The sequence below is a fragment of the Streptomyces sp. NPDC048171 genome, assembly GCF_043202655.1.
GTDB lineage: Bacteria > Actinomycetota > Actinomycetes > Streptomycetales > Streptomycetaceae > Streptomyces.
The window spans coordinates 537,576-593,401 of record NZ_JBIDAU010000004.1; the positions used below are offsets into that span (position 1 = coordinate 537,576).

At 71.9% G+C, this 55,826-nt stretch carries 53 protein-coding genes and 1 tRNA gene (1 of these 54 only partly in view); 31 read left to right on the top strand and 23 right to left on the bottom strand.

What is annotated here, in order from left to right:
* Positions 1-233, bottom strand: the 5' portion of a protein-coding gene (locus ACGF3J_RS14065) for an ABC transporter permease (RefSeq protein WP_161326241.1). 2,299 nt of this gene lie to the left of the window's left edge; the window shows 233 of its 2,532 coding nt (coding positions 1-233); its start codon is at positions 231-233; its stop codon lies off the left edge, out of view.
* Positions 234-304: 71 nt separating this feature from the next.
* Positions 305-1,075 (bottom strand): ABC transporter ATP-binding protein, encoded by a 771-nt coding sequence (locus ACGF3J_RS14070; protein WP_064728278.1) that lies wholly within the window; start codon positions 1,073-1,075, stop codon positions 305-307.
* A 382-nt stretch (positions 1,076-1,457) separates the two neighbouring features.
* Between ACGF3J_RS14070 and ACGF3J_RS14075 the strand changes: the two genes are divergently transcribed.
* From ACGF3J_RS14075 to ACGF3J_RS14085, 3 genes are all read left to right on the top strand, one after another.
* A tRNA-Leu gene (locus ACGF3J_RS14075) sits at positions 1,458-1,541 on the top strand.
* 143 nt (positions 1,542-1,684) lie between these two features.
* A complete protein-coding gene (locus ACGF3J_RS14080; protein WP_161326240.1) occupies positions 1,685-2,872 on the top strand; it encodes a 4-hydroxybenzoate 3-monooxygenase in 1,188 nt (395 codons plus the stop codon).
* 168 nt (positions 2,873-3,040) lie between these two features.
* Complete coding sequence (locus ACGF3J_RS14085; protein ID WP_161326239.1) at positions 3,041-3,961, top strand: Bax inhibitor-1/YccA family protein; 921 nt, start codon at positions 3,041-3,043, stop codon at positions 3,959-3,961.
* An 84-nt stretch (positions 3,962-4,045) separates the two neighbouring features.
* Here the strand turns inward: ACGF3J_RS14085 and ACGF3J_RS14090 are convergent, their stop codons facing one another.
* The gene (locus ACGF3J_RS14090) at positions 4,046-4,276 is read right to left on the bottom strand and encodes a DUF4287 domain-containing protein (protein WP_064728274.1); all 231 of its coding nucleotides are present in this window, start codon (positions 4,274-4,276) and stop codon (positions 4,046-4,048) included.
* A gap of 103 nt (positions 4,277-4,379) precedes the next feature.
* Here ACGF3J_RS14090 and ACGF3J_RS14095 point away from each other — a divergent pair, with 103 nt between their 5' ends.
* Positions 4,380-4,691, top strand: coding sequence for a hypothetical protein (locus ACGF3J_RS14095; RefSeq protein WP_234961090.1), 312 nt, complete (start codon positions 4,380-4,382; stop codon positions 4,689-4,691).
* A 20-nt stretch (positions 4,692-4,711) separates the two neighbouring features.
* On the opposite strand, the gene ACGF3J_RS14100 is transcribed toward ACGF3J_RS14095, so the two are convergent.
* The 3 genes from ACGF3J_RS14100 to ACGF3J_RS14110 form a co-directional block, all read right to left on the bottom strand.
* On the bottom strand, positions 4,712-5,515 hold the full coding sequence (locus tag ACGF3J_RS14100; protein ID WP_161326238.1) for a hypothetical protein: 804 nt from the start codon (positions 5,513-5,515) through the stop codon (positions 4,712-4,714).
* A gap of 296 nt (positions 5,516-5,811) precedes the next feature.
* Complete coding sequence (locus ACGF3J_RS14105; protein WP_161326237.1) at positions 5,812-7,032, bottom strand: acetyl-CoA C-acetyltransferase; 1,221 nt, start codon at positions 7,030-7,032, stop codon at positions 5,812-5,814.
* 259 nt (positions 7,033-7,291) lie between these two features.
* Complete coding sequence (locus tag ACGF3J_RS14110; RefSeq protein WP_161326236.1) at positions 7,292-8,317, bottom strand: SGNH/GDSL hydrolase family protein; 1,026 nt, start codon at positions 8,315-8,317, stop codon at positions 7,292-7,294.
* Positions 8,318-8,494: 177 nt separating this feature from the next.
* On the opposite strand from ACGF3J_RS14110, the gene ACGF3J_RS14115 reads away from it, so the two are divergent.
* On the top strand, positions 8,495-9,880 hold the full coding sequence (locus ACGF3J_RS14115) for a cystathionine beta-synthase (RefSeq protein WP_161326235.1): 1,386 nt from the start codon (positions 8,495-8,497) through the stop codon (positions 9,878-9,880).
* Positions 9,881-10,238: 358 nt separating this feature from the next.
* Here the strand turns inward: ACGF3J_RS14115 and ACGF3J_RS14120 are convergent, their stop codons facing one another.
* Both ACGF3J_RS14120 and ACGF3J_RS14125 read right to left on the bottom strand, forming a co-directional pair.
* Positions 10,239-10,661: a hypothetical protein gene (locus tag ACGF3J_RS14120; protein ID WP_161326257.1), complete on the bottom strand. Its 423-nt coding sequence runs from the start codon at positions 10,659-10,661 to the stop codon at positions 10,239-10,241.
* A gap of 116 nt (positions 10,662-10,777) precedes the next feature.
* Positions 10,778-11,227 (bottom strand): protein-tyrosine phosphatase family protein, encoded by a 450-nt coding sequence (locus ACGF3J_RS14125; protein WP_161326234.1) that lies wholly within the window; start codon positions 11,225-11,227, stop codon positions 10,778-10,780.
* Between the two features lie 114 nt (positions 11,228-11,341).
* On the opposite strand from ACGF3J_RS14125, the gene ACGF3J_RS14130 reads away from it, so the two are divergent.
* Positions 11,342-12,220, top strand: a complete 879-nt coding sequence (locus ACGF3J_RS14130) for a MurR/RpiR family transcriptional regulator (protein ID WP_161326233.1) — start codon at positions 11,342-11,344, stop codon at positions 12,218-12,220.
* A gap of 112 nt (positions 12,221-12,332) precedes the next feature.
* A complete protein-coding gene (locus ACGF3J_RS14135) occupies positions 12,333-12,920 on the top strand; it encodes a hypothetical protein (protein WP_161326232.1) in 588 nt (195 codons plus the stop codon).
* 78 nt (positions 12,921-12,998) lie between these two features.
* On the opposite strand, the gene ACGF3J_RS14140 is transcribed toward ACGF3J_RS14135, so the two are convergent.
* Positions 12,999-14,399 carry a diaminopimelate decarboxylase gene (locus ACGF3J_RS14140; protein ID WP_161326256.1) on the bottom strand — a complete coding sequence of 467 codons (1,401 nt, stop codon included), beginning with the start codon at positions 14,397-14,399 and terminating at the stop codon, positions 12,999-13,001.
* A gap of 177 nt (positions 14,400-14,576) precedes the next feature.
* On the opposite strand from ACGF3J_RS14140, the gene hutU reads away from it, so the two are divergent.
* From hutU to hutI, 4 genes are read left to right on the top strand one after another with little or no spacing between them, the layout of a single operon-like run.
* The gene (gene hutU, locus ACGF3J_RS14145; protein ID WP_161326231.1) at positions 14,577-16,250 is read left to right on the top strand and encodes a urocanate hydratase; all 1,674 of its coding nucleotides are present in this window, start codon (positions 14,577-14,579) and stop codon (positions 16,248-16,250) included.
* A complete protein-coding gene (locus ACGF3J_RS14150) occupies positions 16,247-17,464 on the top strand; it encodes an allantoate amidohydrolase (RefSeq protein ID WP_161326230.1) in 1,218 nt (405 codons plus the stop codon). Before hutU ends, ACGF3J_RS14150 begins: the two co-directional genes overlap by 4 nt.
* The gene (locus ACGF3J_RS14155; protein ID WP_161326229.1) at positions 17,461-18,810 is read left to right on the top strand and encodes a formimidoylglutamate deiminase; all 1,350 of its coding nucleotides are present in this window, start codon (positions 17,461-17,463) and stop codon (positions 18,808-18,810) included. The genes ACGF3J_RS14150 and ACGF3J_RS14155 overlap by 4 nt, the downstream gene beginning before the upstream one ends.
* Before the next feature lie 41 nt (positions 18,811-18,851).
* Positions 18,852-20,027: an imidazolonepropionase gene (gene hutI, locus ACGF3J_RS14160; RefSeq protein WP_161326228.1), complete on the top strand. Its 1,176-nt coding sequence runs from the start codon at positions 18,852-18,854 to the stop codon at positions 20,025-20,027.
* 67 nt (positions 20,028-20,094) lie between these two features.
* Here the strand turns inward: hutI and ACGF3J_RS14165 are convergent, their stop codons facing one another.
* Positions 20,095-21,021 carry an RNA polymerase sigma factor SigF gene (locus tag ACGF3J_RS14165; RefSeq protein WP_161326227.1) on the bottom strand — a complete coding sequence of 309 codons (927 nt, stop codon included), beginning with the start codon at positions 21,019-21,021 and terminating at the stop codon, positions 20,095-20,097.
* Between the two features lie 240 nt (positions 21,022-21,261).
* Between ACGF3J_RS14165 and ACGF3J_RS14170 the strand changes: the two genes are divergently transcribed.
* Entirely contained in the window at positions 21,262-21,639 is a 378-nt protein-coding gene (locus ACGF3J_RS14170) for an STAS domain-containing protein (RefSeq protein WP_161326226.1), read from the top strand.
* 194 nt (positions 21,640-21,833) lie between these two features.
* The gene (locus ACGF3J_RS14175; RefSeq protein ID WP_161326225.1) at positions 21,834-22,460 is read left to right on the top strand and encodes an ATP-binding protein; all 627 of its coding nucleotides are present in this window, start codon (positions 21,834-21,836) and stop codon (positions 22,458-22,460) included.
* Here the strand turns inward: ACGF3J_RS14175 and ACGF3J_RS14180 are convergent.
* From ACGF3J_RS14180 to ACGF3J_RS14210, 7 genes are all read right to left on the bottom strand, one after another.
* A complete protein-coding gene (locus ACGF3J_RS14180; protein WP_346345937.1) occupies positions 22,457-23,959 on the bottom strand; it encodes an APC family permease in 1,503 nt (500 codons plus the stop codon). The two genes, ACGF3J_RS14175 and ACGF3J_RS14180, sit on opposite strands and share 4 nt — an antisense overlap.
* Entirely contained in the window at positions 23,956-25,524 is a 1,569-nt protein-coding gene (locus tag ACGF3J_RS14185) for a GMC family oxidoreductase (RefSeq protein WP_161326224.1), read from the bottom strand. The genes ACGF3J_RS14180 and ACGF3J_RS14185 overlap by 4 nt, the downstream gene beginning before the upstream one ends.
* Before the next feature lie 44 nt (positions 25,525-25,568).
* The gene (locus tag ACGF3J_RS14190; protein ID WP_161326223.1) at positions 25,569-27,035 is read right to left on the bottom strand and encodes an aldehyde dehydrogenase family protein; all 1,467 of its coding nucleotides are present in this window, start codon (positions 27,033-27,035) and stop codon (positions 25,569-25,571) included.
* 316 nt (positions 27,036-27,351) lie between these two features.
* Positions 27,352-27,762, bottom strand: coding sequence for a cobalamin B12-binding domain-containing protein (locus ACGF3J_RS14195; RefSeq protein WP_161326222.1), 411 nt, complete (start codon positions 27,760-27,762; stop codon positions 27,352-27,354).
* A gap of 37 nt (positions 27,763-27,799) precedes the next feature.
* The gene (locus ACGF3J_RS14200) at positions 27,800-29,377 is read right to left on the bottom strand and encodes a methylmalonyl-CoA mutase (protein ID WP_393854164.1); all 1,578 of its coding nucleotides are present in this window, start codon (positions 29,375-29,377) and stop codon (positions 27,800-27,802) included.
* A gap of 46 nt (positions 29,378-29,423) precedes the next feature.
* Positions 29,424-30,446 (bottom strand): zinc-binding dehydrogenase, encoded by a 1,023-nt coding sequence (locus tag ACGF3J_RS14205; protein ID WP_202558226.1) that lies wholly within the window; start codon positions 30,444-30,446, stop codon positions 29,424-29,426.
* Positions 30,443-31,084 (bottom strand): MBL fold metallo-hydrolase, encoded by a 642-nt coding sequence (locus tag ACGF3J_RS14210; RefSeq protein ID WP_161329233.1) that lies wholly within the window; start codon positions 31,082-31,084, stop codon positions 30,443-30,445. The genes ACGF3J_RS14205 and ACGF3J_RS14210 overlap by 4 nt, the downstream gene beginning before the upstream one ends.
* Before the next feature lie 161 nt (positions 31,085-31,245).
* Between ACGF3J_RS14210 and ACGF3J_RS14215 the strand changes: the two genes are divergently transcribed.
* From ACGF3J_RS14215 to ACGF3J_RS14260, 10 genes are all read left to right on the top strand, one after another.
* The gene (locus ACGF3J_RS14215) at positions 31,246-32,175 is read left to right on the top strand and encodes an NADP-dependent oxidoreductase (RefSeq protein ID WP_161329234.1); all 930 of its coding nucleotides are present in this window, start codon (positions 31,246-31,248) and stop codon (positions 32,173-32,175) included.
* 261 nt (positions 32,176-32,436) lie between these two features.
* A complete protein-coding gene (locus ACGF3J_RS14220; protein ID WP_393854165.1) occupies positions 32,437-33,441 on the top strand; it encodes a ScbA/BarX family gamma-butyrolactone biosynthesis protein in 1,005 nt (334 codons plus the stop codon).
* Between the two features lie 6 nt (positions 33,442-33,447).
* On the top strand, positions 33,448-34,503 hold the full coding sequence (locus tag ACGF3J_RS14225) for a ketoacyl-ACP synthase III family protein (protein ID WP_202558086.1): 1,056 nt from the start codon (positions 33,448-33,450) through the stop codon (positions 34,501-34,503).
* A 59-nt stretch (positions 34,504-34,562) separates the two neighbouring features.
* A complete protein-coding gene (locus ACGF3J_RS14230) occupies positions 34,563-34,802 on the top strand; it encodes an acyl carrier protein (protein WP_161328770.1) in 240 nt (79 codons plus the stop codon).
* Entirely contained in the window at positions 34,802-36,061 is a 1,260-nt protein-coding gene (locus tag ACGF3J_RS14235; protein WP_161328771.1) for a beta-ketoacyl synthase, read from the top strand. The genes ACGF3J_RS14230 and ACGF3J_RS14235 overlap by 1 nt, the downstream gene beginning before the upstream one ends.
* Entirely contained in the window at positions 36,058-36,783 is a 726-nt protein-coding gene (gene fabG, locus ACGF3J_RS14240; RefSeq protein ID WP_161328772.1) for a 3-oxoacyl-ACP reductase FabG, read from the top strand. Before ACGF3J_RS14235 ends, fabG begins: the two co-directional genes overlap by 4 nt.
* A 54-nt stretch (positions 36,784-36,837) precedes the next feature.
* Positions 36,838-37,824: a 3-oxoacyl-ACP synthase III family protein gene (locus ACGF3J_RS14245; protein ID WP_161328773.1), complete on the top strand. Its 987-nt coding sequence runs from the start codon at positions 36,838-36,840 to the stop codon at positions 37,822-37,824.
* A gap of 48 nt (positions 37,825-37,872) precedes the next feature.
* A complete protein-coding gene (locus ACGF3J_RS14250) occupies positions 37,873-38,631 on the top strand; it encodes an SDR family NAD(P)-dependent oxidoreductase (RefSeq protein WP_161328774.1) in 759 nt (252 codons plus the stop codon).
* Positions 38,619-40,178 (top strand): FAD-dependent monooxygenase, encoded by a 1,560-nt coding sequence (locus tag ACGF3J_RS14255; protein ID WP_161328775.1) that lies wholly within the window; start codon positions 38,619-38,621, stop codon positions 40,176-40,178. The genes ACGF3J_RS14250 and ACGF3J_RS14255 overlap by 13 nt, the downstream gene beginning before the upstream one ends.
* Positions 40,175-40,912, top strand: a complete 738-nt coding sequence (locus ACGF3J_RS14260; RefSeq protein ID WP_161328776.1) for an HAD family phosphatase — start codon at positions 40,175-40,177, stop codon at positions 40,910-40,912. Before ACGF3J_RS14255 ends, ACGF3J_RS14260 begins: the two co-directional genes overlap by 4 nt.
* Before the next feature lie 67 nt (positions 40,913-40,979).
* Here ACGF3J_RS14260 and ACGF3J_RS14265 read toward each other — a convergent pair whose 3' ends face one another.
* Positions 40,980-41,936: an aldo/keto reductase gene (locus ACGF3J_RS14265; RefSeq protein WP_161328777.1), complete on the bottom strand. Its 957-nt coding sequence runs from the start codon at positions 41,934-41,936 to the stop codon at positions 40,980-40,982.
* A gap of 184 nt (positions 41,937-42,120) precedes the next feature.
* On the opposite strand from ACGF3J_RS14265, the gene ACGF3J_RS14270 reads away from it, so the two are divergent.
* The 4 genes from ACGF3J_RS14270 (at position 42,121) to ACGF3J_RS14285 (ending at position 45,708) form a co-directional block, all read left to right on the top strand.
* Positions 42,121-43,689 carry an MFS transporter gene (locus ACGF3J_RS14270; protein WP_393854166.1) on the top strand — a complete coding sequence of 523 codons (1,569 nt, stop codon included), beginning with the start codon at positions 42,121-42,123 and terminating at the stop codon, positions 43,687-43,689.
* An 11-nt stretch (positions 43,690-43,700) separates the two neighbouring features.
* Positions 43,701-44,132 carry a hotdog fold thioesterase gene (locus tag ACGF3J_RS14275; protein WP_161329880.1) on the top strand — a complete coding sequence of 144 codons (432 nt, stop codon included), beginning with the start codon at positions 43,701-43,703 and terminating at the stop codon, positions 44,130-44,132.
* 92 nt (positions 44,133-44,224) lie between these two features.
* A complete protein-coding gene (locus ACGF3J_RS14280) occupies positions 44,225-44,674 on the top strand; it encodes a MarR family winged helix-turn-helix transcriptional regulator (protein ID WP_161329879.1) in 450 nt (149 codons plus the stop codon).
* Between the two features lie 176 nt (positions 44,675-44,850).
* Positions 44,851-45,708: an AfsR/SARP family transcriptional regulator gene (locus ACGF3J_RS14285; RefSeq protein WP_161329878.1), complete on the top strand. Its 858-nt coding sequence runs from the start codon at positions 44,851-44,853 to the stop codon at positions 45,706-45,708.
* Between the two features lie 93 nt (positions 45,709-45,801).
* Here ACGF3J_RS14285 and ACGF3J_RS14290 read toward each other — a convergent pair whose 3' ends face one another.
* The 3 genes from ACGF3J_RS14290 to ACGF3J_RS14300 form a co-directional block, all read right to left on the bottom strand.
* A complete protein-coding gene (locus ACGF3J_RS14290; protein ID WP_161329116.1) occupies positions 45,802-46,845 on the bottom strand; it encodes a 3-oxoacyl-ACP synthase in 1,044 nt (347 codons plus the stop codon).
* Positions 46,845-47,381, bottom strand: coding sequence for a cupin domain-containing protein (locus tag ACGF3J_RS14295; RefSeq protein WP_161329115.1), 537 nt, complete (start codon positions 47,379-47,381; stop codon positions 46,845-46,847). Before ACGF3J_RS14295 ends, ACGF3J_RS14290 begins: the two co-directional genes overlap by 1 nt.
* 134 nt (positions 47,382-47,515) lie before the next feature.
* Positions 47,516-48,394 (bottom strand): helix-turn-helix transcriptional regulator, encoded by an 879-nt coding sequence (locus ACGF3J_RS14300; RefSeq protein ID WP_161329114.1) that lies wholly within the window; start codon positions 48,392-48,394, stop codon positions 47,516-47,518.
* Between the two features lie 57 nt (positions 48,395-48,451).
* On the opposite strand from ACGF3J_RS14300, the gene ACGF3J_RS14305 reads away from it, so the two are divergent.
* A complete protein-coding gene (locus ACGF3J_RS14305) occupies positions 48,452-49,936 on the top strand; it encodes an MFS transporter (protein ID WP_161329113.1) in 1,485 nt (494 codons plus the stop codon).
* A gap of 42 nt (positions 49,937-49,978) precedes the next feature.
* A complete protein-coding gene (locus tag ACGF3J_RS14310) occupies positions 49,979-51,013 on the top strand; it encodes an aldo/keto reductase (protein ID WP_161329112.1) in 1,035 nt (344 codons plus the stop codon).
* Between the two features lie 81 nt (positions 51,014-51,094).
* Here the strand turns inward: ACGF3J_RS14310 and ACGF3J_RS14315 are convergent, their stop codons facing one another.
* The gene (locus ACGF3J_RS14315; RefSeq protein ID WP_161329111.1) at positions 51,095-52,591 is read right to left on the bottom strand and encodes an MFS transporter; all 1,497 of its coding nucleotides are present in this window, start codon (positions 52,589-52,591) and stop codon (positions 51,095-51,097) included.
* Between the two features lie 530 nt (positions 52,592-53,121).
* Between ACGF3J_RS14315 and ACGF3J_RS14320 the strand changes: the two genes are divergently transcribed.
* The gene (locus ACGF3J_RS14320) at positions 53,122-53,799 is read left to right on the top strand and encodes a response regulator transcription factor (protein ID WP_125491337.1); all 678 of its coding nucleotides are present in this window, start codon (positions 53,122-53,124) and stop codon (positions 53,797-53,799) included.
* A gap of 32 nt (positions 53,800-53,831) precedes the next feature.
* On the top strand, positions 53,832-55,106 hold the full coding sequence (gene draK / locus ACGF3J_RS14325) for a two-component system sensor histidine kinase DraK (RefSeq protein WP_122617049.1): 1,275 nt from the start codon (positions 53,832-53,834) through the stop codon (positions 55,104-55,106).
* A 7-nt stretch (positions 55,107-55,113) separates the two neighbouring features.
* On the opposite strand, the gene ACGF3J_RS14330 is transcribed toward draK, so the two are convergent.
* Positions 55,114-55,686, bottom strand: a complete 573-nt coding sequence (locus ACGF3J_RS14330; protein ID WP_161329110.1) for a GtrA family protein — start codon at positions 55,684-55,686, stop codon at positions 55,114-55,116.
* Positions 55,687-55,826 lie beyond the last annotated feature (140 nt).

Sequence of the window (55,826 nt, forward strand, 5' to 3'; positions counted from 1 at the left end):
ACCTCGCCGGAGAGGCCGGGCTCCTCCTTGGGGTTGTCCGGGTCGGCGTGCGAGCTGACGGCGACGGCGACGTCGTCGTAGCTCTTCGCCGACTGGTTGCGGAAGGCGTTGGAGAGGGTGTCGGCGAAGACCAGGGTGCCCGACACGAACGCCACGCCGAGCATCACGGCGAGCACGGTCATCAACAACCTGGCCTTGTGCGCGAATACGTTGCGCAAGGCGGTACGGAACATGGGGTCTTCTCTGTCCAGACGTACGGGCGTACGGGGTACGGGGTGGGGCGGGCGGTGAGCGGACGGGAACGTCAGCTGGTGCGGCCCTTGGCGTCGAACCGCTTCATACGGTCCAGCACCGCGTCGGCCGTCGGCCCGTACAGCTCGTCGACGATGCGCCCGTCGGCGAGGAAGACCACCCGGTCCGCGTAGGCCGCGGCCACCGGGTCGTGGGTCACCATCACGACGGTCTGGCCCAGCTCCCGCACCGAGTTGCGCAGGAAGCCCAGCACCTCGGCGCCGGAACGGGAGTCGAGGTTTCCGGTCGGCTCGTCACCGAAGATGATCTCCGGCCGGGAGGCCAGCGCCCGGGCCACGGCGACCCGCTGCTGCTGGCCGCCGGAGAGCTGGGCGGGGCGGTGGCCGAGCCGGCCGGAGAGGCCGACCATCTCGATCACGGAGTCCACCCACTGCTTGTCCGGCTTGCGGCCCGCGATGTCCATCGGGAGGGTGATGTTCTCCAGCGCGGTCAGCGTCGGCAGCAGGTTGAACGCCTGGAAGATGAAGCCGATCTTGTCCCGGCGCAACTTGGTCAGCTGCTTGTCCTTCAGCGTCCCCAGCTCGGTCTCGCCGATGCGCACGGAGCCGGAGGAGAAGGTGTCGAGGCCGGCCACGCAGTGCATCAGCGTGGACTTGCCGGAGCCGGAGGGGCCCATGATGGCGGTCAGCTCGGCCTGCCGGAAGTCGATGGAGACCCGGTCCAGAGCGACCACCTGGGTCTCACCCTGGCCGTAGATCTTGGACAGCTCCGTGGCGCGTGCGGCCACGACGGTGGACCGGTCGGCGATGGGTGCGGTGGTCACGGGAAGGGCGCTCCTGTCGGTACGGCGTGTGCTCGGGGACGTCTCCCATCGTTCCGCCCGGACGGCGCCGTGTAGTCAGCCGCTGTTCCGGTTTCGGGGGGCGACTTCGGTCGGACGGGCAGCGGCGGTGTCATACCTGCGGATGACGGCCGACCCCGACGGCGGAACGGGGCGGGCGCCCTCACCGGGACGGTGAAATCCCGTCATTCCACGTGCGCCGCGGGCCACCGCCCGCGAGGCTGTTGGCGAGTGCTGATGGCCTGAACCAGGAACTGATGGACCCTCAGGCGCCAATAAAATAAGACAACATCGCACCTCCCGCCCACGGTTCGCGAGGTGTGTCCCGATAGGCTCAAGGCACTCGACGCGGAGCCCATGGCCTGCCCGGATGGTGGAATGCAGACACGGCGAGCTTAAACCTCGCTGCCCCTTCGAGGGCGTGCCGGTTCAAGTCCGGCTCCGGGCACTTCCGACGCTTTCCCTCAGTTCCGCAGGCTCTCGATCCCCCGGACCGTTGACAGCGGCGTGCGTGTGGTCGGAAACTCCTCTCGGCGATCTGTGAAGGAAATTTCACCACGCGAACAAGTGAACGCGACGAAGGGACGACCGATGCGCACCACCGTCGGCATCATCGGGGCCGGCCCCGCCGGACTCCTGCTGGCCCGGCTGCTCCACAACGCCGGGATCGACTCGGTCGTCCTGGAGAGCCGCGACCGCGCCTACGTGGAGCGCAGGCAGCGCGCCGGGATCCTGGAGCAGGGCACGGTGGACGTGCTGCGCGCGGCCGGGGCGGGGGAGCGGATGGACCGCGAGGGGCTGCGCCACGACGGCATCGAGCTGCGTTTCGACCGGCGGCGCCACCGCGTGGACTTCCCCGCGCTCACCGGCGGCAGGTCCGTCATGGTCTACGCCCAGACCGAGGTCTGCAAGGACCTCATCGCCCTCCAGCTGGAGGACGGCGGGCCGCTGCTCTTCGAGGCCGAGGCGCTGGCCGTGGAGAGCGCCGAGACCGACCGCCCGCGCATCCGCTTCCGGCGCGGTGGCGCCGACGGCGCCGGGGGTACGGAGGACGTCCTGGAGTGCGACTACGTCGTCGGCTGCGACGGTTTCTGGGGCATCGCCCGGACGACGGTCCCGGACGGACGCACCTTCGAACGGACGTACCCCTTCGGCTGGCTCGGCATCCTCGCCGACGTCGCCCCCTCCCACGACGAGCTGGTCTACGCCCGCCACGACCGCGGCTTCGCCCTGCTGTCCATGCGCTCCCCGTCCGTCTCCCGCCTCTACCTGCAGGTCCCCGCGGACACGGACGCCGACAGCTGGAGCGACGACGAGATCTGGGCCGAGCTGGAGCGCCGCTTCGAGACCGACGACGACTGGACGCTGCGCCGCGGCCCCATCACCCAGAAGTCCGTCACCCCCATGCGCTCCTACGTCCACGAGCCCATGCGGCACGGCCGCCTCTTCCTGGCCGGCGACGCCGCGCACATCGTGCCGCCCACCGGCGCCAAGGGCCTCAACCTCGCCGTCGGTGACGTCGTCACCCTCGCGCGGGCGCTGGCCCACCGCGCCGCGACCGGCTCCGACGCGCTGCTCGACGCCTACTCCGCCACCTGTCTGCGCCGCGTATGGCAGGCCGAGCGGTTCTCGTACGACATGACGACCCTGCTGCACCGCGACCCGGCCGCCACGCCCTTCGAGGACCGCCTCCAGGTGGCCCGTCTGGACCGGATCGCCTCCTCCCGCGCCGCCGAGAGCGACCTCGCCGAGGCATACACCGGGTTCCCGATCGGGTGAGCGGTCCCGGACGTCCCGTGGGGCCCCGGCCGTGAGGGGAATCACTGATCGGCGTAGCGTGTTGTGAGCCAGAGCGAGGGAAAGATCCTCCCCAAGCAGTAGGGTCATTCCTTTGCCGTTCTATTACTCTTGAGCCAAGGCTGCGCCGTGTGGCCATGGAGGAGTGAAATGAGGAGCAGAAACCCGGTCTTCTCGCGACGGGGGTTCAGCCGCGACAACGGCTACGCGGGCTTCAACGCCGCGCCGCAGGCCGGGGGACCCGCCGTCGCCACGCAGGGCAACCCGTACGCGCAGGGCACGCAGGGCAACCCGTACGCCCAGCCGGCCGACAATCCGTACGCGCAGAACCCGTACGCCCAGCAGGACCTTCAGTACGGCACGCCGCCGCAGGCGCCGGCCACCACCGGCCGGATGACGATGGACGACGTCGTCATCCGCACCGGCAGCACGCTCGGCGTGCTCGTGGTGACCGCCGCGCTCGCGTGGGCGCTGCTGCCCGTGGACGACGCCAACATCGGCCGCTCGTACGGCATCGGTATCGGTGCCGCCCTGATCGGCATGGTCCTGGCGCTCGTCCAGTCCTTCAAGCGCAAGGCCTCGCCCGCGCTGATCCTGTCGTACGCGGCGTTCGAGGGTGTCTTCCTCGGCGTCGTCTCCAGCGTCGTCGACAACCGCATCGCGGACGGCGCGGCCATGCAGGCCGTGATCGGCACGATGGCGGTCTTCGCCGGTGTGCTGATCGCCTACAAGGCCGGCTGGATCCGCGTCAACCGCCGCTTCTACGGCTTCGTGATGGCGGCGGCGCTCGGATTCGTCTTCCTGATGGCGGTGAACCTGCTGTTCGCCGTCTTCGGCGGCGGCGACGGCCTCGGCTTCCGCAGCGGTGCGCTCGGTGTCGTCTTCGGCATCATCGGCATCATCCTCGGCGCCTGCTTCCTCGCCCTGGACTTCAAGCAGGTCGAGGACGGGCTCGCCTACGGTGCGCCGCGCGAGGAGGCCTGGCTCGCGGCCTTCGGCCTCACGCTGACGCTGGTCTGGATCTACCTCGAGTTCCTGCGACTCATCGCGATCTTGAACAGCAACGACTAGCGGACACCGCGGTCCGTGTGACAAGTGAAGGGCCCCGGGCTTCAAGCCCGGGGCCCTTCGTCGTCGTGGTGCCGGCGCACCCGCTCAGAGCAGGTTGCGCGCGGCCCTTCTCAGGTCGTACTCGTGCACGATGGCCTTCGCGTGGCCGTACGCGAGGTTGTGTTCGTGGCGGAGCCAGCTGACCTTCTCCTCGAAGCGGAAGAGGGAGGGGCCGTCCTCGACGGCACGCAGCCAGTCGGAGATCTCACGACCGGTGCACTGGGGAATGCGGGCGAGCAGATTGCGATGGGTCTCCTCGGAGAAGACTTGGGACATCGGCGCCTCCGGGCGAAAGGGGTTGTAAGCCGGTCCTTCAGGTCACCGTGCCTGAGTGTTCGCCCGTTGGCAACAGTCCCGGACGGCCGCGTACGCTCGCGCCGTGGTTGATACGACGCCTTTGACCCGTGCCGTGGACGACTTCGCCGACCGGTTGCGGGCCGCCCCGCAGAGCAGACTCCAACGCGGCGCCGCCGCCGAGGCGCTGGAGCTGGCCAGGGAGCTGGCCCGGCGCGCCCAGCTGATCGAGGAACCGGGGGCCGAGCCCCGTCTGATGCCCGACGCGGGCATGTTCGCGGCCGCCGACCAGATCGCCGTCGCCGCACACGACTTGGCCCTCGTACTCACGGACGAGGGCCAGGTGGAGGAAGCGGCGGGGCTGGTGGAGGAGGCCCGCAAGCGGGCCGGGGTCTAGGGTCCCGGGGAAGGCAGGGGCTACAGGGACGCGATGACCCGGTCCGCCAGGATGTACACGTTCTCCTCGCCGCACGCGAAGGTCAGCGTGTAGGCGCCGGAGATCCCCGAGCCGCCGAGGAGGTACGGCGTCTGGCCGGCGCCCAGCGCGTCCGCCAGGCGCTCCGCGGTCTCGCGGTGGCCCGGGGTCATGCACAGGGTCGTGCCGTCGGAGAAGACGTACACGTCGAGGGTGCCCAGCGGCCCGGGGCGGACGTCCGCGAGGGTGACGCCCGACTCGGCCAGCCCCTCCAGGGTGGCGACGGTCCGCTCGTGGTCGTTCACGGCGGGCGCCGGGTTCGGTACGAAGTCCGGGTGCGAGGGGTGCCGGCGGCGCGCGGCGGCCAGCTCGGCGGAGTCCCTCGGGCCGCCGAGGTCCTGCGCGGACGGCTCGTCGCTCTCCGCGACCGGCTCGATCACGGGCTCCAGGCCCACGAGGTCGGCCTGGCGGGGCAGGAACAGCTCACTGTCGGTCAGCCCGAGCAGCAGCGGTGCGTCGGACGCGTCCCGCGACTCCTGGGCGGCCCAGAAGGCCCTCGCCTCGGCGAGTTCCCGCTCGCGCTCCTCGGCGAGCGCCTCCGCGACGGCGGCGCGTATCTCCTCGGCGTCGGCGGTGGTGCGGGCGGCCGGCACGCGGCCCCGCGTTGCGGTGGCCCGGCTCTCGGCCAGCTCGGCGCGCAGGGCGGTCACCTGCCGGCGCAGCACCAGAATGCTGCGCAGGACGGCGACGCCCACGGCGCCGGTGGCGGCCGTGGTGAGCAGCAGGGCGATCGGCATGGCGCTCACTGACGTACTCCCGGTTCAAAGTCGACCCCCGACTTCCTACATCAGCTTGAAGGGAGGACTAACCGTCTGTCAGTGCGTAACGTCACGAAACGGACAGGACTTTGGGCCCGGAAGGGGAGGGTGTGGTTGGTCTGACCTGCGTAAATCAAGGGGGCGGGAGAGGTAGGTCACATCCTGGGGGAGATTGGGTCACAAAACGGCCCAGAACCCTGTGGTCACAGGGTCCCGGGCCGTGGCGTCACACAGGGTCCCCCGGGCGCTACTGACAGTCTTTCAGTCACCCGCCCGGACGGCGGTCAGCTCAGGCGCTCGATGACCATCGCCATGCCCTGGCCGCCGCCGACGCACATCGTCTCCAGGCCGAACTGCTTGTCGTGCCACTGGAGGGAATTGATGAGCGTGCCGGTGATGCGGGCGCCGGTCATGCCGAAGGGGTGGCCGACGGCGATGGCGCCGCCGTTGACGTTCAGCTTCTCCAGCGGGATGCCGAGGTCGCGGTAGGAGGGGATGACCTGCGCGGCGAACGCCTCGTTGATCTCGACCAGGTCGATGTCGCCGATGCCCAGCCCGGCGCGGGACAGCGCCTGCTTGCTGGCCTCGACCGGACCCAGGCCCATGATCTCGGGGGAGAGGCCGGAGACGCCGGTGGAGACGATGCGGGCGAGCGGGGTCAGGCCCAGCTCGCGGGCCTTGGTGTCGCTCATGATCACGAGGGCGGCGGCGCCGTCGTTGAGCGGGCAGCAGTTGCCGGCGGTGACCAGCCCGTCGGGGCGGAACACCGGCTTCAGGCCCTGCACGCCCTCCAGGGTGACGCCGGCGCGGGGGCCGTCGTCCTTGGCGACGACGGTGCCGTCGGGGAGGGTCACCGGGGTGATCTCGCGCTCCCAGAAGCCGTTCTTGATGGCTTCCTCGGCGAGGTTCTGGGAGCGGACGCCGAACTCGTCCATGTCCTGACGGGTGACGCCCTTGGAGCGGGCGAGGTTCTCGGCGGTCTGGCCCATCGCGATGTACGGGTCCGGGACCAGGCCGTCCTCGCGCGGGTCGTGCCAGGTGGTGCCCTCCTGCTCGGCGACGGCGGCGGTACGGGCCTCCGCCTCGGCGAACAGCGGATTGCGCGTGTCCGGCAGGCTGTCGGAGTTGCCCTTGGCGAACCGGGAGACCATCTCGACGCCGGCCGAGATGAAGACGTCGCCCTCGCCGGCCTTGATGGCGTGCAGGGCCATGCGGGAGGTCTGCAGGGACGAGGAGCAGTACCGGGTGACGGTGCAGCCCGGCAGGTGGTCCATGCCCATCTCCACGGCGACGATCCGGCCGAGGTTGTTGCCCTGCTCGCCGCCGGGCAGGCCGCAGCCGAGCATCAGGTCGTCGATGTCGCGGGGGTCCAGTTCCGGAACCTTGGCGAGCGCGGCCTGGATGATCGTGGCGGCCAGGTCGTCGGGGCGCAGATCCTTGAGGGAGCCCTTGAAAGCGCGGCCGATGGGGGAGCGGGCGGCAGAAACGATCACGGCTTCGGGCATCACGGCTCCAGTGGAGAGGCGTTGGGCGGCTGCTGGGGAAGTTACCCGGACGTATGGCCCGGGTCACGGGTGTGGAGGTGTGACATGGACCGCAACTTTCTAAGCGCTTGCTTTTGCCTCCGGCGGTGGGGCGGGTTCTTGGTACGGGGCCTCGTGGTGGCCGTCGACCCGGGGGCTGCGCCCCCAGCCCCCCCGTCGGCCTGGACGGCCTCGTCCTCAAACGCCGGATGGGCTGAAAACCCGGTGACCGTCCTCCGCCCTACCGCGGCTGAGCCGACGGTGTCGGCTCCGTCTCCGGCACCCGGCGGCGCCGGCGGCGCTTGAGCAGTGCCCACGGCCCCCGGGGCCCCGTCGGCATCGCCGCCGCGACCTCCGTGCCGGCCTCGGACGCCGCTTCCGCCGCCGCCCGGGCCACCGGCAGGAAGCCCTCGCGGCGCAGGGCGTCGGGGTGCTCCTCCTCGGCCGGCCACAGGCCGAGCGCGGCGCACACCGACGGCAGGACGGCCATCGCGGCCGTGGCGTACCCCTCGGCGGAGGGGTGGTAGTTGTCGGGGCCGAACAGCTCCCGCGGGTTCTCCGCGAACTCCGGGCCCAGCAGATCGCCCAGCGACACCGTGCGCCCGCCCTGCTCCACGACGCCGATGGTCTGCGCCGCCGCCAGCTGCCGCGAGGTGCGTCGGGCCACCCAGCGCAGCGGCTGCCGCACCCGCTCGATCGTGCCCAGGTCCGGGCAGGTGCCGACCACCACCTCCGCGCCGGCCGTGCGCAGCCGCCGTACCGCCGCCGACAGGTGCCGGACCGACTGGGTCGCCGGCATCCGGTGGGTGACGTCATTGGCGCCGATCATGATCACGCAGATGTCGGGCACCCGGCCGTGATCCGCGAGCACCAGCGCCACCTGCCGGTCCAGGTCGTCCGAACACGCTCCGGGCGCCGCGACCGAACCCAGGTCCACCGCCCGCTCGGCCACCGCCGCCAGCCCCGAGGCCAGTAGCGCGCCCGGTGTCTGGCCGGCCCGGTGCACACCCTGCCCGGCGGCCGTGGAATCGCCCAGCATCATCAGGCGCAGCGGCGGCTCACCGGCCGTCCGCAGGCCGTCCCCGTACACCCCCTGCGCGTTCGGCACCCGGTCGGGCGTGCCGATGCCCACCCGGCGCCTGGCCAGCTGCACCTCCGCCAGCAGCAGACCGACCGCGGCCGCACCGGCCAGCCCGATGCCGCCGCCCCCGTAGGCCGCTCCCGTCGCGATCCGGCGCGCCACCCTCGCTCTGGACATGCTCGTCATACGTCGCCGCCACCTCCATCAAGCCGTACACCCACTCCTTGCCCCGTACGGACGGTCGCCCAATCTCAACGGGGAGTGAACGACCGTCACGTGGCACGGGCGGGTGCACGGGCCGGGCAGGCCATAGGCTGGCCGGACCGATAAACGACCCATCCTTTGCGGCATCCGGAGACCACGGTGCATTTCCACGACTCGATGATCAGCCTCGTCGGCAACACCCCGCTGGTGCGGCTCAACAGCGTGACCAAGGGCATCAGGGCCACCGTCCTGGCCAAGGTGGAGTACTTCAATCCGGGCGGCTCGGTGAAGGACCGCATCGCCCTGCGCATGATCGAGGCCGCCGAGAAGAGCGGAGAGCTGCAGCCCGGTGGCACGATCGTCGAGCCCACCAGCGGCAACACCGGCGTGGGCCTCGCGATCGTGGCCCAGCAGAAGGGCTACAAGTGCGTCTTCGTCTGCCCTGACAAGGTGTCCACCGACAAGATCAACGTCCTGCGCGCGTACGGCGCCGAGGTCGTCGTCTGCCCGACCGCGGTCGACCCCGAGCACCCGGACTCCTACTACAACGTCTCCGACCGGCTGGTCCGCGAGACGCCGGGCGCCTGGAAGCCGGACCAGTACTCCAACCCGCACAACCCGCTCTCCCACTACCACTCCACGGGCCCCGAGCTGTGGGAGCAGACCGCGGGGAAGCTCACCCACTTCGTGGCCGGTGTCGGCACCGGCGGGACCATCTCCGGCACCGGCCGGTACCTGAAGGAGATCAGCGACGGTGCCGTGCAGGTGATCGGCGCCGACCCCGAGGGCTCGGTCTACTCCGGGGGTTCGGGACGGCCGTACCTGGTCGAGGGCGTCGGCGAGGACTTCTGGCCGACCGCGTACGACCGGAACGTCGCCGACGAGATCGTCCCCGTCTCCGACAAGGACTCCTTCCAGATGACCCGCCGCCTCGCCAAGGAGGAGGGCCTGCTGGTGGGCGGCTCCTGCGGCATGGCGGTCGTCGCGGCGCTCGAGGTGGCGGCGCGGCTCGGCGAGGACGACGTGGTGGTCGTGCTCCTGCCGGACAGCGGGCGCGGCTACCTCAGCAAGATCTTCAACGACGAGTGGATGGCCGACTACGGCTTCCTGGAGGACGCCGGCCCCAGCGCGCGCGTCGCCGACGTCCTGAACCACAAGGAGGGCGACTCCATCCCCTCCCTCGTCCACATGCACCCGGACGAGACGGTCGGTGAGGCCATCGAGGTGCTGCGCGAGTACGGCGTCTCGCAGATGCCCATCGTCAAGCCCGGCGCCGGTCACCCGGACGTGATGGCCGCCGAGGTCGTCGGATCGGTCGTGGAACGCGAGCTGCTGGACGCCCTGTTCACCAAGCGCGCCTCGCTGGACGACCCGCTGGAGAAGCACATGTCCGCCCCGCTGCCGCAGGTCGGCTCGGGCGAGCCGGTCGAGGACCTGATGTCGGTGCTCGGCCGCGCCGACGCGGCGATCGTCCTCGTCGAGGGCAAGCCCACCGGCGTGGTGAGCCGTCAGGACCTGCTGTCCTTCCTGGCCCGGGGGAAGTAGAACCCGCGGTGTCCGCCGGGGGAACGCCCGGTGCACACCGCCGGGTTGGCCCGCTCCGCGATCTTCGTGAACTTCGCGGAAGTGGTACGCGCGCGTCACGTGCGCGCAGCAGTCGCTTAACACGCGACCGGCAGAGTATGCGGTGTCGGCGGGACAGGGAGCGGCTCCCCGGTCCGGCCGGCGCCGAACGGCGTCACGGACCTTCCGGAGCGGCTCCCGGACCTCCAAGGACGCCACGGATGCGCCGCCCCGGCCGTGAGGCCCGGCACCGCGCGTCCCCCGCGGGGACCGCCGTCGTCCCGCCCCCCAGTGATGGGGGTGCCGGCGGTCCCCGCGCAGTCTTCCGGCCGTCGCTCCGTCAGTCCTCCCAGGCGTCGTCCCGCCGTGCGCGGCGGCGTCCGAACAGGCCAGGGTTGGTACGGGCGGCCTGCACGACGTTCACGCCGACGATGCCCGCCCAGGCGACCAGCAGGCCGGGGAGATCGGCGACTCCGCCGCCGATCGCGGACAGGGGGACGGCGAGCACCAGCGAGACGATGCCGAAGCCGAAGCGCTCGCCGAAGGAGTCCGTGGATCTCGGCGTCCGGCTCTCCCGGGCCGTGGTCATCTGCTGCTCGGCGACCTGCCGGCGCACCCGGCGCTCGACCGCGCCGTCGATACGCTGGTCGACCTTCTCCAGGAACGAGTCGACCAGCGCGGACTCGTACTCCTCGCCCAGCTCCCTGCGGGTCTGCAGGGTGGCGTCGAGTTCCTTCTTGAGGTCGGCGTCCCGCGCGTCCATTCCCGTCATGCCTTTCAAAGTAGGCGGCCGGGGTGGCGGAGGCACTGGGGATAGCCCCCGTTTCCGGCGGGGGAAGACCCGTAGGGGGCCGGGAGGGGAAGGGATGAGGCCGACGGTCACGCCTGCCCCGAGGCGGCGGCGAAGACCTGGCGGACGAAACGTCGTTGCCAGGGCACCTCGACGGCACGGGGATGGTAGTTCCGCCGCACCCACTTGACCGCCTCCCGGGGGTCCATGCCCTCGAAGACGCAGATCGCGGACAGTGCCGTACCGGTCCGGCCGACACCGCCCCCGCAGCAGACCTCCACCCGTTCCTCCGGGGCGCGGTCGTGGGCGTCGCGGAGTGTGCGCATCGCCTCCATCGGCTCGGCGGGGAGCCAGAAGTCCCGCCAGGGGACCCAGACGGACTCCCACGGCGGGCCGGGCGGCTCGTGGTCCGTCAGGTGCACGGCGAACGTCGGTGTCTGCCCCGCCGGCAGGTCATACCGGAGGCCGCGCCCCCGAAGCAGCCGCCCGGAGGGCAGTCGCAGCACCCCGGGAGCATCGGCGTTCCACAAGTCGGTCATCTCGAACCCCGTTCCGATCGGTCTCGTAGCGCTCGGCATCGTGCGGCCCGGCGCCTCGCTGTATAACGGTATGCAGTGAGCGGGCGACATGAATAGACCAAGGGGGAGCACGCCATGAGCGGGACCAGCGGGACCGGTGCGGCCGGCGGCGCCAACGGGGCCGACAGCCCGGCCGCGCGGCTGCAGGCGTTGTTCGAGGGGCACCGGCTGACGCCGACCCAGCGGCGCATCGCGCACAGCATGGTGCGCCGCGCACCCGAGGTGCCCTTCCTGTCGAGCGTGGAACTGGCCGAACTGGCGGGCGTCAGCCAGCCGTCCGTGACCCGCTTCGCCGTCGCGCTCGGCTTCGACGGCTATCCGGCGCTCCGCCGCCATCTGCGCGAGGTCGCCCCGGCGGAACCGGACGCCGGCACCGCCTCCCGCAACGAGTACCAGCAGGCGGTGGCCGCCGAGATCGAGAACCTGCGGCATCTGGCGGAGGTGCTGGCCGACCCGGGGCCGGTGGGGGAGGCCGGCCGCCTGCTCGCGGGGAGCCGGCCGCTGCCGGTGCTGGGACTGCGGGCCGCTGCGGCCCAGGCGCACGGCTTCGCCTACTTCGCCGCGAAGGTCCACCCGGACGTCCGGCTGCTCAACGAGGGCGGCACGATGCTCCACGACCGCGTCGACGCCGCCGTCCGGGCCGGCGCCACCGCCCTGCTCTGCTTCGCCCTGCCCCGGCATCCGCGCGAGGTCGTCGACGCGCTCACTCACGCCAAGGAGGCCGGGCTCATGGTGGTGACGGTCGCCGACTCCGCCTTCGCGCCCGTCGCCAAGGTGTCCGACCTGCTGCTGCCCGCCGCCGTCGGCACCGGTCTCGCCTTCGACACCGCCTGCGCGCCGATGCTCCTTGGCCGGGTGCTGCTCGAGGCGATGTGCGACGACCTGCCGGACGCGCAGGCCCGGCTGGAGGAGTTCGACACCAAGGCCGCGGCGCGGGGGCTGTTCGTGGAGTGAGACGGACGGCGGACGCGTTCTCAGACTCGTCTCAGCTTGCCCCGTTACAGTGCGGCGCCTGACACGCCCTGCAGGCGTGTCGCACGGGCAGAAACGGGACGGGAGGCAGGACGTGGCGCGCGGAGGACAGGTGGGGCTGGCTCGGGTCGCCGTCGTCGTACGGGCGGGAGCCGCACCGCTGTGGTGGCCGGGCCTGCTCGCGGCGGGCGCCGGCGTGCTGGTGCCGGGGCTGACCGGTCGCCGGATCGGCGTACTGGCCGGTGCCGCGCTCTTCATCGTCTCGGCGGCCGTCGTGGCGTGGACGCGGCGCGGGCGCTACACGGCCCTGGCCGGCTCGGCCGCCCGCGCGGGCAGGCACGACGTGCTCCAGGACCGCGCGGTGACCCTGCGCAACTGGCGCCGGGGCCACCGCCGGTGGCTGCTCCTCGCCTTCCTCGCCGCCCTGGGCAGTTCCTTCGCTGTGCCCGCCGCGGGCGGACTGGTGATGGCCGGCTGCGGCGCGGGCCTGTGGCTCAAGTCCGCCTGGATCGGCCGTCTGGAACAGTCCGGCGACGCCCTGCTGTGGGTCCGCGTGGACTGGCTCGCCGACAACACCGGCCGCCCGGCGGGCAGGAAGGTCAGGACCTACCGCAGCACGGGCATCGCGGCAGGCGACGCGGCCCCGGGCGGCGCGAGGCGCAAGGCCCCGACACCGGTCTGACGGCCTCGTCGGGGGCGCGGGGCGGTGACCTCATGAGGCTCCGCCGCCCGGCGCGCCCGGCCACGACGCACACCCGCCCTACGAACGGCCGGCACCCCCGCGGCGCACGGCCACGGTCAGCGCGTCGGCGTGCTCCCCACCCGCCTCGGCCACGATCTCCTCGACGCGCTGCTCCTCCCGCACGGTGGCGAACGAGACACCCCCGCCCTCGTCGGAGACGAACCCGTACACCCCGGGCCGCGCCAGCGAGTTGTACGCGTAGTGATGCGCGAAGTAGTACGCCCCCGTGTCCAGCGCCGCGGCGTAGTCCCCCTGCGCCAGCAACGGCATCGCCCGCCCCACGGCCAAGAGGTCGCCCGCGAAGCACGCCGGCCCCGCCACGTCCTGCACCACGTCGGGCCCCTCCTTCGGCAGCCCCTTGCCGTCGTACGCGGCGATCCGCAGCGGCCACGCCCCCGGCGCGTACACCGTCCGCGTCGCGACCTGCACGCCCGCGTGCGTCACGGCGACCGGCCGCCCGCCCGCGCTCTTGGCGTACTCGACGCGCGCCACGACCGTGCCGTGCTTGGCCAGCAGGGACCGCCCGAACTCGGTGACCAGCCCGTACCGCCCGTCGAACAGCCCCGGCACCGCCTCGCGCAGTACGCGCGCGTACTCGGCGTACGTCGGCGACTCCTCGTCCGACCCGAAGTTCACCGGCAGCCCGCCGCCGATGTCCAGGGTGTCGACCTGCTGCCGCCCGGCCCGCTCGTTGATCTCCTCGGCGAGGGCGTACGACGCCGCCACGCCCTCGGCCATCAGGGTGAGCGGGATGCCCTGGGAACCGGTGTGGGTGTGCAGCCGGGTCAGCCACGGCCGGTCCAGATAGGCCCGCACCACCCACTCCCGCGCCCCCTCGTCCCGCAGCGCCACGCCGAACTTCGAGGTCGCGGTCGCCGTCGAGAGGGCCTCGATGGAACCCCCGCCGACCTGCGGATTCACCCGAATTCCGAGGGGTGAGGCGGTGTCGGGCAGGGACTTCACCAGGGCGTCGAGGCGCTCCAGCTCCTGGGGGTTGTCCGCGTTGACCGCGATCCCCAGCTCCAGCGCCTCCCGCAGCTCGGCCGGCGTCTTCGCGGGCGAGTCCAGCACCGTCCGAGCCGCCGGCACCCCCGCGGCCCGGGCCAGCGCCAGCTCGCCGGGGCTGGCCACCTCCACGCCTATGCCCTCCTCGTGCAGCAGCCGCAGCACCGGGACCAGCGGGGTCGCCTTGACCGCGAAGGCGTGCAGCACGGGCGTGCCCGGCGCCGTCACCGCGTCGAACGCCGCCCGCAGGGCCGCGGCCGACTCCCGGATCCCGGCGACGTCGAGAAGCCCGACGATCGGAACGTCCGGCCCGAGCAGCCCCTGCTCCACGGCGGCCCGCACCGCCCCGTCCCGCCGCACGGCCCGCTCCGTCCCCGTGCCGTCGAGCCCCGTGCCGTCGAGGTCACCGCTCATGCCCGTGCCGTCGCTCACGCGATCCTCCCTGCCGTCGCTTCCTGCCTGTACATCCAGCCAAACACTCGCACGCGCCCGGCGCGGGACACGAACGTATTGACTAGTTCTATTCACGAAGCGAGTATGTGAATATCCGTAGTAACAATCCGCCGGGAGCAAGCCACCAGGAGGCAGACCATGTCCGGACCCCGCCCCGTCCGAGCACCACGCGGGACCACGCCGAGTGCCCTGGGATGGCAGCAGGAGGCCGCCCTGCGGATGCTGCAGAACAACCTCGACCCCGAGGTCGCCGAGCACCCCGACAAGCTCGTCGTCTACGGCGGCACCGGCAAGGCGGCCCGGGACTGGCGCTCCTTCGACGCCATGGTCCGCACCCTGGAGACGCTCAAGCAGGACGAGACGATGCTCGTCCAGTCCGGACGCCCGGTCGGCGTCATGCAGACCCACGAGTGGGCCCCGCGCGTCCTCATCGCCAACTCCAACCTCGTCGGCGACTGGGCCAACTGGGAGGAGTTCCGCCGTCTGGAGGCCCTCGGCCTGACCATGTACGGGCAGATGACGGCCGGCTCCTGGATCTACATCGGCACCCAGGGCATCCTCCAGGGCACCTACGAGACCTTCGCCGCCGTCGCCGCGAAGAAGTTCGGCGGCACCCTCGCCGGGACCATCACCCTCACCGCCGGCCTCGGCGGCATGGGCGGCGCCCAGCCCCTGGCCGTGACGATGAACGACGGCGTCGTGATCTGCGTCGACTGCGACCCGCGCGCCATCGACCGCCGCATCGAGCACCGCTACCTCGACGTCAGGGCCGACTCCCTCGACCACGCCCTCACCCTCGCCACCGAGGCCCGGGACCGGCGCGAGCCGCTGTCCATCGGCGTCCTCGGCAACGCCGCCGAGGTCGTGCCGCAGCTGCTCGCCATGGGCGCCCCCATCGACATCGTCACCGACCAGACCTCGGCCCACGACCCGCTGGCCTACCTGCCGACGGGCATCGCCTTCGAGGACATGGCCGACGCCGCCCTCAAGGACCCGGCGGGCTTCACCACCCGCGCCCGCGAGTCCATGGCCCGGCACGTCGAGGCCATGGTCGGCTTCCAGGACGCCGGCGCCGAGGTCTTCGACTACGGCAACTCCATCCGCGGCGAGGCCCAGCTCGCCGGATACGACCGGGCCTTCGCCTTCCCCGGCTTCGTCCCCGCCTATATCCGCCCCCTCTTCTGCGAGGGCAAGGGCCCCTTCCGCTGGGCCGCCCTCTCCGGCGACCCCGCCGACATCGCCAAGACCGACAAGGCGATCCTCGACCTCTTCCCCGAGAACGAGTCGCTGGCCCGCTGGATCAAGATGGCGGGGGAGCGGGTCCACTTCCAGGGCCTGCCCGCCCGGATCTGCTGGCTCGGCTACGGCGAGCGCGACAAGGCCGGTGAGCGCTTCAACGACATGGTCGCGAGCGGTGAGCTGGCCGCGCCCATCGTCATCGGCCGCGACCACCTCGACTGCGGCTCCGTCGCCTCCCCGTACCGCGAGACCGAGTCGATGCTCGACGGCTCCGACGCCATCGCCGACTGGCCGCTGCTCAACGCCATGGTCAACGTGGCCTCCGGCGCCTCCTGGGTCTCCCTCCACCACGGCGGCGGCGTCGGCATGGGCCGCTCCATCCACGCCGGCCAGGTGACGGTCGCCGACGGCACCGCCCTCGCCGGGGAGAAGATCCGCCGCGTCCTCACCAACGACCCCGGCATGGGCGTCATCCGGCACGTCGACGCCGGGTACGACATCGCCGAGTCGGTCGCCGGGGAGCGGGGCGTGCGGGTGCCGATGCGCGAGGGCCGCGAGGGTGGCGCCGCGTGAGCTTCCACAGCATGTGGGCGGAGCTGCTGCCGATGGGCCGCAGCTCCGCCTCCGGCGGCTACCGCCGCTACGCCTGGACGGGCGCCGACGCCGACTGCCGCACCTGGTTCCAGGAGCAGGCCGAGACACGCGGGCTGGCCTACGAGACCGACCGCAACGGCAACCAGTGGGCCTGGCTCGGTGACCCGGCCGCCGGGGACGCCGTCGTCACCGGGTCCCACCTGGACTCCGTGCCCGACGGCGGCGCCTTCGACGGGCCCCTCGGTGTCGTCTCCGCCTTCGCCGCCCTGGACGAACTGCGCGGGAGGGGAGCGCGGTTCACCAGGCCGCTCGGCATCGTCAACTTCGGCGACGAGGAGGGCGCCCGCTTCGGCCTCGCCTGCGTCGGCTCCCGGCTCACCGCGGGAGCGCTCACCGTGGAGCAGGCCCACCGGCTGACCGACGGGGACGGCATCACCCTCCCGCGGGCCATGGAGGACGCCGGCTACGACCCGGACGCCCTCGGCCCGGACCCCGAGCGGCTCGCCCGCATCGGCGCCTTCGTCGAACTCCACGTCGAGCAGGGCCGCGCCCTCGACCTGTCCGGCGACCGCATCGGCATCGCCTCCGCCATCTGGCCGCACGGGCGCTGGCGGTTCGACTTCCGGGGCGAGGCCAACCACGCCGGCACCACCCGCCTCGCCGACCGCCGCGACCCGATGCTGTCCTACGCCGAGACCGTCCTCGCCGCCCGCCGCGAGGCCGAACTCGCGGGCGCCGTAGCCACCTTCGGCAAGGTCGGCGTCGAGCCCAACGGCGTCAACGCCATCCCCTCCCTGGTCCGCGGCTGGCTCGACTCCCGCGCCGCCGACCAGGAGAGCCTGGACGCCGTGGTCGCCGGAGTGGAGCGGGCGGCCCGCGAGTACGCCGCGGCCCACGGAGCCGACCTCGACGTCGTCCGCGAGTCCTTCACGCCCGTCGTCGAGTTCGACCACGCCCTGCGCGACGAACTCGCCCGCATCCTGGGCGGCGCGACGGAACTGAAGGTCCCCGTGCTCGGCACCGGCGCCGGACACGACGCCGGAATCCTCTCCGACCGCATCCCGACCGCCATGCTGTTCGTACGCAACCCCACCGGCGTCTCGCACTCCCCGGCCGAGTACGCGGCCGAGGACGACTGCGTGGCCGGGGTGAACGCACTCGCCGACGCACTGGAAGGGCTGGCCTGCACGTGACCCCCACCGAGCGGACCCGGACCTACTGGCTGGAGCACGCCTGGCTCGGCACCCACGTCGAGCCGGGCGTCGCCGTCGACGTGGCGGACGGCCGCATCACCGCCGTCCGCCAGGACACCCCCGCCCCGCCCCCCGGCGCCGAGATCCTGCGCGGACTGACGCTGCCCGGCCTGGCCAACGCCCACAGCCACGCCTTCCACCGGGCCCTGCGCGGTACCGTCCAGGTCGGCTCCGGCACCTTCTGGACCTGGCGCGAGGTGATGTACTCCGTCGCGGACCGGCTGACCCCGGACACCTACCGCGACCTGGCCCGCGCGGTGTACGCCGAGATGGCGCTGGCCGGCATCACCACCGTCGGCGAGTTCCACTACGTCCACCACGCGCCCGGCGGCACCCCCTACGCCGACCCCAACGCGATGGGCGAAGCGCTGATCGAGGCCGCCGCCGAGGCCGGCATCCGCATCACCCTCCTGGACACCTGCTATCTGTCGGCCGGCTTCGGCGAGCCCCCCAACACCCACCAGCGCCGCTTCTCCGACGGGACGGCGGACGCCTGGGCGCACCGCTCTTCACTTCTCAAGGAACGGGATCACGCACGGATCGGGGCCGCGATCCACTCCGTGCGGGCCGTGCCCGCGGACCAGCTGGAGACCGTGGCGCGCTGGGCCGCCGAGCGGCGGGCCCCGCTGCACGTGCACCTGTCCGAGCAGACCGCCGAGAACGACGCCTGCCACCGGGCCCACGGCCGCACCCCCACCCGCCTGCTGGCCGACCACGGCGTGCTGGGGGAGCGCACCACCGGCGTCCACAGCACCCACCTCACGGACGAGGACATCGCCCTGCTCGGCGGCAGCCGCACCGGCACCTGCATGTGCCCCACCACGGAGCGCGACCTCGCCGACGGCATCGGCCCCGCGGCCGCCCTCCAGCGGGCGGGCTCGCCGCTCTCCCTCGGCTCCGACAGCCACGCCGTCGTCGACCTGCTGGAAGAGGCGCGCGCCATGGAGCTGAACGAGCGCCTGCGCACCCGCACCCGCGGCCACTGGACCGCCGCCGCACTGCTGCGCGCCGCCACCGCCGACGGCCACGCCGCGCTCGGCTGGGACGACACCGGCCGGATCGAGACCGGCGCCCGCGCCGACCTCGCGACGGTCGCCCTCGACTCGGTCAGGACGGCGGGGCCGCTGCCCAGGCTCGGCGCCGAGACGGCCGTATTCGCCGCGACGGCAGCGGACGTACGGCACACGGTCGTGGGCGGACGGCACGTCGTACGCGACGGGGCGCACACCCTCGTACCCGACGTGCCGCGGTCCCTCGCACGGGCCGTGGAAGCCCTGCGCGCCTAGCCAACACCCATCCCCGCCCCCACGAGGACGCCACGGACGCCATGAGCACCAGCACCGTCATCACCAACATCGCCGCACTCGTCACCAACGACCCCTCCCTCGGCGACAACTCCCCGCTCGGACTGGTCCGGGACGCGGCCGTCGTCATCGACGGCGACCGCGTCGCGTGGACCGGTGAATCAAGCAAAGCACCCGCCACTGACAACCGGGTCGACGCCGAGGGCCGCGCGGTCCTGCCCGGCTTCGTCGACTCGCACTCGCACCTCCTCTTCGGCGGCGACCGCACCGAGGAGTTCAACGCCCGCATGTCCGGCCGCCCCTACAGCGCCGGCGGCATCCGCACCACCGTCGCCGCCACCCGCGCCGCGAGCGACGCGGAACTGGAGGCGGGCCTCACTCGCTACCTCGCGGAGGCCCTGCGCCAGGGCACGACGACCTTCGAGACCAAGTCCGGCTACGGCCTGACCACCGCCGACGAGTCCCGCGCCCTGCGCGTCGCCGCACGCCACACCGACGAGGTCACCTTCCTCGGCGCCCACATCGTCGCCCCGGAACTCGCCGACGACCCCGCCGCCTACGTCGCCCTCGTCACCGGCGAGATGCTCGACGCCTGCGCGCCGCACGCCCGCTGGATCGACGTGTTCTGCGAGAAGGGCGCCTTCGACGGCGACCAGGCCCGCGCCATCCTGACCGCCGGCCGCGCGAAGGGGCTGCACCCCCGCATCCACGCCAACCAGCTCTCCTACGGCCCCGGCGTCCAGCTGGCCGTCGAACTCGACGCCGCCAGCGCCGACCACTGCACCCACCTCACCGACGCCGACGTGGACGCCCTGGCGGCCGGGAACACGGTCGCGACGCTGCTGCCGGGCGCCGAGTTCTCCACCCGCGCCGAGTGGCCGGACGCCCGGCGCCTGCTCGACGCCGGGGCCACGGTCGCGCTGTCCACCGACTGCAACCCCGGCTCGTCCTTCACGTCCTCCGTGCCGTTCTGCGTCGCGCTCGCGGTGCGGGACATGGGGATGACGCCGGACGAGGCGGTCTGGTCGGCCACCGCGGGCGGCGCCGCCGCGCTGCGCCGGGACGACGTCGGCCGCCTCACAACGGGCGCGTACGCCGACCTGACGCTCCTCGACGCCCCGAGCCACGTGCACCTCGCCTACCGGCCGGGCGTGCCGCTGGTCAGCGGGGTCTGGCGGCGCGGCGTACGCGTGGTCTGAGCAGCCCGAAGGGGGCGGTCCGAACTCTCGGACCGCCCCCTGGAGGACAAGCGTCACCCGGCGGGGATCACTCCTCGACCGTGAGCCCCTTGCGCAGCCGTACGAGCGTGCGCGACAGCAGCCGCGACACGTGCATCTGGGAGATGCCCAGCTCCTCGCCGATCTCCGACTGGGTCATGCCCGCGACGAAGCGGAGGGAGAGGATCTTCCGGTCCCGGGCGGGCAGCTCGGCGATCAGCGGCTTCAGTGACTCGACGTACTCGATGCCCTCGAGCCCGTGGTCCTCGTAGCCGATCCGGTCGGCGAGCGCGCCCTCGGCGTCGTCCTCCTCCGGCTGGGCGTCCAGCGAGGAGGCGGTGTAGGCGTTCGACGCCGCCATGCCCTCGACGACCTCGTCCCGGGTCAGGCCGAGGTGCTCGGCCAGCTCGGTCACCGTGGGGGCGCGGTCGAGCCGCTGGGCCAGCTCGTCGCCTGCCTTCGCGAGGTCGAGCCGCAGCTCCTGGAGGCGGCGCGGGACGCGCACGGACCACGAGGTGTCGCGGAAGAAGCGCTTGATCTCGCCGATGATGGTCGGCATCGCGAACGTGGGGAACTCCACACCGCGCGACATCTCGAAACGGTCGATCGCCTTGATCAGGCCGATCGTGCCGACCTGGATGATGTCCTCCATCGGCTCGCTGCGCGAGCGGAAGCGGGAGGCGGCGAACTTGACCAGAGCCAGGTTCAGCTCGACGAGCGTGTTGCGGACGTACGCGTGCTCGTGCGTGCCTTCCTCCAGCGACTCCAGTCGCTGGAAGAGCGTCTTGGACAGGGCCCTGGCGTCCGCCGGAGCGACCTCGTCGTAGGCGGGGATGTCCGGAAGCCCGGCGAGTGCGTCGTCGTGGTCGACGACGGCGTCTGGGTGCTCGATGGGATCCAGATGTTCCGGAGGGAGTGTCGACGTCGCTTCCTGGGTACGCGATGCGTCGAGCCGGGGTGACATGGTGTCCTCCATCGTTCTCGGCATACGGCTGCCGAAGCCAAAAAGGTGCACTGCGGTGTGCGGCGCCTCCAAAGCCGGCCGTGTCGTTTTACGTGTCCACCTAGGCCTACCGGGTTTACCGAGGCGATCGCAAGTGTGTTCTGTACGGTTATGTCCGTTTGTGTGCGGTTGTTCGGGTGTCGCAGTGCGTTGGGAAGGCGTAGTGTTCGAGGTCGTCAGCAAGCAGTCATGACCTCGGGAGAGAGAAACGGCATGGACCGCGGGACGGTCGGCAGTGCCCAGTCGGGCCGGCTTCTGGTCGAGGTACGGGAAGAGGGCCCCAGCGCCGTCGTGACCCCGGCGGGTGAGTTGGATCACCACACCGCCGAGTTGTTGCGTGAGCCGCTGGAGGAGTGCCTCGCCAAGGGATTCAATCGCCTAGTCGTCGACTGCTCGCGCCTGGAGTTCTGCGACTCCACGGGACTCAACGTCCTGCTCGGCGCGCGGCTGAAGGCGGAGGCCGCAGGGGGCGGTGTGCATCTGGTGGCCATGCAGCCGGTGGTGGCCCGTGTCTTCGAGATCACGGGGGCCGAAGCGGTCTTCACCCTGCACGACACGCTTGCGGCCGCCCTGGCCCACGAGTCCGACTGAGCCGGTTCTTGTCCGGCCGTCGGCGGGTTGCGTGCGCCTCACGGGACGGGCGTTTTCGCCTCGTCCCGCGTTTCGTGCCGATTACAGGGGTGTTCGGACGGCCCGGTCGGGCAGGAGAGACCCTGAGTCGGCTGTACGACGTTCCTGTCCAAGACTTGAAATGTGAACTGGTGGATCGGTGAGGTGAAGCGCTGATGAGCACCACCCGGCCCTTCTCGCCGGGCGACCGCGGTCCGGAGTCCGGCGGCGCTGCCGGGGCCCCCGAGAGGGGCGTGCCCGGGACCGGGGAGTCCGAGGGCGGCGTGCCCGCTGGGCAGGCTGCCGTGATGGGCGCTCCCGTGCCCGCGCGCGCCGCCCCGGCGGCTTCCGGGACCGCGGCCCCTGCCCCGCCCGGCCCCGTCCCGGGGAGCGGGCGGCAGGTCCGCCTGCTGAACTTCGAGGACGCGAGCGGGGTCGTCCCGCTCGCCCGTGACTTCACCCGCGAGGCGCTGTACGCGTGGGGCTGGCTGCCCTCCGCCACCGCGGACCAGCGGGCCGCCGCCGAGGACGTACTGCTCGTGGTGTCCGAGCTGGTCACCAACGCCTGTCTGCACGCCGAGGGACCGGACGAGCTGCGGATCACCTGTGAGAAGAAGGTGATCCGGCTGGAGGTCTCCGACCGCGGTACCGGCCAGCCGGCGCCCCGCACACCGCACCGGGCCGGACGCCCCGGCGGACACGGCATGTTCATCGTGCAGCGGCTGTGCCTGGACTGGGGCGTCGTACGGACCCCGGGAGTGGCCGGCAAGCGGGTGTGGGCGGAGCTGGGCGCACCGGCCTAGTCCGGGTTCGTCCTTTCCCCGCCGGCGTTTGCCCTGTCCCAGTCCGGGATCGCGACTCCCGCCGGTGCGTCGCTGCGCCCGTAGTGGTGGGTCGTGAACATGTACAGGAGACCCACCGCCAGCACGATGCCGCCGCTGAGCAGCACGATCCAGTTGTCGTACCAGGGGACGTCCGGCGTGCGCGGCCAGGAGATGTTGATGATCGCGAAGAGGCCGTAGGCGAGCGCCCCGACGTTCACCAGCAGCCCCCAGCGGCCCAGCCGGAACTCGCCGCTCGGCCGCCAGCCCTTGAGCCGGGCCCGCAGCGCGGCGAGGACGACCATCTGGAACGCCGCGTAGATGCCCAGGATCGCGAACGAGACGATCTTGGTGAGGGCGTCCTCGGAGATCAGCGAACCCACCGCGATCAGGGCCGGGATGACGGCGGCGAGCAGCAGCGCGTACTCGGGCACCGCGCGCTTCGGCGAGAACTTCCGCAGCAGCTTGTGGCCGATGATCATCTCGTCCCGGGCGTACGAGTAGATCAACCGCCCCGCGGCAGCCTGCAGACTGATCGTGCAGGACAGGAACGAGATCAGCACCACGGCCATCACCAGCCGCGCACCGACCTCCCCGAGGGCGTCGAACAGCACCCGGACCACCGGATCGGAGTCCTCGCCCGAGATCACCGCCCGGTAGTCCACGACCGCCAGCAGCAGCGTCAGACAGGTGAACGTCGCCGCCGCCCCGCCGACGTAGATGGTGCGCCGCATCGCCTTGGGGATGACCTTGCCGGGGTGCGCCACCTCCTCGGCGACGTCCCCGCACGCCTCGAAACCGTAGTACTGGTAGAAGCCGATGATCGCCGCCCCCAGGAAGACGGGCAGGTAGGAGCCGCCTTCGGCCGCGCCGTAGTCGTCGAAGAGGACGCCGAGCCCGTGGAAGCGGTGCGTGGTGAGCAGGATGACGCCGACGGCGAGCGCGCCGATCAGCTCCGCGCTGAAGCCGATCAGCGCGGCCCACGACAGGGCCTTGGTGCCCGCGTAGTTGATGAGCACGGCGATGACGATCAGGGCGATCGTGCACAGCACCGTGGTGTGCACGGTGGCGTCGTACCCGAGCAGGATGGCGATGTAGGGCCCGGCACCGTAGGCGACCGAGGTGATCGTGACGAGCAGTGCCCAGAGGTACACCCACCCGGTCATCCACGCCCAGCGCTTGCCCCACAGCCGCCGCGCCCACGGGTAGACGCCGCCCGCGATCGGGTACTGCGCGACGACCTCGCCGAAGACCAGGGCGACGAGGAACTGACCGCAGCCCGCCATTACGAACGCCCAGATCATCGGCGGGCCGCCGTCGGCGAGTGCCGTGCCGAACAGGGTGTACGTGCTCACGACCGGGGACAGGTAGGTGAAGCCGAGGGCGAAGTTCGCCCACGGGCCCATCTCCTTGCGGAACTCCGACTCGCCCTCCTGGGGACCGGAGTCCGCGGCGCCGCCCGGCGCCGCGGACCGGGTCACCGCTCCTGTCCTTCCGTCGTCAGCGGACGTGGCGCGGGCCGGGCGGTGATGAGGTCCGCCGCGCGCTCGGCGGCCAGCAGCACCGTGACCATCGGGTTGATCGTCGGCATCGTCGGGAAGACGGACGCGTCCACGATGCGCAGCCCGTCGTGCCCGCGCAGCCTGAGCTGCGGATCGAGCACCGCGAGCGGATCGTCGTCGGCGCCCATCCGGCAGGTCCCCGCCGGGTGGTACACGGTGTGCGCGGCGCGGCGCCCGTACTCGGACAGGTCCGCGTCCGACGTCACGTCCGGGCCGGGGGCCACCTCGCGCAGCAGCCAGTCGCTGAGCGGTGCGGTGGCCGCCACCTCGCGGGCGATCCGCAGACCGTCGACGATGGTGCGCTCGTCGTGTCCGTCCGGGTCGGTGAAGTAGCGGAAGTCCAGCGCGGGTTTGACCTCCGGGTCGGCGCTGGTCAGCCACATGCGGCCGACGGAACGGGCGCGCGGCACGTTCGGGGTCATGCAGACGCCGTGCTGCGGGGCCGGGTAGCCCAGCCGTTCGGTGTTGACCGTGAACGGCACCTGGTAGAAGTGGAACATCAGGTCCGGTCGGGGGCCGCCCGCCGGGTCGCGGCGTACGAAGAGGCCGGCGTCGGAGTCCATGGCCGAGTTGGGCGGCAGCGGACCGCTGGTCTCCCACACGATCACCGACTCGGGGTGGTCCAGCAGGTTCTCGCCCACCCCGGGCAGGTCCGCGCGGACCTCGATGCCCAGGTCGCGCAGGTGGTCGGCGGGGCCGATGCCGGAGAGCATGAGCAGCCGCGGCGTGTCGATGGCCCCGGCGCACAGCAGGACCTCCGCCTCGGCCTCCAGGGTCGACAGGGAGCCGTCGGGGTTGCGGACCTGGACGCGGGTGAAGCGGCCCTCGCCGTCGGGCAGCAGCCGGTACGCCCAGGTCTCCAGACGCAGCGTCAGGTTGGGCCGGTCCAGGACGGGGTGCAGGTAGGCGACCGAGGCCGAGGAGCGGATGTTGGTCTCCGGGTCGTACGCCAGGGAGAAGAAGCCGGTGCCGTCGGTGAAGGGACGGGCGTTGAAGTCCTCCACGACCGGGACACCGAGCCGCCCGGCGGCGGCGGTGACGAAGTCCTGGGCGATCGGATTGCGGTCGGCGGCGCCGACGGGAACGATCGTGTTCTGCAGCCGCTGCCGGTACGGAAGGATCGTCTCGGGCCCCCAGCCGTCGCAGCCGCGGGCCACCCACTCGTCGAGGTCCTCGGGGAACGGCAGGAAGCTGATCAGCGTGTTGTGCGAGGAGCAGCCGCCGAGCACGCGGGCCCGGGAGTGCAGGATGTGCGAGTTGCCGCGCGGCTGTTCCACGGTGGTGTAGCCGTAGTCGAACTCGGAGCCGAGCAGGTTGATCCAGTTGCGCAGCCGCAGGATGCGCTCGTCGCCGACGTCGCTGGGACCCCCCTCCACCACGCACACCCGGCAGGCCGGGTCCTCGCTCAGTCGCGCGGCCAGCACCGAGCCCGCCGTGCCGCCGCCGATGATCACGTAGTCGTAGGTCGTCGTCTCGTCGTCCATGCGTCTGCCTCTCTCGCCCTGTCCGGCTCTCTCGCCCTGCCCGGTCAGCCCTTGAACCAGCCGGAAGGGGCCGGCCGCAGGTTCTGGTAGATGTGCTTGGCCTCCTGGTACTCGCGCAGCCCGGTGGGTCCCAGCTCCCGGCCGATACCGGAGCGGCCGAAGCCGCCCCACTCCGCCTGGGGCAGGTAGGGGTGGAAGTCGTTGATCCAGACGGTGCCGTGCCGCAGCCGTCCGGCGACCCGCTGGGCGCGGGACGCGTCGCTCGTCCAGACGCCTCCGGCCAGCCCGTACCGCGTGTCGTTGGCGAGTTCCACGGCCTCGTCCTCGGTGCGGAAGCGTTCCACCGTGACGACCGGCCCGAAGACCTCCTCCTGCACGATGCGCATGGAGCGGTCGCAGTCGGCATAGATCGTGGGCAGCAGGAAGAAGCCGCGGGAGAGTTCCGGGTCGTCCGGCCGGGTGCCGCCGCAGACCAGGCGGGCGCCCTCGTCGCGGGCGATCTCCAGGTAGCTCTCCACCTTCGCGCGGTGCTCCGCCGAGCTGAGCGGCCCGCTCTCGGTCGCCGGGTCGAGGCCGCTGCCCAGCCGGATGGTCCGCGCGCGGGCGGCCAGCCGCTCCACGAACCGGTCGTGCAGCTCGTCCTGCACGATCAGCCGCGAACCGGCCGAGCAGACCTGTCCCGAGTGCAGGAACGAGGCGTCGAGCGCGTAGTCGAGGGCGGCGTCGAAGTCGCAGTCGGCGAAGACCAGGTTGGGGTTCTTGCCGCCCAGCTCCAGCGCGAGGTTCTTCACGCCCGGCGCGCACGCCTCCATGATCCGGCGTCCGGTGGCCAGACCGCCGGTGAAGGAGACCAGGTCCACGTCCTCGTGGGCGGACATCGCCGCGCCCACGGTGGATCCGGGGCCGAGTACCAGGTTGGCGACGCCGGGCGGGGCCCCCGCCTCGGCGATCAGGCGGACCATGTGGATCGTGGACAGCGGGGTTGTCTCGCTGGGCTTGAGCACGAAGGTGTTGCCCGCGGCCAGGGCCGGGGCGACCTTCCAGGACGCCTGGAGCATCGGGTAGTTCCACGGCGCGATCAGCGCGCAGACCCCGATGGGCTGGTAGACGACCCGGCTGAGCACGTCGGGGCCCACGTCCACGATCCGGCCGCCGTCCTTGTCGGCGATCTCGGCGAAGTAGCGGAACGCGTTGGAGACGTCCTCCACGTCGATCCGCGCCTCTTTGAGGGTCTTGCCGGTGTCCAGCGACTCGACGTGGGCGATCTCCTCCTGGTCGCGCAGCAGGAACCGCGCCACCCTGAGCAGCACGTCGGCCCGCTCGCGGGTGGGCGCCGACGACCAGTCGCCCCGGTCGAAGGCCCGCCGGGCGGCCCGTACGGCGAGGTCGACGTCGGCCTCGTCCGCCTCGTCGACCTGCTGCACGACGGACGCGTCGAACGGGTTGACCACGTCCCGCCGCGCCCCGCCCACGGCGCCGGTCCACTCCCCGTCGACGAACAGTTCCGACATCGCGGCTCCCTCGCTCTCGTACCCGGTCCGGTGCCGCACCGCCTCACCGGCACGGCACACGCCGCCCACCAACATCGTCCGTACGGCTCGCATCGGCCGCGTGGACGCACCGGGGGAGGGAGGGGCGGGCGGGGATCAGACCTGGTTGGGCTAGAGAGAGGGGGGCCGGGGCGGCCGTCGGGCACCCGGCCGCAGTGCTCGGCGATCACCTCGGGACCTCCCCGGCGCCACCGGCCAGTGCCGCGGCGCCACGCGCAGGCCCCCGTGGTCCGGGAACCGCGCCGCGGTCCCGGTCAGCAGCGTCGCGGGCCGGTCGTCATCGTGCCCCCTCGAGTGAGGCGACGTTCCGGGTCACCCAGGCGGCGATGGAGCGGATGGGCGATCCGGGCGTGAAGAGTGCGGCCACGCCCATCTCGCGCAGCACCGGGATGTCGGCCTCCGGGATGATCCCGCCGCCGAAGACGGTGATGTCCCGGGCGCCGGCCTCGTCGAGGAGCCTGAGGACCTCGGCGAAGAGCGTCATGTGGGCGCCGGAGAGCACCGACAGGCCGATGCCGGAGGCATCCTCCTGGACGGCGGTGTCCACGATCTGGCGCGGGGTCTGGTGCAGGCCCGTGTAGATGACCTCGACGCCCGCGTCCCGCAAGGCGCGAGCGATGACCTTCGCTCCTCGGTCGTGCCCGTCGAGGCCGGGCTTGGCGATCACGACCCGGATCGGCGTGTCCATCGGATTCCCCCTGTCTTCTGTTGTGCGGTGCGATGCCTCAGGTGGTCACGGGGCGGTAGGTGCCCCAGATCTCGCGGAGCGCGTTGCAGACCTCGCCCACGGTGGCGCGGGCCCTGAGTGCGTCCTTCATCGGGTAGAGGACGTTGTCCTCGCCCTCGGCGGCCTTTCTCAGCGCGGCCAGGGCCGTGTCGACGGCCTGCTGGTCGCGTTCGGCGCGGAGCGTGGCGAGTCGTTCGGCCTGCCGGGCCTCGATGGCCGGGTCCACGCGCAGCGGCTCGTACGGTTCCTCGACGTCGATGGTGTGCCGGTTGACGCCGACGACGACGCGCTCGCCGGAGTCGGTCGCCTGGGCGATCCGGTAGGCGGAGCGCTCGATCTCGTCCTTCTGGAAGCCGTGCTCGATGGCGTTGACCGCGCCTCCCATCTCCTCCACCTTGGCCATCAGTTCCAGGACCGCGGTCTCGATGTCGTCGGTCATCTTCTCGACGGCGTACGAGCCGGCGAAGGGGTCCACGGTCGCCGTCACGTCGGTCTCGTGGGCCAGGACCTGCTGGGTGCGCAGCGCCAGGCGCGCCGACTTGTCGGTGGGCAGCGCGATGGCCTCGTCGAAGGAGTTGGTGTGCAGTGACTGGGTGCCGCCGAGGACCGCGGCGAGTCCCTGCACGGCGACGCGGACCAGGTTGACCTCGGGCTGCTGCGCGGTCAGCTGCACCCCGGCCGTCTGGGTGTGGAAGCGCAGCATCAGCGACTTGGGGTTGCGCGCGCCGAACTCGTCGCGCATCACCCGCGCCCAGATCCGGCGGGCCGCACGGAACTTGGCGACCTCTTCCAGGATCGTCGTACGCGCCACGAAGAAGAACGACAGGCGGGGCGCGAAGTCGTCCACGTCCATGCCGGCCGCGACCGCCGTGCGCACGTACTCGATGCCGTCCGCCAGGGTGAACGCGATCTCCTGCACCGGCGAGGCACCCGCCTCGGCCATGTGGTAGCCGGAGATCGAGATGGTGTTCCACTTCGGGATCTCGGCCCGGCAGTACTTGAAGATGTCCGCGATCAGCCGCAGCGACGGCTTGGGCGGGAAGATGTACGTCCCGCGCGCGATGTACTCCTTGAGCACGTCGTTCTGGATCGTGCCGGTGAGCCGGTCCGCGCTCACCCCCTGCTCCTCCGCCACCAGTTGGTACAGCAGGAGCAGCAGCGCGGCCGGCGCGTTGATCGTCATCGACGTCGAGACCTTGTCCAGCGGAATGCCGGCGAACAGCACCCGCATGTCGTCGACCGAGTCGATCGCCACACCGACCTTGCCGACCTCGCCGTGCGCGAGGGGCGCGTCGGAGTCGTGGCCCATTTGGGTGGGCAGGTCGAAGGCCACCGACAGACCCATGGTCCCGCTGGCGATCAGCTGCTTGTACCGGGCGTTGGACTCGGTGGCCGTGCCGAAACCCGCGTACTGGCGCATCGTCCACGGCCGACCGGTGTACATCGACGGGTACACACCCCGGGTGAAGGGGTACCTCCCCGGTTCACCCAGCTTCTCCGCGGGCTCCCACCCCGCCAGGGCGTCCGGCCCGTAGACCGGCTCGATGGGCAGTCCCGACTCCGACTCGCGCGACATACGTGATTCCCCGTCCGCTACCGACTGTCTGCTGGCCGTGCCCGGGTCAGGACCGGACATCGAGGACGTACTTGCCCGTGGACGCCCGCGTCTCCAGGAGTTCGTGCGCGCGTACCGCGTCGGCCAGCGGCAACACGGTCACGTCCACGCGGACGCTGCCCCGGGCGACCTCCGTCAGAGACCGCTCCAGGTGGGCGCGGAGCAGCTGCGGGGCGCGGCCGGCGACGCCGCCCAGGTTGTATCCGGCGAGGGAACTGTTGGTGTACCAGGGGTGGTTGCCCTCGAAGGTGACGTCCTCGGCCGCCGCGTTGCCGAAGATGACGTGCCGGCCGAAGGCGGCCAGGAGCCCGGTCACGGACGACCGGAACGAGCCACCGACGGAGTCCAGGACCAGGTCCGCGCCCGCGCCGCCGGTGCGCTCGGCGACCTCCTTCTCCAGCTCTTCGTACGACACGACGCTGTCGTAGCCGAAGCCGCGTGCGTAGTCCGCCTTCGCGGGGGAGCTCGTCACGCCGATGACCGTGCCCGCGCCGAGCGAGCGGGCCAGTTGCGCCGCGGCCGTACCGACGCCGCCCGCCGCGGCGAGGACGACCACGGTCTCCCCCGTGGCGAGGTGCCCGGCGGAGGTGAGCACACCGAGGGCCGTGGTGACGTTGCACAGGGCGCCGGCCGCGACGGCTCCGTCCAGGCCGGCGAGCTGCCCGTCGAGGCGGATGACGTGCTCGGCGCCGACGGCGACCACCTCGGCGTTGCCGCCACCGCCCAGGGTGAGCGCGGCGACCCGCTCGCCGGGCTGGAAGCCGGTGACGCCTTCGCCCACGGCGCGCACCGTGCCGACCGCCTCGAGGCCGGGGAAGTGCGGCAGGCCGACCGGGAACTGGCCCCGACGGAACATCACTTCGGCGAAGTTCACGCCCGCGTACTGGACGTCGACGGTGATCTGGCCGGCCTCGGGGGCGGGCGCGTCGACTTCACCGACGGTGAGGACGGACGGGGCGCCGAAGGAGTCGAAGCGGACGGTGCGCATGCGACTGCCGGAGGCCGTGGGGGTCGGGGCGGTGTTCGTCATCGGATTCCCGTCTGGCTGAGGTGGGTGGTGGGGCCGTGGCCGGTGAGCAACCGGGTGTCGTCCGGGCAGAGGCCGCCGACCATGCGGAGGGAGGCCGCCATGCCGGCGGGGCTCGCGGTCGGGGCGTCCGCGCGTCCGGGGCCGTCGGCGAGCAGGGTGTCGCCGGTGGCGAGCAGGGGGGCGTCACCGCTGTCGAAGCGGAACATCACCGAGCCGCTGGTGTGGCCCGGGGTGTGCAGCACCGTGACGGTGCCGGCGGAGAAGGTCAGTTCACCGCCCTGTTCGGGGAGTTCGCGGACCTCGTCGGGCTCCTGGTCGGGGTGGCCGACGAGCAGCTCGCGGGGGAACGAGTCGGGCAGCCCCTTGGCGGGAGCGCCGAGTTGGTAGCGGTCGGCCGGGTGGATCCAGGCCGGGACGCCGTAGTGCCGGGCGAGCGGCACGGCGTCCCAGGTGTGGTCCATGTGGCCGTGCGTGATCAGGATGGCCTCGGGTTCGAGGCGGTGGGCGCGGACGGCCTCGAGGACCGCCTCGCGGGAGTCGTGTCCGGGGTCGACGACGAGGCAGGGATGTCCCGGTCCCGCGGCGACGATGTGGACGTTCGTTCCGAACTTGCCGGTGGCGGCGGACAGCACGAGCATGCCGAGACTCTGACTGAGTCTTCGGTCATATGTCAATCGTCATAGGTGTCACAGAACCCTGGCTCAAGTCTGCCCTATAGTGGCGTCGGCCGTCCGCCGCCCCCACTCGGGGACCGGCCTCGGCCGCCCGTACATCCGTTGTCCCAACAGGGGGTTCGTCCGTGAAGGCCATCGCCGTCCAGCGCTACGGAGGACCGGAGGTCCTGGAACTCATGGACCTCCCCGAGCCGCGCCTCGGCCCGGACGTCGTCCTCGTCCGGGTGCGGTACGCGGGCGTCAACCCCGCCGACTGGAAGATCCGTGAGGGCTACATCGACGACTGGTTCGAGTCCCACTTCCCCATGGTGATGGGGTGCGACCTGTCCGGCGTGGTCGAACGGACCGGTCTCGGCGTCACCGAATTCGCCCCCGGCGACGAGGTGGTCGGCTACGTCCGCGCCGACCACATGCAGCGCGGGACGTACGGCGAACTCGTGGCCGCCCCCGTCCGGACCCTCGCGCACGCGCCGCGCTCCCTCGACGCGCGGGAGGCTGCCGGGCTGCCGGCCGCCGGCCTCACCGCGTACCAGGCGCTCCGCCGCCACCTGGGGATCGCCGCCGGCGACGTGCTGCTCGTCCACGCGGCGGCCGGCGGGGTCGGCTCGCTCGCCGTCCAGATCGGCCGCGCCCTCGGAGCCCGCGTCATCGGTACGGCCTCCGAGCGCAATCACGACTTCCTCCGGTCGCTCGGCGCGGAGCCGGTGACCTACGGCCCGGGGCTCGCCGACCGGGTGCGCGCGCTGGCCCCGGACGGTGTCGACGCCGTCTTCGACCTCATGGGCGGGGACACCCTCGCCGGTTCGCCGGCGTTGCTGCGACCGGGCGGGCGGCTCGCCTCCATCTCCGGTGACGTGACGGGCCTCGGCGGACGCTACGTCTTCGTCCGCCCCGACCCGCGTGATCTGGCCGAGCTGGTGGCGATGGCGGACCGCGGCGAGGTGCGGGTCCACGTGAGCGCCGAGTTCCCGCTCGCCGACGCGGCCCGGGCCCATGAACTCGTGCAGACCGGTCATGTGCGCGGCAAGGTCGTCCTCGCGGTCGAAACGACCTGACCGGCGCGCCCCGCCGACCGAAAGAAGGCCGCCCCCGACCGGGGGCGGCCTTCTCGTGTGTCCGGCGGCCTCGCGCCGGGCTGCCCGGCGGCGTCGCGGCCGGTCTTCAGCCAGTCTTCAGCGGCTCTCAAGCCGACCACACGCAAGGCCTTGGCCGACTGCCCCGTCGTTCGCAGATGAAACCCCAGAGGCGGCTGTGAAGGTTGATTCATGCCCCCCAGGGGCCCGCCGAAACAGACCCACGGACGAACGGAACCGGGCATGACCCTTGCTGAGCAGGAGCCGGCGGAAGCGGCCCCGGCCGCGGCCGAACTCGCCTACCAGCGGCCCATGGACCGTGTCCTGGTGCACCGCCGGGCCGTCATGGAGGTCTTCGTCACCGATGCCGTACGGCGCGGCGGCGACGCCTTCGCCGTGGCGGTCCAGGCGCCCCGCGCGCACAGCTACTACAACGACCACACGCAACGGCCCGCCCTGCTCGACCCGCTGTTCCTCCTGGAGGCCGCCCGCCAGGCGGTCACCGTCGTGGCGCACCAGTGGCTGGACGTCGCCTACGACACCTCCTTCCTGATCAGCGACTGGACCACCGAGTTCACCGATCTCGAGGCGCTGCGGGCCCGCGGCGACGCCCCGGACGAACTCGTCGTCGAGGTCACCGCACGCGACCTCAAGCGGCGCGGCACCAGGCTGCTGGCCGCCACCCTCGAGTGCGTGTTCCTGGTGGGCGGCCGGCGGGCCGGGACGAGCGTCGTCGTGGCCGGATACCTCAGCCGCGACGGCTACACCGCCCACCGCGCCAAGAGCCGCGGCTCCGTCCCGCCGCTCTCCTCCGACATGCCGTCCACCCGCACCGGTTCGCCCGTCGAGCCCGCCCTGGTGGGCCGCGAGCGGACGGAGAACGTCGTCCTCACCGACGCGGCACGGCACCCCGACGGCACGACCGCACTGCGCGCGGTGCTCGACGTCCCGGTGCGGCACGCGGCCATGTACGACCACCCCCTGGACCACGTACCGGCGATGGCCCTGATGGAGGCGGCGCGCCAAGCCGCGGTCCTCGCCTCGGGCGGACCCGGAGAACGGCGCTACGCCCGCGCCTTCGGCGCCACGTTCCACCGCTTCGTGGAGTTGGACAGCCCGGTCACGGTCTCCGTCACGCCCTCCGGCGGCGAGCGCCTCACCGTCGACTTCCGGCAGGACGGGGAGTCGGTCTGCACGGCCGGCGTCGAGGTCGCGGCCCTTCCGGTCTCCGACACGGACGGCAGGTGACGGTCCGTGCGACTGGACGCACCCCTGGGCCTGTCGGCGACGGCCTGGTACCCGGACGGCATCCAGACGACCGAAGAGGCCGTGGCCGCAGGTGACATCGACGCCCGGACCGCCCGCGAACTCGGCTACACCTCACTGCCGGTCAGCGAGGACACCGCGCCGCCGGACATGGCCGTCCAGGCCGCGAACCGGCTCTTCACGCTCTCCGGCGCCCGCCCCGACGCGCTCTCCCTGGTGCTGCACGCGAGCGTCCACCATCAGGGCCACGACGCCTGGTCCGCCCCGCACTACATCGCCCGCCGGATCGGCGCCGAACACGCCGTACCGATCGGGCTGCTCCAGCAGTGCAACGGCGGTGCCATCGGCATCGAACTGGCCGCGAGCCGGCTCCAGGGCGACCCGTCCGCCGGTCCCGCCCTGGTCACGACCGCCGACCGCTTCCTGATGCCGAGCTGGCACCGCTGGCTCAGCGACTACGGGATGGCGGCCGGAGACGCGGCCACCGCCGTTCTCGTCCACCGCACCGCCCCCGCGACGGAACCCGGGTCGGCGCACGCCTTCCCTCCCGACCTGCTGCTGCACTCGCTGGCCACCCGGACGGCCGCCGAACTGGAGGTGATGCACCGTGGCGACGACGAACTCAACGCGACGCCGATGGGGCACAGCCCGATGATCGACGTGCGGCGCACCAAGCGTGCCTTCATCAAGGCGCACGGCGTCGAGTTCTTCGTGGAGACGGCCGCCGACCGCATCCGTGCCGTCGTCGGGGAGGCGCTGTCCGACGCCGGACTCACCGGCGACGATTCGCGGCTGCACCACGCCGTGATCCCCCGCCTGGGCACCAAGGCGATGAACGAGGCCTACCTGCCACCGCTGAAGGACGTCACCTCCGCGGAGGTGCTCGACCTGGGCCGGGCCACCGGGCACGTGGGCGCCGGCGACCTGAACGCGTCCCTCGCCGACCTGGCCCGCTCGGACCTGCTCAGACCCGGTGCATACGCCCTCGTGCTCAACGGCGGCGGCGGATTCACCTTCACCGCGGCCGTGGTCAGCAAGCGCTGACCCGCCGCACCCGTACCGCTTCACTCCACCACATCCCGATACTCCCAAGGAGAACCACCATGTCCGCGTTCCAGGACCGTCTCTTCGCCCTCGTCTCCGAGAAGCTCGGCATGACCCCCGAGGAACTCGACACCACCTCCACCTTCGACCGGCTCGACCTGGACTCGCTCGCGCTGATCGAGCTGAGCGTCATCGTCCAGAAGGAGTTCGGGGTCCAGATCGACGAAACGGCGCTGACCTCGGAGAACACTTTCGCCGACATCCTCGCCGAGATCGACGGCAAGGTCGCGGTGGCCTGATGACCGGCATACCGACCCAGCGCCCGGGCGGGCGCACGAAACGCTTCGACGTGGCGGTCACCGGCGTCGGGCTGGTCACGCCGGCCGGCCTCGGCGTCGAGGCCAACTTCGCGCGGGTCTGGTCGGGTGAGTCCACCGCGGCCACCGACCCCGGCCTCGCCGGTCTGCCCGTCGACTTCGCCTGCCGCGTACCGGACTTCGACGCGGGCGCCCTCCTCGGGAGGCGCAGCGCCGTCCGCATGGACCCGATCAGCCACTTCGGCGTGGTCGCCGCCCGGCAGGCCGTCGAGGACGCCGGTCTCGACCCGACCGCGTGGGACGGGCCCCGCGTCGGGGTCGTGGTCGGCACCTCGCTCGGTGGCTGGTCCACCGTCGAACGCGAGAAGGGCAACCACCTCGCCGACGGCCCCGAGTTCGTCTCGCCGCTGCTCATGGTGATGGGCCCGGTCAACATGACCGCCGGCTACATCGCCATGGACCTCAAGGCACTCGGCCCCAACCAGGTCGTGTCGACCGCGTGCGCCTCCGGCAACACGGCGATCGGGTACGCCCGCTCGCTCCTGGAGTCCGGCGTCTGCGACATCGTCCTGGCCGGCGGTGCCGAGGCCGCGATGTCCCCGACCGCCATGGCCAGCCTCGCCCGGGCGGGTGCGCTGTCCACCCGGCGGGACGACCCGGCGTCCGCCTCCCGCCCCTTCGACGCCGAGCGCGACGGATTCGTCGCCGGCGAGGGCGCGGCGATGCTCGTCCTGGAGCGGGTCGAGGACGCGCGGGCGCGCGGCGCCCGCACGAGAGCGCTGGTCTCCGGCTTCGGCGCCTCCGCCGACGGCCACCACGCGTCGGCGCCCGACCCGACCGGCGGCGGCGCCGAGCGGGCCATCCGGGCGGCGCTCGCCGACGCCCTGGTCGACACCTCCGAGGTCGACCACGTCAACGCGCACGGCACGTCGACCCCGCTCAACGACATCACCGAGGCCGGGATGCTCCGCCGGGTCTTCGGCGAGAAGCCCGCCGTCACCTCCACCAAGGGGGTCGTCGGCCATCTGCTGGGCGCCGCCGGAGCCGCCGAGGCGGTGTACACGGTGCTCGCCGTGGAGCGGCGCCTGGTTCCGCCGACGGCCAACCTGAGCAGCCTGGACCCGGGCATCGGGGTGGACGTGGTGGCCAAGGAGGCCCGGCCGATGGAGATCGGCGCTGCGGTGAACGACTCGTTCGGCTTCGGCGGTCAGAACGCCGTGATCGTGGTGACGCCGGCATGACGGGTACTCCCGGCCCCTCGAGCCGCTCCGTCCTCGTCACCGGCGGCAACCGCGGCATCGGCCTGGCCGTCGCCCGGTCGCTGGCCGCGCGCGGCGACCGGGTGGCCGTCACCCACCGCACCGGCGAGCCTCCCGAGGGGCTGCTGGGGGTGCGCTGCGACGTCACCGACGAGGCCCAGGTGGAACGCGCCTTCAAGGAGGTCGCGGCCGCCCAGGGCACGGTGGAGGTGCTCGTCGCCAACGCCGGCATCACCCGGGACGGACTGCTGCTCGCCCTGGACGACGACGACGTCGACGCCGTCCTCGACACCAACCTGCGGTCGGTCATCCGGGTCGCCAGGCACGCCGCCCGGGGCATGCTCGGCGGGCGCTGGGGCCGGCTCGTGCTGATCTCCTCGGCCGTGGCGTTCACCGGCTCGCCGGGCCAGACGAACTACACCGCCGCCAAGGCCGGCCTGGTCGGTCTCGCCCGCTCCCTCGCCTGGGAGCTCGGCAGCCGCTCCATCACCGTCAACGTCGTCGCCCCCGGGCTCGTCCAGACGGACATGCTGCGCGACGTACGGCCGGCCCGCATGGACCAGTACCTGGCGATGACGCCGCTGGGCCGGGCCGGCACCGCCGACGAAGTGGCCGCCGCCGTGCGGTTCCTCACCGGCGAGGAGGCGTCGTACATCACCGGCGCCGTGCTGCCGGTCAGCGGTGGGCTCGGTATGGGGCACTGAGGCCCCACGCCGCACGCGTCCACCACCACTCACGTAGCGCAGGAAAGGTGAACCATGCCCGTCGGTGTCCTGTCGATCGGCTCCCACACACCCGACAAGGTGATCGACAACCAGCAGATCAGTGCCTGGACGGGGATGCCCGAGTCCTGGGTGAGCGAACGGACCGGCGTCCTCACGCGGCGGTACGCCGAGCCCGGCACGGCCACGTCCGACCTCGCCCTGCACGCGGCCCGGGAGGCGCTGGACGGCGTCTCGGACGAGGTCCGCGAACGGCTCGGCGCGCTGGTCGTGGCCACCAGCACCCCGGACGTGCCGCAGCCGTCGACCGCGGCGATCCTCCAGCACAAGCTGGGCCTCTCCATCCTGCCCGCCTTCGACATCAACGCCGTCTGCAGCGGCTTCCTCTACGGCCTCTCGGTCGCCGAAGGGCTGCTGAAGGCGGGCCGGCACGGCGAGTACGTGCTGCTGGTCGGCGCCGACATGTTCTCCACGATCATGGACAGGACCGACCGGCGCACCGTGAGCCTCTTCGGGGACGGCGCGGGCGCGGTCCTGCTCGGTGAGGTGCCCGAGGGCTACGGCCTGCAGTCGGTGCGCCTGGTCACCGACGGGGAGTTCCACCACTACGTGGGCGTGGAGGGCGGCGGTACCCGGACGCCGCTCGACGCCGAGGCCCGCGAGGCCGGCAAGCACTACTTCCGGATGGACGGCCGCGCGGTGCGTGACTACGCCCTCTCGGTGCTGGCCAAGCTGACCGCCATGACGCTCGACGACTGCGGGCTCGCCCTGGAGGACGTCGACCGGTTCGTCTTCCACCAGGCCAACACCAGGCTTCTGGAGACCTTCGTGGCGGACGCGGGCATCGACCCGGACCGTGTCGCGTACACCGCGCCGCACCTGGGCAACACGGTCGCCGCCTCGGTGCCGCTCACCCTGCACGCCACGCACCGCGAGCGCCCGCTGCGGCGCGGTGAACGGGTCCTGATGGCGTCCGTCGGTGGCGGCATGACCGCGGGCGCGGCACTCCTGACCTGGTACTGACGGCCCGACCCCCACACGCACACCACACGCAGCATCGGATGGAGAAGCATGAGGCTCGACGGACAGACGGCCGTCATCACCGGCGGCACGCGGGGCCTGGGGCGGGCGATCGCCGAGGCCTTCCTCGCGGAGGGGGCGTCGGTCGTGGTCGCCGCGCGCAACCCGTACGACATCAAGGAACTCGCCGACGACCACGAGGGCCGGCTCCTCTTCCACCACACCGACGTCACCGACGAGACCTCGGTGGCCGAGCTGACCGCCGCCGCGGTCGAGACGTTCGGCGGTGTCGACGTCCTCGTCAACAACGCCGGGGTCAGCCGCGACGGCAAGATCGCCCGGCTGTCGGTGACGGACTGGAACACCACGCTCGCCACCAACCTGACCGGTGTCTTCCTCTGCACCCGCGCGGTGATCGGCCCCATGGTCGCCCGTCGCGAGACGACCGGCGTCGGCGGCCGCATCATCAACGTGTCGTCCTGCGTCGCCGGCCGGGCGGCGATCGGCGCCGCCGCCTACAGCGCGAGCAAGGCCGCCGTGGAGATGTTCACCCGGACCTCCGCCGCCGAACTCGCCCCCAAGGGCATCACCGTCAACTGCCTCTCGCCCGGCTACATCGACGAGGGCATGGGCAAGGAGCTGGCCTCCAACGAGCGCGCTTGGGAGAGCTACCGCGGCCGACTGCTCTCCGGGCGCCTCGGCCGTCCCTCCGAGATCGGGGCGACCGCCGTGTTCCTCGCCTCGCAGGACAGCTCGTACGTCAACGGCAGCGTGGTCGAGGTCAACGGAGGTCTGATGTGGGCGGCCTGACGGACGCGCGGGCCGGCCGGCCCGTCCTCGTCGTCGGCGCCGGCCCCGTCGGCCTCGTCGTCGCCTGCGAACTGCTCCAGCAGGGCATCCCGGTACGCGTCGTGGATGCCGGCCGCGGACGCACCGCGCACTCCCGCGCGAACGTCATCTGGCCGCGCAACCTCGAACTGCTCGACCGGATCGGGGTCACCGAGGAGCTGCTCGACACCGGGCACCGCCTGGCGGGCACCGCCTTCTACTCGCGTGGCCGCCGCCTGGCGACCGCGTGGATGAGCAAACTGCCCGACTCCCCCTACCCGTTCGCGCTCACCCTCTCGCAGAACGACACCGAGGCGGTGCTGCGCCGGCGGCTCGCCGCGCTCGGCGGACAGGTCGAGCAGGGTGTCCGGCTGACCGCCCTCCACAACGCGGCGGACGGTCCCGCCGTCAAGCTGGAGCACGAGGACGGCCGGACCGAGGAACTGGAGCCGGGCCGGCTCGTCGGCGCGGACGGCGCGCACAGCACCGTCCGCAAGGAGCTGGGCATCGGCTACGACGGACCGCCGGTCGACGTGTCGTTCGCGATCACCGACGCCCGGCTGACCACCACGCTCTCCGAGGACCTGTCGCACTACTGCTACGCGCCGAGCGGCGCCATGGTGCTCGGCCCGATGGGGGACGGCGTCCACCGCATCGCACTGAGCGTGCCGCACGACGCGTACGACGAGGACAACCCGCCGCCCCGCGAGATGTTCCAGCAGGTCGTCGACGACCGCGCGGCGGGCCGCAGCCGCGTCGAGGAGCTGCTGTGGAGCGGGTCCTTCAGGGTACGGGTCCGGATCGCCTCCGCCTTCCGTGACGGCCGCTGCTTCCTCGTGGGCGACGCCGCCCATGTGATCAGCCCGGCGGGCGGGCAGGGCATGAACACCGGCATGCAGGACGCGTTCAACCTGGCGTGGAAGCTGTCCGGTGTCCTCCGGGGGGAGTTCGGCGAGCCGATCCTCGACTCGTACGACTCCGAACGCCGCGCCGTCTCCCACGAGGTGGCCCGTTCGACGGCGCTGCTGACCAAGGCGGGCCTGGTCAACACGCCCGCGAAGGTGGCGCTGCGGGACGCGGCGTTCACGGCCGCCGACCGGACCGGTCTCTTCCAGCGCAGGCTCGCCCCGCAGCTGAGCCAGACGGCCGTCAGCTACGACGGCGACCGCCATCCCCGACTGCCGCTGAGGGTCTCGTCCGGCCCGCAGGCGGCACCGCGTCCGGACAGCGGCGGCTGGCCCACGATCGACCGGGACCGGCACACCGTGCTGCTGTGGCCCGGCACCCGGACCCCGCCCGCTGACTGGCGGGGGACCCGCGACCGGATCCGCCGCAAGCTTCCCGGGGGAACGCCGGTACTCGATCTGACCCGTGCCGTTCCCCCGGGTCTGGCCCGGGCGCTCGGCCCGGGGCCCGCCGTGGCGGTCGTGCGCCCCGACGGCCATCTGCTCGCACGGGTCGGCGCCGAAGGAAACCAGGACATCACGCGACTGCTCACCCGAGCGGCACACCTCAGGAGCCGGTCTTGACCACGTCCCCAGCCCTCCCTCCCCTCACCACCGACCCTTCCCGCCCGGTGGTGGCGTTCTTCGACGCCGACGAGACGCTCATCGCCATGAAGACGCCGTTCTCGCTGCTGCGGTATCGGATGAAGCGGGAGGGAGACGTCACCGGCGCCGCGTACGAGCGGCTGGTGGAGCCGCTGCGACGGCTGGCGGCGACGGGGGTGACACCGGTCGAGGTCGTGTCCAAGTTCTACGAGCTGTACGCCGGGGTCCCCTGGGACGACGTGGTCTCCGAGGCGCGGGAGTGGTACGCGCATCTGCGCGAGCGCGGGGCACCGTTCATCGAGCCGACGATCGCCCGCCTGCGCCGTCACCAGGAGGCGGGCCACCACATCGTGGTCGTCTCCGGCTCCTGGCCGGCGACGCTCCATCCGATCACCGACGAACTGGGCGTCGACCTGGTCCTGTGCACGGAGCCGGAACTGGACGCGGACCGGCGGATGACGGGTGCGATCCGGCACGCGATGTTCGGCCCGGCGAAGGCGGACGCGGTCCGGGAGGCGCTGGCGAAGTTCGGCGCGGACCCCGCCGACTGCCACGCGTACGGCGACGACCCGGGGGACCTGACCATGCTGAGCATGGTGGGCCACCCGGCGGTCGTCGGCGCGCATCCGCGGATGACGGCCCACGCGGCCGAGAAGGGCTGGCCGGTCGTCCCGGCCACCCTGACGGCCGGGACGCGCCGCCAGCCGGTGTAGTCGCCGGGCGGGCACGAAGGGGCGCCTCGGACAGGGCGCCCCTTCGGCACTGCGCCGGGGAGGGGTGTCAGCGGGCGCCGACCGCCTCCGGCAGGCCGGCGAGTTCGGCGAGGGCCTCCGGCGGGAGGTCCAGGGAGCCGGCCCGCACGTTGTCCTCCAGGTAGCGGCGGGTCTTGGTGCCGGGGATGACGCCCACGTGCTCGCCCTGGGCCAGCACCCAGGCGATCGCCACCTGCGCGACGGTCGCCCCGAGGCCGTCGGCGACGCGCCGCATCCGGTCGACGATGGCCTGGTTGGCGCTGATGGCCTCGGGCTGGAACCGCGGGATCCGGTGCCGGCCGTCGACCTCCGGCAGGTCCTGCGGGGTGCTGATCCGGCCGGACAGGAAGCCGCGGCCGAGCGGAGCGAACGCGATGAACGCGATGCCTTCACGCCCGCAGTACTCCACCACGCCGTCGTTCAGGGCCTCCCGGCTCCACAGCGACAGCTCGCTCTGCACGGAGGCGACCGGGTGGACCGCGTGCGCCCGGCCGATCTCCTCGACCGACGCCTCGGAGAGCCCGATCGTGCCGAGCTTGCCCTCCCCGACCAGTTCCGCGAGCGCGCCCCAGCTCTCCTCGACCGGCACCTCCGGGTCGATGCGGTGCAGCTGGTACAGGTCGATGTGGTCCACGCCGAGCCGCCGCAGGCTCGCGTCGACGGCGGCGCGCAGGTACTCCGGCCGGCCGTCCCGGTGGCTCTTGTAGGTGGCCGGGTCGTCCACGACGAGCCCGCCCTTCGTGGCGAGCAGCGCGTCGTCGCGACGGCCCCGCAGCGCCTTGCCGACCAGCACTTCGTTGGTGAACGGGCCGTACTGGTCGGCCGTGTCGACCAGGTCGGCGCCGAGGTCGAGCGCGTGCCGGATGACCGCGACGGACTCGCTCTCGTCCCGGCCCAGCTCGTCGTACCCCCACGACATGCCCATGCAGCCGATGCCGACGGCCGCGAACGTCCGCTGCGAGCCGCCCAGTTGGATCCTGCGCATGTTCGTGCGCACCTCTCTCCCGTTGTCCCCGTGGAGTCCTGCCCCGATTCCTGTGACAGGCCCTCGCCTTTATGCAGAACTCTGCCATACGGCATTGACATGTTCTATATGCAGGCCACTAATCTATGCCAGAGTTCTTATACATGACTGTCAACGACATAGAACAGAACAGGGGTGATTCACCGTGTCCACCGGCAACCCGCGGGCGACACTCGCCGCGGCGTGCGTCGTCGGCCCGCTGATGACCTTGGTGGTGACCGGCCCGTCCGTGGCCGTGCCCGACATCGGCGCCGATCTGCACAGCTCCCTCGCCGCTGCCCAGTGGGTGGTCGACGGCTACATGCTGACCGCGTCCAGCAGCCTCGCGGCGATGGGCTCGCTCGCGGACCGCGTGGGCCACCGCAGGATGTTCACCTGGGGCATGGCCTTCTTCGCGTTCTGGATGGCCGTCTCCGGCCTCTCCAACAACATCCTGCTGCTCGACGTCTCGCGCGCCGTCTCCGGCTTCGGCAGCGGTGCGGCACTCGCCTCCATCACCGCGATCGTGGCTCAGGCCTTCGACGGCCCCGCGCGGGCGAAGGCGTTCGGACTGTTCGGCACCTTCCTCGGCGCGGGTCTCGCCTTCGGGCCGATGTTCGGCGGCGTCCTGGTCAACCTGTGGGGCTGGCGCTCGGTGTTCCTCGTACTCGCGGGGGTCGCCGTCCTCGTGCTGCTGAGCACGCCGATGCTGCCCCGTACGGAACCGAACCGCGGGCCTCGCTTCGACTGGGCGGGCACCTTCCTCTTCGGCTTCGGCATCGCCCTGTTCGTCCTCGCCCTGGTGGAGGGGCCGGGCCGCGGCTGGACCGACGCGATCGTGCTCGCCTCGGCCGCCGGCTGCCTGGTTCTGCTCGTGGCCTTCGTGAGGGTGGAGCGCCGCTCCGAACACCCGATGTTCGACCTGGGTCTCTTCGCCCGCCCGCAGTTCCTCGCGGTCTGCCTGGTGCCGCTGGTGCTGGCGTTCAGCTTCGTCGCGCTCGTCATCGTGCTGCCGCCGTACCTGACCTCCACGAGCGGTCTGTCGGCCTTCCGGATCGGGCTGGTCCTGCTGCTGCTGACCGGACCCTCCCTGGTGATGCCCGCCGTCACCGGCGTCCTCGCGCAGAAGGTCTCGCAGCGCACCCTGTTCGTGGTGCTGCTCGCCTTCTCCGCAGTCGGCGCCGCCTGGTTGACCATGGTCGAGCCGGGCGCCTCGGCCGTCGCGCTGGCCGGCCCGCTGCTTTTCCTGGGCATCGGTTACGGCATCTCGCTGGGCATCCTGGACGGCGCGGCCGTGTCGGCCGTCGAGCCCGAGCGGATGGGCATGGCCGCGGGCATGTTCAACACGGTGCGGCTGACCTCGGACGCGGTCTCCATGGCCGGTCTCGGCGCTCTCGTCACGGCGCTGACCAAGAGTGCCCTCGACACCGACGCGGTCTCCGCCTACGACGGCGGTGCCGAGGCGCTGACCTCGCGCGCCCTGCAGGGCGGTCTCAACGAGGCCGCCGAGACCCTGCCCGCGGGTGAGGTCCGGGACCGGGCGGTGACCGCGATGGCCGACGCCTACGCCGCCGGCCTGCACACCACCATGTGGATCGTCGCGGCGGCCTGCGCGGTCACCGCCGTGGTCGTCGGCAGCCTGCTGAAGGGCGGCAAGCCGTCGGCCGACGCGGCGGACGAAGCCGTCGGCGAGCCGTCCGCGGCGTCGTCGCCCGAGCCCGCTTCCGCGCGCTGAGGGGGCGGGTCATGGCACAGACCGCCCTCGGACCCGTCGAGGTCCTGTCCCCTTATGCCGACGAGCAGTTGGTGGAGCGCCTCGGCATCGAGATCGAGGTCTGCGAGCCGGACCTGGTGATCGGCACCATGCCGGTGGCGGGCAACCGCCAGCCGATCGGTCTGCTGCACGGCGGGGCCAACGCCGTGCTGGCCGAGACGCTCGGGTCGCTCGCCGCCTGGACGCACGCGGGCGCCGACCGGATCATCGTCGGGCAGGAGCTGTCGTGCACCCACCACGGAGGGGCGCGGTCGGGCCGGGTCACCGGTGAGTGCCGGCCGCTGCACGTGGGCACGCACACCGCCACCTACGAGATCGTCATCCGTGACGAGCGGGGCCGGCGCACCTGCACCGCCCGGCTGACCTGTGCGATCCCGCCGACCAGGCGCCGGACGATCCGGTGACCGTACGCGGCCCGGGGCACGACGGTCCGCGGGCCCGGCCGAGGCAACGCACGACTACTGCTTCGCCTTCTGTCGTATGCAAGACTATTGATATGGCGAAGACGACGACGGAGACGGTCGCCGCAGGCAGGCTCGGGCACACGATCAAGCGCGCCGAGCAGGCGCTGATCGGGCGCAAGACCGACGTGCTGCGAGAGTTCGGCCTGACGGTGCCCCAGTACTCGGTCCTGCTGTTGCTGTCGGTCTCGGACGGCATGTCCGCGGCCCAGCTCGCGCGCGAGTGCATGGTCACGCCACAGACGATGGCGACGGTTCTGACCAACCTGGAGAAGGCCGGCCTGGTTTTCCGCGAACCCTCGGAGCTGCATCAGAAGGTCGTGGTCAACCGGGCGACCCGGGCGGGCCGTGCCATCGCGAAGCAGGCCGACAAGGCGGCCCTTCGTGTCGAGGCTTCGCTGGGCGCCGAATTCACGCCCGAGGAAAGGGCGCGGTTCGAGGAGTATCTCGAGCGGACCATCGCCGTTCTGGGTTCACTTAAATAACCCCTCGGGATAAGCCAGTAGTACGGAAAGACCACGTTGATTTCGTTCACCATGAAATCAACGTGGCTTTCTTTTTCCTGCTAGGATGGAAAGTGACCCGTGCCTGGCCACACGGTGCGGGGGACAAGAGTTAGACATCTCACTGCAGAGTGGGGTGGTTGTACCAATAAGGGGGAATGGTGCAGATTCATGTCCTGGGGCCGATGACGATATTCGGCGATGATCTGGAGCCGGTCGTTCTGGCTCCCAAGCCGCGTCGTCTGCTTGCTTTGCTCGCTGTCAACGCCGACAGTGCGGTATCCATCAATGCACTTGTGCAGGAGTTGTGGGGGGACAGCCCGCCGCGCACCGCCACCGCGACCATTCAGACCTACATAGGGCAGGTTCGTCGCACTCTCGCGGAAGCCCTCAATAAGAGCGCCAACGACGTCGCCGAGGAAATCCTCATCACCGAGGGCGGCAGTTATGTGCTCTCCACTCGGGGGGTCGCGCTCGACATCACCGAGTACGAGATGCTGACCGCCGCCGGAAACGCCGCGATCCAGCGCGGCGAATTCGTCGAGGGCTCCGATCTGCTCCACCAGGCCGTCGCACTGTGGCGCGGCCCGGCACTCGTCAACGTGGAGGCCGGGGAACTGCTCGGTGCCCGGATCGTCCACCTGGACGAGTCCCTCCTGTGCACGCTGGAGCACCGGATCTACGCCGACCTGCAGCGCGGCGCCCATCACACCCTGGTTCCCGAGATCACCGAGCTCACCGCCCGCCACCCGCTCCACGAGAACTTCCACCGGCACCTGATGCTCGCGCTCTACCGCTCTGGCCGGCGGGCGGAGGCGCTCGCGGTGATGCGGCGGCTGCGGACCCGGCTGGTGGAGGAGCTGGGCCTGGAGCCCTCGCCGTTCCTGGTCCAGATGGAGCAGGACATCCTGCGCGGCGAGCCGTCGCTCGACACGCATCAGCGCCGGTCGGCCCGGCGGGCCACCGTCCCACGGCAGCAGGACCGCTGGAGCATGGGAAGCATGATGACAGCCTGACGCCGGGCCGCGGGCGGCTGTCGAAACGAGCGGATCACGCGGGGCGCCCGGCCGGTTTCCCGGCCGGGCGCCCCGCGTGGACGGCCGTCGGGCTCAGGCCCCGCTGACCAGCAGGCACGACCAGGTGAACCCGGCACCCGCGCTCACCACCAGCGCGTACTCGCCGGGGCCCAGCAGCCGACCGGTGCACAGCTCCGCCAGGCTGGCGGCGGCATCACCGGCTCCCAGGTGTCCGGTGTCGTCGCCGGGCCGCAGCAGTGGCGCCCCGGTGAGCTTGGTCAGCACCGGCGCGTAGGCCAGGTCGATGGTCTTGCGACCGAGTCGCGGCGCCACCACGTAGCGCAGCGGCGCGTCGCCCGTCGCGGACAGCCCCGCGCCCGCCAGGCACGACTCCACCGCCGACCGCAGCGCCGCGGCGCTGGTTCCGGTGAACGCCTCCATGCCCTCCGCCTGGAGGAACGCCTTCTTGGTCCGGCGGATGTCCACCGTCGGCCCGAGCGAGCGGGCGGCCGGGCCGAAGGGATCGTCGCCGCGGTGCATGCGCTCCAGCCGGGGCGCGGCGACCGTGGCGACCGAGTGCAGGATCAGATCGGCCGGCCGGCCGCCCTCGCTCCCCGGCAGGTGGTGCAGGACGAGGGCGGTGGCCCCGTCGCCGTACCCGATGCCGTAGTCCCCGCTCCAGCGGTCGAAGCCGGGCGCCAGGAACGCGTCGGCGGTGGTGATCAGGGCGTGCCCGAGGCCGGGTTCGACGAGGAGCCGGGCGGCGGCCAGTTCCACGGCCGCCGCCCCGCCGTTGCACACCTGCTGGACACCGAGCGGCACGGCGCCGACGGCGCCCAGCCGGTCGGCGACGAAGTGTGCGGGGGACCACAGGTCGTGCCCCTGGTAGTGGATCCAGGCATGCAGCAGGAGGCCCACGGTGCCGGGGTCGACCCCGGCCGCGGTGAGTGCCCCGCGCCCGGCCTCGACCGCCATCTCCGGTGCGGCCAGGTCGGCCACCGGCAGACCGGCGTACCCGAGTTCGTCGGCGGTCTCGGCGTCGACCAGCTCACGCGCGACGGCCTCCGCCGCGCTCTGCCGGCCCCGCGGGAGCCAGAGCGTGGGGCCCGAGATGCCCAACGGGTACGGCAGGCGCATTACTTCGCCTCTGCTCTCGAGCTCTTCGGGGCTCCCGCCTCGACGTCGCACCCCGGGTCCGGGGCGGGCGTGCTCGGGGAGGTCGCCGTCGTGGGGATGATGTCGACGACGTACAACTCGACCGGCTCGGTGCCCTTGTTGATGCCCATGTGCACGGTGTCCGGGCCCACGGGCTCCACGAGCGACTCGCCCGGGCCGTACTCCTCCACCGAGCAGTCCGAACCGTCGATCCGGGTGAAAGTGCCGGAGTTGATGACGGCGATCTCCTCGCCCACGTGGTAGTGCCAGCCCGTGGAGGCGCCCGGCTGCACGACCGCCTTGCGGTAGAGGACCTTGCGGTCGTCCTTCGCCTTGATCTTGAAGGGCGCCGAGGTGACTCCTTCGGTCAGCGTGACCGCGCTGACCGGGGGGACCTCGGCCGTGGCGTCGGCCTGGGCGACGGGCTGGGTGGCGAATCCGACGCCGAGCGCCACCGCGGCGCCCACGGCGGCGGCTACGAGTCTGCTCTTCTTGACCACGGGAAGTCCTCTGCTCACGGGAGACCGGTCGCAGTCATATGTATCAGAGCATTGGCACTGGGTTGAGGTCTGTCTTGACTTCCTGTGCTGGTCTTGTGCGGGGCTTCAGCCGTTCTCTTGCCGGTTCGGGGCAGGTGGGATCCGCGGGCCGCTCAGCCCGCGTCGACCAGCGAGATCCTGCCCTTCCGCTCGTCCCGCCGCAGCAGTTCGGCGACCCTCTCGTGGGTCTCCGTACCGGCCTGCGCCGTGTGCAGCATCAACCGGATCCCGGGCCGGTCCGGGATCTCGAGCACCGAGTGATCGAAGATCAGCAGCCCCGCCCGCGGATGCTCGATCGCCTTCGTGCCCTGGTTCGTCGGCGTGAGCTCGTACCGCGACCACAGGTCCGCGAACTCCTCGCTCTCCTGTGTCAGCCGGCTCGAGATCGCGGTGAACCGCGGCTCCGCCGGGTAACGGGCGGCGTCCCTGCGGAACTCGGACACCAGGCCGGGAGCGACCTCCGCCCAGTACCGGTGGCGCGCCCGGAACGCCGGATTGGTGAAGAAGGACACCAGGCAGTTGGTGTCCCGCTCGCCGAACCCGAAGACAAGGCCGGCCGCGCGGTTGAGCCCCACGATGTCCCAGCACCGGTCGATCACATACGCCGGGCTCGGCATCCAGCCCTCCACGAGGGCCGTCAACTGCCCGGTGTCCGCGCAGTCGTCGGCCGCGCGCTGCGGCGGGTTCATCCCCACCAGCCGGTACAGATGGTCCCGTTCGACGGCGTCCAGCAGCAGCGCCCGGCTGATCGAGTCCACGACCTGGCCCGACACCTTGATGTCCCGGCCCTGTTCGAGCCACGTGTACCAGGAGGCGCCGATGCCCGCCAGCATCGCGACCTCCTCCCGGCGCAGCCCCGGGGTGCGCCGGCGCATGCCCGGAGGAAACCCCACGTCCTCGGGCCTGAGCCGTTCCCGGCGCGCACGCAGGAAGTGCTTGAGCTCCTCACGTCGACGGGGCTCCCGTACTGCGTTGAGGTTCGTGGTGGTCATGGACCCAGGATAGATTCGGGCTCCCCACGGCATGGCGATAATTGCCAGCCTTCTGCCATGACTTCCGACTCCGTCACTCAGCAGACCGGCAAAGTGCCGTTCACCACACGCCAGTGGCTCATCATCGCCCTGCTGTGCGGTACGCAGTTCATGCTCGCCCTCGACTTCTCCATCCTCAGCGTCGCGCTCCCCGTCCTCGGTGAGGACCTCGGCTTCAAGCTGAGCGACCTGCAGTGGGTGGTCACCGCGTTCGCGCTGCCGTCCGGCGGCCTGCTGCTGCTCTTCGGCCGGGCCGCCGACCTCTACGGCCGGCGCAACTGGTTCATCGTGGGCATGGTCCTCTTCACGGTCGCCTCCCTCGCCGGGGGCCTCGCCCCCACCCCCGGCTTCCTGCTCGCAGCCCGCGCCGCCCAGGGTGTCGCGGCCGCCATGCTCACCCCGGCGGCGATGTCCCTGCTCACCACCAGCTTCGCCGAGGGCTCGCAGCGCGACCGCGCGCTCGGCATCAACGGCGCCCTGCTCTCGCTCGGCTTCCTGTCCGGCGTGGTCCTCGGCGGAGTCATCACCGACTTCACCAGCTGGCGCGTGACGCTCTTCATCAGCGTCCCCGTCGGCGTCGTCGCCGCCATCGCCGCCCCGATCCTCATCAAGGAGAGCCGCAACGAGGAGACCCCGAAGCTGGACCTCCTCGGCGCCGTCACCGTCACCGGCGGCCTCCTCTCGGTGATCTTCGGCATCACCTCGGCCGAGCGCAACGGCTGGAGCTCCACCACCACCCTGCTCTCCCTGGCCGCCGGGCTCGTGCTCCTCGTCGCCTTCTTCGCCGTCGAGTCGCGGGTCGCCGCCCCCCTCGTCGACCTGAAGGTGCTCCGCCGCCGCACCGTGAGCTGGGGCAACGCCACCGGCCTGGTCACGTTCGCGATGATGACCGGCATGGTGTTCCTGCTGACCCTGTACTTGCAGCAGGTGCGCGGCATGAGCCCGCTCAACGCCGGCTTCACCTTCGCCTCCCTCGGCGTCGCCGCCGTCGTCGGCGGTGCCTTCGCCGCCCGCATCATCGGCGCGATCGGCGTCCACCGGGCCCTCGTCTACGGTCTGCTGCTGCAGGCGGCGAGCACCGCCGCGCTCTACTTCCTCGACGCCGCCGGCAGCATGCCGCTGCTCCTCATCGCCACCGCCACCGGCGGATTCGGCCACCTCCTCGCGGTCGTCGGCTACATGATCACCGCCACCTCGGGTCTGCCGGACCGCGAGCAGGGCCTGGCCACCGGCCTCGCCTACACGGGTCAGCAGCTCGGTGTCACCGTCGGCACCCCGGTCCTCGCCACCGTCGCGGCGGCCGGCATCGACTCCGCGGGCGGCAGCGGCCCCGCCGCCGTCCTCAACGGCGTACAGGAGGGTCTGCTGGTCGCCGCAGGCGCGCTGCTCCTCGCCGGTCTCGCCGCCATGGCCTTCCTCCGGCCCGACCGTGCCACGGCGGCCGAGACCCCGGCGGCCGAGGCCTCGGCGCCCGGCGACAAGGTCTCCGTCGAGGCGCGCTGAGGGACCGCGGAACGCACCGAGACTCTGAGGGGAACGAATCACATGCGCATGCGCTACCTGGGCCGCACCGGCCTCCAGGTCTCCGAGATCTGCCTCGGCACGATGACGTTCGGCGGACGCCACGGATTCCAGCACATGGGCCGGCTCAACACCATCGAGGCCCGGCAACTCGTGCACACGAGCATGGACGCGGGCGTCAACTTCTTCGACACCGCCGACATGTACTCCGCCGGACAGTCCGAGGAGGTCCTCGGCGCCGCCCTCGGCACCCGTCGCGACGACGTGATCATCGCGACGAAGGTGCGCTGGCAGATGCCCGACGGCGACGGTGGTCCGAACGACCGAGGCCTGTCCCGTCACCACATCGTGCGCTCGGTGGAGGCCAGTCTGCGCCGACTGGGCACCGACTACATCGACCTCTACCAGACGCACGGCTGGGACGGCCGCACCCCGTGGGAGGAGACCCTGCGGGCCCTGGACGACCTCGTCCGGGCGGGCAAGGTCCGCTACACCGGCGCGTCCAACCTGACGTCCTGGCAGCTCACCCGCGCCCTCGCCACCAGCGAGCGGTCCGGCCTCGAGCGATTCGCCTCGCACCAGATCCAGTACAGCCTGGCCGCCCGCGAGGTCGAGTGGGAACTGCTGCCCATGGCCGAGGCCGAGGGTGTGGGCGTCATGGTGTGGAGCCCGCTCGCCGGGGGGCTGCTCAGCGGCCACCAGGAGCGCGGCGCGACGCCGCCCGCGGGAACGCGGCGGGCGGTGGGCTGGTTCGAGCCCGTGGACCCCGAGCGCACCTTCGACACCATCGACGTACTGCGCAAGATCGCACAGGAGCGGGAGGTGAGTCCGGCCCAGGTGGCTCTGCGCTGGGCGCTGGAGGCGAAGGGCGTCACCTCGGTGGTCATCGGCGCCCGCAACGAGCGCCAGCTCACCGACAACCTGGCCGCGACGAACTGGTCGCTGACCCCCGAGGAGCGCGCCGCCCTCGACGAGGTCAGCGTCCCCCGGCTGCCGTACCCGTACTGGCACCAGGAATACAGCGACGCGGAGCGCGTCCGGGAGCCGGACGAGCACTGACGTGCGCGGGAAAGCCGGAAGGGCCACCGCGTCCACCCGGGACGCGGTGACCCTTCCGAGGAGTGCCTGGGCCGGCCGGCCTCAGCGCACGTCGCCCATGAGCTCCTTGACGCGCTTGCGGTACATCCAGATCGCCACGCCGGCGACGACCGCGAGGGTCGCCTCCGCGGCCACGATGCCCGTCTTGTTCAGGTCGACGCCCGCGATGGAGAGCAGGCCGGTCGTGGCGTCACCGGCGGTGACGGCCAGGAACCAGACGCCCATCATCTGCGAGGCGTACTTCACGGGCGCCATCTTCGTGGTGACCGACAGACCGACCGGGGAGAGCAGCAGCTCACCGCAGGTCTGGACGAAGTAGATCGCCACCAGCCACAGGGCGGCCGCCTTGTGGCCGCCGTCCGCGATGGCCAGTGGGGCCAGGAAGAGGAAGAAGGACGCGCCGACCAGGACCAGGCCGAACGAGAACTTCACGATCGTGCTCGGCTCCTTGCCGCGGCGGGCGAGCGCCAGCCACACCATGGCGAAGACCGGGGCCAGGGCCATGATGATGACCGGGTTGACCGACTGGTACCAGGAGACCGGGAAGTCCCAGCCGAGGACGCTGTTCTCGGCCGAGGAGTCGGCGAACAGCGACAGCGTCGAGCCGCCCTGGTCGTAGATCATCCAGAACACGGCCGCGGCGACGAAGAACCAGATGTACGCCGACATCTTGGACTGCTCGGCGCGGTCCAGGGACTTGTCGCGCTTGATGCGGGTCAGGACCAGCACCGGGATGATCACACCGAGCAGGGTCAGCGGGACCAGGATCCAGTTCAGGGTGTAGGCGCCGGAGAAGCCGACGATCGCGTAGAACACCACGGCGAGCGCGGCCCAGAACGCGGCCTTGCGCAGCGTCGAGGTCTTCTCCTCGACGGACAGCGGCTTGGGGACCACGCTGGAGTGGGGGGCGAGGTGGCGGCTGCCGAGCAGGAACTGGATCACGCCCAGGCCCATGCCGAGCGCGGCGAGCGCGAAGCCCAGGTGCCAGTTGACGTTCTCACCGATGGTGCCGATGACCAGCGGCGCCGCGAAGGCACCGAGGTTGATGCCCATGTAGAAGACGGTGAAGCCACCGTCGCGGCGCGGGTCGTCGGGGCCGTCGTAGAGCTGGCCGACCATCGTCGAGATGTTGGCCTTGAGCAGACCCGAGCCTATGGCGACCAGGCCGAGGCCCGCGTAGAACGTGCCGGAGGACGGCAGCGCCAGGGTGAGGTGGCCGAGCATGATCACGCCGCCGGCGATGGCGACGGTCTTGCGGGGGCCCCAGACGCGGTCGCCGAACCAGCCGCCGGGCATGGTCAGCAGGTACACCAGCGAGAGGTACACCGAGTAGATCGCGGTCGCGGTGCCGGCGTTGAGGCCGAGGCCACCCGGGGCGACAAGGTACAGCGGGAGCAGAGCCCTCATGCCGTAGTAGGAGAAACGCTCCCACATCTCGGTCATGAAGAGTGTGGCCAGTCCGCGGGGGTGGCCGAAGAAGGTCTTCTCGGAGCCGGGGGTGCCCGGTGTGACCGAGTCCTTCGTCAGGCTGGACGCCATGGTCGATCCTTGCTGGTCGGGACGCGCTCATGAGGCGATGCGCGCCCGGTGGGGGGCGGCCGGCACCGGCGGCCTCCACCCGCCCACCCCACGCCTGAGGGATTCCGCTCCGGATCACGGAGCGGTGGACGGCGGCCACCGGGATCCACGCCTCCCCGCGCGTCACCGCACGCTTCGAGGCCCGGCCACAGGTCATTCCTTTCGAGGCCGGCCCCTGGGGCCGGCCCGCACACAAAAGAGACCTTCAGCGTCGAACTGTCGCCAAAGGTCCCCTGGGTGCTACAGGCGCTGATTCACCATACGGCAGGACACCGCCCGGTATGGAAGGACTTGAGACACGGATCACAGGTGATTCCGGAACCGCGAACGATCATTCGAAGGTCCATTCCAGGATGGCATCCCACAGCCGCAGGGCCGATCCGGGGGGGCGTGGAGCCGCCCGGCACCGGGGTGTCCGGCTTGTCCTCAGGTAAGAGTCCCGGGCGGCGATCATGCCCCGGCCGTTGCTCCGAGCGGTCTACCATCAGCTCATGACCCGTGTACTGCTCGCCGAGGACGACGCGTCCATCTCGGAGCCGCTGGCCCGCGCCCTGCGCCGGGAAGGGTACGAGGTCGAGGTGCGTGAGGACGGACCCGCCGCGCTCGACGCCGGGCTCCAGGGCGGCATCGACCTGGTCGTGCTGGACCTGGGCCTGCCGGGCATGGACGGTCTGGAGGTCGCCCGGCGGCTGCGCTCCGAGGGCCACGCCGTACCGATCCTGATCCTGACCGCGCGCGCCGACGAGGTGGACACCGTGGTCGGCCTGGACGCGGGCGCCGACGACTACGTCACCAAGCCCTTCCGCCTCGCCGAGCTGCTCGCCCGGGTCCGGGCCCTGCTGCGGCGCGGCGCCGTCGAGCCCCCGCAGCCGCCCGCCACGCACGGTGTGCGGATCGACGTCGAGTCGCACCGCGCCTGGATGGGCGAGGAGGAGCTCCAGCTCACCGCCAAGGAGTTCGACCTGCTGCGGGTGCTGGTGCGCGACGCCGGCCGGGTCGTCACCCGCGACCAGCTGATGCGCGAGGTCTGGGACACCACCTGGTGGTCGTCGACCAAGACCCTGGACATGCACATCTCCTGGCTGCGCAAGAAGCTGGGCGACGACGCGGCGAACCCCCGCTACATCGCCACCGTGCGCGGTGTGGGTTTCCGTTTCGAGAAGAACTGAGCCCCCGCAGGGGCCTGCCCGGGTAAGAGGACATGCGCCGCCGACTGATCCAGTCCACGCTCGCCGTGGTGCTCGTCGTGATCGCCGTCTTCGGCGTCTCCCTCGTGATCGTGGAGACCCGGACGATCAGCAGCACCGCGCAGGAACGGGTCGACCTCGAGGCGGTGCGGCTGGCCAGCATCGTGGACAGCAGGCTGATCGGCACCGGTTCCGTCGACGCGCGGTTCCTGCGGGAGCAGATCCGGGACGCGCGGTACGCCGTGATCCGCATCCCCGGCGAACCGGTCATCGAGGTCGGCAGCAAGCCGACGGGTGAGGTGCTGCGGGGCACCGCCACCGGTGAGGAGGGCGAGACGGTCCTCGTCGAGGAGCCCAGCTCCTCCGTGACCCGGGAGGTCGGCCGCACCCTGCTGATCATCGGCCTGGTCGCGCTGCTCGCCGTGGTCGCCGCCGTCCTGCTCGCGATCCGGCAGGCCAACCGCCTCGCCTCCCCGCTCACCGACCTCGCCGAGACCGCCGAGCGCCTCGGCTCCGGCGATCCGCGCCCGCGGCACAAGCGGTACGGCGTCCCCGAGCTTGACCGGGTCGCGGACGTGCTGGACTCCTCCGCCGAGCGCATCGCCCGGATGCTCACCGCCGAGCGCCGCCTGGCCGCCGACGCCTCCCACCAGCTGCGTACGCCGCTGACCGCGCTGTCCATGCGGCTGGAGGAGATCACCCTCACCGACGAGCCGGAGACGGTGAAGGAGGAGGCGACGATCGCGCTGTCGCAGGTGGAGCGCCTGACGGACGTCGTGGACCGGCTGCTGACCAACTCGCGCGACCCGCGCAGCGGCTCCGCCGTCACCTTCGAGCTGGACGACGTCATCCAGCAGCAGATCGCCGAGTGGCGTCCCGCCTACCGCAGCGAGGGCCGGGCGATCGTCAGCTCCGGCAAGCGGCACCTGACGGCCGTGGGCACGCCGGGCGCCGTGGCGCAGGTGCTGGCCGCGCTGATCGAGAACTCCCTGATGCACGGCGGCGGCACGGTGGCCCTGCGGACCCGGGTGACCGGCAACCAGGCGGTCGTGGAGGTCACCGACGAGGGCCCCGGCGTCCCGGGCGACCTGGGGGCGCGGATCTTCGAGCGGGCGATCAGCGGCCGGAACTCGACGGGCATCGGTCTCGCCGTCGCCCGCGACCTGGCCGAGGCGGACGGCGGCCGCCTGGAACTGCTCCAGGGCCGCCCCCCGGTCTTCGGACTGTTCCTGTCCCGCACCCCGCCCCCGAAGAAGTCGTCCGGGGACGCGGGCGCCACGGTGCGCTAGCGGGCGCTCAGCGGTGGGCCGCGGGGGTGCCGTCGGGGGCGGGCACCGGGGCCGGGTGCCCGGGCTCCCGGAAGGTGTCCGAGCGGGTCACCGGCGGACGGGCGGGCAGCGTGCGGAAGACCCAGGTGCGGTACGACCAGAAGCGGAAGAGCGTGCCGAGCCCGATGCCGAGGAACTTGAAGATGTTGCTCTGCAACGGGCTGTCCCAGCCGAAGCCGTACGTCGCCGTGAAGAGCACCCCGTTCTCGATCACCAGTCCGACCGCGCTGAAGAGCAGGAACAGCGACATCTCACGGGTCCGGTGGCCCTTGTCGCGGTCGCGGTAGGTGAAGTAGCGGAAGCCCACGTAGTTGAAGACGATCGCGACGATCGTCGCCACGATGCTGGCCCGCACCACCTGGAGGTCGGTCACGTGCCGCACGAAGTTGAAGACGAGGAGGTTGACCAGCACTCCCGCGCCGCCCACCGCGCCGAACTTCACGACCTCACGCACCAGCCGGTCGATCCGCTCCCGCAGTGCGCCGCGGGGCGCGGGAGGAGCGGGGGGAGCCATGTGAGCACCCGAGGAACCACGTTCCATGGTCGTGCAGGCCCCCGTCCGTCGGTTGGCGTCAATCTGTTCATGCTAACCACCCGGACGCGCGATCTTCCTGCCGAGCGGCGGGCGGGGTCCGGAACGGGCGGTCGGAGGGGCGGGAAACGGCCGGTAAACAGGTGGGC

Coding starts and splice junctions, on each gene's coding strand:
- ACGF3J_RS14080 (WP_161326240.1), top strand. CDS start 1,685: ATGCGCACCACCGTCGGCATCATCGGGGCCGGCCCCGCCGGACTCCTG.
- ACGF3J_RS14085 (WP_161326239.1), top strand. CDS start 3,041: ATGAGGAGCAGAAACCCGGTCTTCTCGCGACGGGGGTTCAGCCGCGAC.
- ACGF3J_RS14090 (WP_064728274.1), bottom strand. CDS start 4,276: ATGTCCCAAGTCTTCTCCGAGGAGACCCATCGCAATCTGCTCGCCCGC.
- ACGF3J_RS14105 (WP_161326237.1), bottom strand. CDS start 7,032: ATGCCCGAAGCCGTGATCGTTTCTGCCGCCCGCTCCCCCATCGGCCGC.
- ACGF3J_RS14110 (WP_161326236.1), bottom strand. CDS start 8,317: ATGACGAGCATGTCCAGAGCGAGGGTGGCGCGCCGGATCGCGACGGGA.
- ACGF3J_RS14120 (WP_161326257.1), bottom strand. CDS start 10,661: ATGGACGCGCGGGACGCCGACCTCAAGAAGGAACTCGACGCCACCCTG.
- ACGF3J_RS14125 (WP_161326234.1), bottom strand. CDS start 11,227: ATGACCGACTTGTGGAACGCCGATGCTCCCGGGGTGCTGCGACTGCCC.
- ACGF3J_RS14130 (WP_161326233.1), top strand. CDS start 11,342: ATGAGCGGGACCAGCGGGACCGGTGCGGCCGGCGGCGCCAACGGGGCC.
- ACGF3J_RS14140 (WP_161326256.1), bottom strand. CDS start 14,399: ATGAGCGGTGACCTCGACGGCACGGGGCTCGACGGCACGGGGACGGAG.
- hutU (WP_161326231.1), top strand. CDS start 14,577: ATGTCCGGACCCCGCCCCGTCCGAGCACCACGCGGGACCACGCCGAGT.
- hutI (WP_161326228.1), top strand. CDS start 18,852: ATGAGCACCAGCACCGTCATCACCAACATCGCCGCACTCGTCACCAAC.
- ACGF3J_RS14165 (WP_161326227.1), bottom strand. CDS start 21,021: ATGGAGGACACCATGTCACCCCGGCTCGACGCATCGCGTACCCAGGAA.
- ACGF3J_RS14170 (WP_161326226.1), top strand. CDS start 21,262: ATGGACCGCGGGACGGTCGGCAGTGCCCAGTCGGGCCGGCTTCTGGTC.
- ACGF3J_RS14175 (WP_161326225.1), top strand. CDS start 21,834: ATGAGCACCACCCGGCCCTTCTCGCCGGGCGACCGCGGTCCGGAGTCC.
- ACGF3J_RS14185 (WP_161326224.1), bottom strand. CDS start 25,524: ATGGACGACGAGACGACGACCTACGACTACGTGATCATCGGCGGCGGC.
- ACGF3J_RS14190 (WP_161326223.1), bottom strand. CDS start 27,035: ATGTCGGAACTGTTCGTCGACGGGGAGTGGACCGGCGCCGTGGGCGGG.
- ACGF3J_RS14195 (WP_161326222.1), bottom strand. CDS start 27,762: ATGGACACGCCGATCCGGGTCGTGATCGCCAAGCCCGGCCTCGACGGG.
- ACGF3J_RS14200 (WP_393854164.1), bottom strand. CDS start 29,377: ATGTCGCGCGAGTCGGAGTCGGGACTGCCCATCGAGCCGGTCTACGGG.
- ACGF3J_RS14205 (WP_202558226.1), bottom strand. CDS start 30,446: ATGACGAACACCGCCCCGACCCCCACGGCCTCCGGCAGTCGCATGCGC.
- ACGF3J_RS14210 (WP_161329233.1), bottom strand. CDS start 31,084: ATGCTCGTGCTGTCCGCCGCCACCGGCAAGTTCGGAACGAACGTCCAC.
- ACGF3J_RS14220 (WP_393854165.1), top strand. CDS start 32,437: ATGACCCTTGCTGAGCAGGAGCCGGCGGAAGCGGCCCCGGCCGCGGCC.
- ACGF3J_RS14230 (WP_161328770.1), top strand. CDS start 34,563: ATGTCCGCGTTCCAGGACCGTCTCTTCGCCCTCGTCTCCGAGAAGCTC.
- ACGF3J_RS14235 (WP_161328771.1), top strand. CDS start 34,802: ATGACCGGCATACCGACCCAGCGCCCGGGCGGGCGCACGAAACGCTTC.
- fabG (WP_161328772.1), top strand. CDS start 36,058: ATGACGGGTACTCCCGGCCCCTCGAGCCGCTCCGTCCTCGTCACCGGC.
- ACGF3J_RS14245 (WP_161328773.1), top strand. CDS start 36,838: ATGCCCGTCGGTGTCCTGTCGATCGGCTCCCACACACCCGACAAGGTG.
- ACGF3J_RS14250 (WP_161328774.1), top strand. CDS start 37,873: ATGAGGCTCGACGGACAGACGGCCGTCATCACCGGCGGCACGCGGGGC.
- ACGF3J_RS14265 (WP_161328777.1), bottom strand. CDS start 41,936: ATGCGCAGGATCCAACTGGGCGGCTCGCAGCGGACGTTCGCGGCCGTC.
- ACGF3J_RS14275 (WP_161329880.1), top strand. CDS start 43,701: ATGGCACAGACCGCCCTCGGACCCGTCGAGGTCCTGTCCCCTTATGCC.
- ACGF3J_RS14280 (WP_161329879.1), top strand. CDS start 44,225: ATGGCGAAGACGACGACGGAGACGGTCGCCGCAGGCAGGCTCGGGCAC.
- ACGF3J_RS14285 (WP_161329878.1), top strand. CDS start 44,851: ATGGTGCAGATTCATGTCCTGGGGCCGATGACGATATTCGGCGATGAT.
- ACGF3J_RS14290 (WP_161329116.1), bottom strand. CDS start 46,845: ATGCGCCTGCCGTACCCGTTGGGCATCTCGGGCCCCACGCTCTGGCTC.
- ACGF3J_RS14300 (WP_161329114.1), bottom strand. CDS start 48,394: ATGACCACCACGAACCTCAACGCAGTACGGGAGCCCCGTCGACGTGAG.
- ACGF3J_RS14305 (WP_161329113.1), top strand. CDS start 48,452: ATGACTTCCGACTCCGTCACTCAGCAGACCGGCAAAGTGCCGTTCACC.
- ACGF3J_RS14310 (WP_161329112.1), top strand. CDS start 49,979: ATGCGCATGCGCTACCTGGGCCGCACCGGCCTCCAGGTCTCCGAGATC.
- ACGF3J_RS14315 (WP_161329111.1), bottom strand. CDS start 52,591: ATGGCGTCCAGCCTGACGAAGGACTCGGTCACACCGGGCACCCCCGGC.
- ACGF3J_RS14320 (WP_125491337.1), top strand. CDS start 53,122: ATGACCCGTGTACTGCTCGCCGAGGACGACGCGTCCATCTCGGAGCCG.
- draK (WP_122617049.1), top strand. CDS start 53,832: ATGCGCCGCCGACTGATCCAGTCCACGCTCGCCGTGGTGCTCGTCGTG.
- ACGF3J_RS14330 (WP_161329110.1), bottom strand. CDS start 55,686: ATGGAACGTGGTTCCTCGGGTGCTCACATGGCTCCCCCCGCTCCTCCC.